The sequence below is a fragment of the Trinickia dinghuensis genome, assembly GCF_003367175.1.
GTDB lineage: Bacteria > Pseudomonadota > Gammaproteobacteria > Burkholderiales > Burkholderiaceae > Trinickia > Trinickia dinghuensis.
Window position 1 is genome coordinate 229933 of sequence record NZ_QRGA01000014.1, and the last position, 47065, is coordinate 276997.

45 protein-coding genes, 1 other RNA gene and 1 riboswitch (1 of these 47 cut by a window edge) are annotated in these 47065 nt (G+C 65.8%); of the genes, 25 read left to right on the forward strand and 21 right to left on the reverse strand.

The window, feature by feature from the left end; translation table 11 throughout:
• From DWV00_RS23585 to DWV00_RS23605, 5 genes are all read left to right on the forward strand, one after another.
• Window positions 1-660, forward strand: partial view of a helix-turn-helix transcriptional regulator gene (locus DWV00_RS23585; RefSeq protein ID WP_115536022.1) — the 3' portion only. 210 nt of this gene lie to the left of the window's left edge; the window shows 660 of its 870 coding nt (coding positions 211-870); its start codon lies beyond the left edge, outside the window; the stop codon is at window positions 658-660.
• A 104-nt stretch (window positions 661-764) separates the two neighbouring features.
• On the forward strand, window positions 765-1355 hold the full coding sequence (locus tag DWV00_RS23590) for a sigma-70 family RNA polymerase sigma factor (protein WP_115536023.1): 591 nt from the start codon (window positions 765-767) through the stop codon (window positions 1353-1355).
• Window position 1356: 1 nt separating this feature from the next.
• The gene (locus DWV00_RS23595) at window positions 1357-2190 is read left to right on the forward strand and encodes an anti-sigma factor (RefSeq protein WP_115536024.1); all 834 of its coding nucleotides are present in this window, start codon (window positions 1357-1359) and stop codon (window positions 2188-2190) included.
• A 152-nt stretch (window positions 2191-2342) separates the two neighbouring features.
• Complete coding sequence (gene argH, locus DWV00_RS23600) at window positions 2343-3746, forward strand: argininosuccinate lyase (protein ID WP_115536025.1); 1404 nt, start codon at window positions 2343-2345, stop codon at window positions 3744-3746.
• A gap of 771 nt (window positions 3747-4517) precedes the next feature.
• Window positions 4518-4799 (forward strand): hypothetical protein, encoded by a 282-nt coding sequence (locus tag DWV00_RS23605; RefSeq protein WP_147297967.1) that lies wholly within the window; start codon window positions 4518-4520, stop codon window positions 4797-4799.
• A gap of 100 nt (window positions 4800-4899) precedes the next feature.
• On the opposite strand, the gene DWV00_RS23610 is transcribed toward DWV00_RS23605, so the two are convergent.
• From DWV00_RS23610 to apbC, 5 genes are all read right to left on the reverse strand, one after another.
• Entirely contained in the window at window positions 4900-5775 is an 876-nt protein-coding gene (locus DWV00_RS23610) for a lysozyme inhibitor LprI family protein (RefSeq protein WP_245965002.1), read from the reverse strand.
• 2 nt (window positions 5776-5777) lie between these two features.
• On the reverse strand, window positions 5778-8057 hold the full coding sequence (locus DWV00_RS23615; protein ID WP_115536027.1) for an arginine/lysine/ornithine decarboxylase: 2280 nt from the start codon (window positions 8055-8057) through the stop codon (window positions 5778-5780).
• A 113-nt stretch (window positions 8058-8170) separates the two neighbouring features.
• Window positions 8171-8740: a dCTP deaminase gene (dcd, locus tag DWV00_RS23620; protein WP_115536028.1), complete on the reverse strand. Its 570-nt coding sequence runs from the start codon at window positions 8738-8740 to the stop codon at window positions 8171-8173.
• 23 nt (window positions 8741-8763) lie between these two features.
• On the reverse strand, window positions 8764-9306 hold the full coding sequence (locus DWV00_RS23625; protein WP_115536080.1) for a superoxide dismutase family protein: 543 nt from the start codon (window positions 9304-9306) through the stop codon (window positions 8764-8766).
• 165 nt (window positions 9307-9471) lie between these two features.
• Complete coding sequence (gene apbC, locus DWV00_RS23630) at window positions 9472-10560, reverse strand: iron-sulfur cluster carrier protein ApbC (protein ID WP_115536081.1); 1089 nt, start codon at window positions 10558-10560, stop codon at window positions 9472-9474.
• Between the two features lie 293 nt (window positions 10561-10853).
• Here apbC and DWV00_RS23635 point away from each other — a divergent pair, with 293 nt between their 5' ends.
• From DWV00_RS23635 to metG, 4 genes are all read left to right on the forward strand, one after another.
• Complete coding sequence (locus tag DWV00_RS23635; RefSeq protein WP_115536082.1) at window positions 10854-11510, forward strand: YiaD family glycine zipper/OmpA-like lipoprotein; 657 nt, start codon at window positions 10854-10856, stop codon at window positions 11508-11510.
• Between the two features lie 483 nt (window positions 11511-11993).
• The gene (locus tag DWV00_RS23640; protein WP_115536083.1) at window positions 11994-12278 is read left to right on the forward strand and encodes a helix-turn-helix domain-containing protein; all 285 of its coding nucleotides are present in this window, start codon (window positions 11994-11996) and stop codon (window positions 12276-12278) included.
• Complete coding sequence (locus tag DWV00_RS23645; RefSeq protein WP_181885570.1) at window positions 12265-13134, forward strand: type II toxin-antitoxin system HipA family toxin; 870 nt, start codon at window positions 12265-12267, stop codon at window positions 13132-13134. Before DWV00_RS23640 ends, DWV00_RS23645 begins: the two co-directional genes overlap by 14 nt.
• A gap of 121 nt (window positions 13135-13255) precedes the next feature.
• Window positions 13256-15409 carry a methionine--tRNA ligase gene (gene metG / locus DWV00_RS23650; RefSeq protein WP_115536030.1) on the forward strand — a complete coding sequence of 718 codons (2154 nt, stop codon included), beginning with the start codon at window positions 13256-13258 and terminating at the stop codon, window positions 15407-15409.
• A gap of 79 nt (window positions 15410-15488) precedes the next feature.
• On the opposite strand, the gene DWV00_RS23655 is transcribed toward metG, so the two are convergent.
• Complete coding sequence (locus DWV00_RS23655) at window positions 15489-19589, reverse strand: translocation/assembly module TamB domain-containing protein (RefSeq protein WP_115536031.1); 4101 nt, start codon at window positions 19587-19589, stop codon at window positions 15489-15491.
• A 24-nt stretch (window positions 19590-19613) separates the two neighbouring features.
• Window positions 19614-21413 carry an autotransporter assembly complex protein TamA gene (locus DWV00_RS23660; RefSeq protein ID WP_425452818.1) on the reverse strand — a complete coding sequence of 600 codons (1800 nt, stop codon included), beginning with the start codon at window positions 21411-21413 and terminating at the stop codon, window positions 19614-19616.
• A 240-nt stretch (window positions 21414-21653) separates the two neighbouring features.
• Between DWV00_RS23660 and DWV00_RS23665 the strand changes: the two genes are divergently transcribed.
• The 4 genes from DWV00_RS23665 (at window position 21654) to panD (ending at window position 24129) form a co-directional block, all read left to right on the forward strand.
• Window positions 21654-21842, forward strand: coding sequence for a DUF3460 family protein (locus DWV00_RS23665; RefSeq protein ID WP_181885572.1), 189 nt, complete (start codon window positions 21654-21656; stop codon window positions 21840-21842).
• A gap of 2 nt (window positions 21843-21844) precedes the next feature.
• On the forward strand, window positions 21845-22720 hold the full coding sequence (locus tag DWV00_RS23670) for a segregation and condensation protein A (protein ID WP_115536033.1): 876 nt from the start codon (window positions 21845-21847) through the stop codon (window positions 22718-22720).
• A 131-nt stretch (window positions 22721-22851) separates the two neighbouring features.
• A complete protein-coding gene (gene panC, locus DWV00_RS23675; RefSeq protein WP_115536034.1) occupies window positions 22852-23685 on the forward strand; it encodes a pantoate--beta-alanine ligase in 834 nt (277 codons plus the stop codon).
• Between the two features lie 57 nt (window positions 23686-23742).
• Window positions 23743-24129 (forward strand): aspartate 1-decarboxylase, encoded by a 387-nt coding sequence (gene panD, locus DWV00_RS23680; protein WP_115536035.1) that lies wholly within the window; start codon window positions 23743-23745, stop codon window positions 24127-24129.
• A 73-nt stretch (window positions 24130-24202) separates the two neighbouring features.
• On the opposite strand, the gene DWV00_RS23685 is transcribed toward panD, so the two are convergent.
• A complete protein-coding gene (locus tag DWV00_RS23685; RefSeq protein ID WP_115536036.1) occupies window positions 24203-24829 on the reverse strand; it encodes a ParA family protein in 627 nt (208 codons plus the stop codon).
• A gap of 124 nt (window positions 24830-24953) precedes the next feature.
• Here DWV00_RS23685 and DWV00_RS23690 point away from each other — a divergent pair, with 124 nt between their 5' ends.
• Genes DWV00_RS23690 through DWV00_RS23700 form a run of 3 tightly spaced genes read left to right on the forward strand, consistent with a single transcriptional unit; the run spans window position 24954 to window position 26904 of the window.
• On the forward strand, window positions 24954-25376 hold the full coding sequence (locus DWV00_RS23690) for a PaaI family thioesterase (RefSeq protein WP_115536037.1): 423 nt from the start codon (window positions 24954-24956) through the stop codon (window positions 25374-25376).
• A complete protein-coding gene (gene cobU, locus DWV00_RS23695) occupies window positions 25373-25951 on the forward strand; it encodes a bifunctional adenosylcobinamide kinase/adenosylcobinamide-phosphate guanylyltransferase (RefSeq protein ID WP_115536038.1) in 579 nt (192 codons plus the stop codon). Before DWV00_RS23690 ends, cobU begins: the two co-directional genes overlap by 4 nt.
• Window positions 25948-26904: a cobalamin-binding protein gene (locus DWV00_RS23700; RefSeq protein WP_115536039.1), complete on the forward strand. Its 957-nt coding sequence runs from the start codon at window positions 25948-25950 to the stop codon at window positions 26902-26904. Before cobU ends, DWV00_RS23700 begins: the two co-directional genes overlap by 4 nt.
• Window positions 26905-26991: 87 nt before the next feature.
• Here DWV00_RS23700 and DWV00_RS23705 read toward each other — a convergent pair whose 3' ends face one another.
• From DWV00_RS23705 to DWV00_RS23730, 6 genes are all read right to left on the reverse strand, one after another.
• Window positions 26992-27588 (reverse strand): histidine phosphatase family protein, encoded by a 597-nt coding sequence (locus tag DWV00_RS23705; RefSeq protein WP_115536040.1) that lies wholly within the window; start codon window positions 27586-27588, stop codon window positions 26992-26994.
• Window positions 27573-28454, reverse strand: coding sequence for an adenosylcobinamide-GDP ribazoletransferase (locus DWV00_RS23710; protein ID WP_115536041.1), 882 nt, complete (start codon window positions 28452-28454; stop codon window positions 27573-27575). The genes DWV00_RS23705 and DWV00_RS23710 overlap by 16 nt, the downstream gene beginning before the upstream one ends.
• Window positions 28451-29506, reverse strand: coding sequence for a nicotinate-nucleotide--dimethylbenzimidazole phosphoribosyltransferase (cobT, locus tag DWV00_RS23715; protein ID WP_115536042.1), 1056 nt, complete (start codon window positions 29504-29506; stop codon window positions 28451-28453). The genes DWV00_RS23710 and cobT overlap by 4 nt, the downstream gene beginning before the upstream one ends.
• Window positions 29507-29751: 245 nt before the next feature.
• On the reverse strand, window positions 29752-30573 hold the full coding sequence (locus DWV00_RS34675) for an ABC transporter ATP-binding protein (protein ID WP_425452819.1): 822 nt from the start codon (window positions 30571-30573) through the stop codon (window positions 29752-29754).
• Window positions 30570-31622, reverse strand: a complete 1053-nt coding sequence (locus DWV00_RS34680; protein ID WP_245965003.1) for a FecCD family ABC transporter permease — start codon at window positions 31620-31622, stop codon at window positions 30570-30572. Before DWV00_RS34680 ends, DWV00_RS34675 begins: the two co-directional genes overlap by 4 nt.
• A gap of 103 nt (window positions 31623-31725) precedes the next feature.
• On the reverse strand, window positions 31726-33696 hold the full coding sequence (locus DWV00_RS23730) for a TonB-dependent receptor plug domain-containing protein (protein ID WP_115536085.1): 1971 nt from the start codon (window positions 33694-33696) through the stop codon (window positions 31726-31728).
• Between the two features lie 105 nt (window positions 33697-33801).
• Window positions 33802-34042: riboswitch (cobalamin riboswitch) on the reverse strand.
• A 218-nt stretch (window positions 34043-34260) separates the two neighbouring features.
• Between DWV00_RS23730 and DWV00_RS23735 the strand changes: the two genes are divergently transcribed.
• The 5 genes from DWV00_RS23735 to DWV00_RS23755 all read left to right on the forward strand — a co-directional run bounded on the left by DWV00_RS23735 (window position 34261) and on the right by DWV00_RS23755 (window position 36598).
• Window positions 34261-34626, forward strand: a complete 366-nt coding sequence (locus DWV00_RS23735) for an ATPase (RefSeq protein WP_115536045.1) — start codon at window positions 34261-34263, stop codon at window positions 34624-34626.
• Complete coding sequence (locus DWV00_RS23740) at window positions 34623-34937, forward strand: cell division protein ZapA (RefSeq protein ID WP_115536046.1); 315 nt, start codon at window positions 34623-34625, stop codon at window positions 34935-34937. The genes DWV00_RS23735 and DWV00_RS23740 overlap by 4 nt, the downstream gene beginning before the upstream one ends.
• A gap of 46 nt (window positions 34938-34983) precedes the next feature.
• Window positions 34984-35165, forward strand: a non-coding RNA gene (ssrS, locus tag DWV00_RS23745) — 6S RNA.
• 165 nt (window positions 35166-35330) lie between these two features.
• Window positions 35331-35789 carry an EVE domain-containing protein gene (locus tag DWV00_RS23750; protein WP_115536047.1) on the forward strand — a complete coding sequence of 153 codons (459 nt, stop codon included), beginning with the start codon at window positions 35331-35333 and terminating at the stop codon, window positions 35787-35789.
• Window positions 35790-35872: 83 nt separating this feature from the next.
• A complete protein-coding gene (locus DWV00_RS23755) occupies window positions 35873-36598 on the forward strand; it encodes an SIMPL domain-containing protein (RefSeq protein WP_115536048.1) in 726 nt (241 codons plus the stop codon).
• Window positions 36599-36719: 121 nt separating this feature from the next.
• Here DWV00_RS23755 and lgt read toward each other — a convergent pair whose 3' ends face one another.
• On the reverse strand, window positions 36720-37622 hold the full coding sequence (gene lgt, locus DWV00_RS23760; RefSeq protein WP_115536049.1) for a prolipoprotein diacylglyceryl transferase: 903 nt from the start codon (window positions 37620-37622) through the stop codon (window positions 36720-36722).
• Between the two features lie 63 nt (window positions 37623-37685).
• A complete protein-coding gene (locus DWV00_RS23765) occupies window positions 37686-38690 on the reverse strand; it encodes a LysR family transcriptional regulator (RefSeq protein WP_115536050.1) in 1005 nt (334 codons plus the stop codon).
• A 220-nt stretch (window positions 38691-38910) separates the two neighbouring features.
• On the opposite strand from DWV00_RS23765, the gene ilvD reads away from it, so the two are divergent.
• Window positions 38911-40584 carry a dihydroxy-acid dehydratase gene (gene ilvD, locus DWV00_RS23770; protein WP_115536051.1) on the forward strand — a complete coding sequence of 558 codons (1674 nt, stop codon included), beginning with the start codon at window positions 38911-38913 and terminating at the stop codon, window positions 40582-40584.
• A 42-nt stretch (window positions 40585-40626) separates the two neighbouring features.
• Here the strand turns inward: ilvD and DWV00_RS23775 are convergent, their stop codons facing one another.
• From DWV00_RS23775 to DWV00_RS23785, 3 genes are read right to left on the reverse strand one after another with little or no spacing between them, the layout of a single operon-like run.
• Complete coding sequence (locus tag DWV00_RS23775) at window positions 40627-41064, reverse strand: DUF2486 family protein (protein WP_115536052.1); 438 nt, start codon at window positions 41062-41064, stop codon at window positions 40627-40629.
• A 46-nt stretch (window positions 41065-41110) separates the two neighbouring features.
• Entirely contained in the window at window positions 41111-41539 is a 429-nt protein-coding gene (locus tag DWV00_RS23780; RefSeq protein WP_115536086.1) for a DNA polymerase III subunit chi, read from the reverse strand.
• A 34-nt stretch (window positions 41540-41573) separates the two neighbouring features.
• The gene (locus DWV00_RS23785; protein WP_115536053.1) at window positions 41574-43085 is read right to left on the reverse strand and encodes a leucyl aminopeptidase; all 1512 of its coding nucleotides are present in this window, start codon (window positions 43083-43085) and stop codon (window positions 41574-41576) included.
• Window positions 43086-43221: 136 nt separating this feature from the next.
• Here DWV00_RS23785 and lptF point away from each other — a divergent pair, with 136 nt between their 5' ends.
• From lptF to DWV00_RS23800, 3 genes are read left to right on the forward strand one after another with little or no spacing between them, the layout of a single operon-like run.
• The gene (lptF, locus tag DWV00_RS23790; protein WP_115536054.1) at window positions 43222-44313 is read left to right on the forward strand and encodes an LPS export ABC transporter permease LptF; all 1092 of its coding nucleotides are present in this window, start codon (window positions 43222-43224) and stop codon (window positions 44311-44313) included.
• Between the two features lie 4 nt (window positions 44314-44317).
• The gene (gene lptG, locus DWV00_RS23795) at window positions 44318-45469 is read left to right on the forward strand and encodes an LPS export ABC transporter permease LptG (protein WP_115536055.1); all 1152 of its coding nucleotides are present in this window, start codon (window positions 44318-44320) and stop codon (window positions 45467-45469) included.
• A gap of 20 nt (window positions 45470-45489) precedes the next feature.
• On the forward strand, window positions 45490-45879 hold the full coding sequence (locus tag DWV00_RS23800) for a sirohydrochlorin chelatase (protein ID WP_115536056.1): 390 nt from the start codon (window positions 45490-45492) through the stop codon (window positions 45877-45879).
• Between the two features lie 64 nt (window positions 45880-45943).
• On the opposite strand, the gene cobA is transcribed toward DWV00_RS23800, so the two are convergent.
• Entirely contained in the window at window positions 45944-46732 is a 789-nt protein-coding gene (gene cobA / locus DWV00_RS23805; protein WP_115536057.1) for a uroporphyrinogen-III C-methyltransferase, read from the reverse strand.
• 56 nt (window positions 46733-46788) lie between these two features.
• A partial coding sequence (locus DWV00_RS23810; protein WP_425452820.1) for an elongation factor 1-alpha C-terminal domain-related protein occupies window positions 46789-47065 on the reverse strand: 277 nt, incomplete at its 5' end.

The following is a 47065-nucleotide window of genomic DNA, read 5'->3' on the forward strand; positions in this document are numbered from 1 at the left end:
GCCCAAATGTGCGGCGTGAGCCCGACCTGGTACACCTGGATCGAACAAGGGCGCCCGGTGTCGGCATCGGCGGACGCCCTCGCCCGCATCGCCGTCGCGCTGCACCTGTCTCGCGCCGAGCGCGCGTACCTGTTCGAGCTGGCCGGCGAGCGCGACCCGGCCGAACCGACGCTGGCCTCGAACGATGCGCCTTCGGCGCTGATCGCGACGGTGGGCCTCGTCGACGCACCCGCCTATGTCCTCGATCGTCAATGGAACGCGCTCGCGTGGAACGCCCATGCGGCCGAACTGTTCGTCGGCTGGCTCGATGGGCCGCCCGATCCGGCGCGCGAGCGCAACTTGCTGCGCTTTACGTTCACCGAGGCGGCCGCGCGCACGCTCATCGTCGATTGGGAGACGCGCGCGCGCCGCCTGGTGGCTGAATTCCGCGCCGATTCGATCCGTCATCTGAGCGATGGCCCGACGCGCGCGCTCATCGACGCGCTCAGCGCCGAAAGCGAAGATTTCGTACGCTTTTGGGCGTCGCAGGACGTTGGCGAGCGCGAAGGCGGCACGCGCGCGTTCGATCACCCACGGCAGGGGCGCGTCGTCTACGACCAAATCACGCTGCGGCCCGCCCACCGCGAAGATTTGCTGCTCGTCGTGCTCATCCGTGCTTGAACCGCGCAGCGGCACCATCGGTGAAAGCCGATCAGTCGTCTGCCGAAACCCGCGCAGGCGGTAAGATAGCGCCCAATATCCACGACGGCCCGCAACGCCGCCCTATGACCACCTTACCGAACGAACCGACACCGCCCGTGCTTGCGGCCCTGCTCGCGCGCGTCGCCACGCAGGACGCCGGCGCGCTGCGCACGCTCTACGACCTCGCGGGCGCGAAACTGTTTGGCGTCGCGCTGCGTATATTGGTGAAGCGGGAGTGGGCGGAGGAAGCGTTGCAGGAATCGTTTGTCAATATCTGGCGCCATGCCGGCGATTACCGCGAGGCGCTCGCGGCTCCCATGACTTGGATGGCCGCGATCGTGCGAAATCGCGCGCTCGACTGCCTGCGTCGGCAAAAAGCCGTCGCATCGGACGGCTCGGCGCTCCTGACGGAATGGAGCGACACGCTCGACGAAGTCATCGCCGGCGACGAGCGCGATCCGGCCGATTCGGCGCTTTTGTCCGAACAAGCAAAGCAGCTTGCGATCTGCTTGTCGCGCCTCGACGCGAGCCAGCGGCAGGCCGTCGCCCTCGCCTACTTGCGCGACCAAAGCCACAGCGAGATCGCCGAGCAACTGTCGGTGCCGCTCGGGACGGTCAAGTCGTGGGTGCGGCGCGGGCTCGAAAAACTGAAGATTTGCATGGGGGGCAAGTAACATGAACTTGCACCGAAATCCTGATCTGATCGATCGTCTAGCCGGCGAATACGCGCTCGGCGTGCTGCGCGGCGGCGCGCGCAAGCGCTTCGAGGCGCTCGCACGGCAAGACAGCCGTGTACGCGAGGCTATCGAAAGCTGGCAGGCGCGCGTCGGCGCGATGACCGAACTCGCGCCGAGCATCGCGCCGCCGGCAAGCGCCTGGGGAGGCATCGAGAGCAGGCTCGGCTTCGGCGCCGCGTGGCATGCCGCGCCGGCTTCGGCGCAGCCGGCCGTGCGCCCGGCTCCTTCTATTCCCACCCAAACCCGAGCGCGCTGGTTCGAGTCGCTTGCATTCTGGCGCGGCTGGTCGATCGGCGCCACGGGCCTCGCGTTCGCGGCGGCGATCGCCTTGGCCGTCACGCTGCGGCCGTTCGCGCCCGCTGGCGCGCCGGCCGTGCAAACCGCGCAAAACGCTCAGGCAACGCCGCAAAGCGGCGCGAAGATCGAGCGCGTGGCATACGTTGCGGCGCTCGTGCCGCCCGATCAGCCGAAGAGCCCGACGATGGCGTTCGTCATGTGGGACGACAAGAACGCCATGGTGAGCGTGCACCGGATGACCGGCGGCGACGCGCCGCCGCCCGGCAAGAGCGAACAGCTCTGGGGCGTGATGAGCGACGGCAAGATGGTCTCGCTCGGGATGCTGCCGGCCGGCGAAGTCGTCGCCATGAAAGTGCACGGCATGAACGTCTACGCGAAGCTGGCCGTCTCGGTGGAGCCGATGGGCGGCTCGCGCCGCGCGGACGGTCCGACCGGTCCGGTCGTCTGCGAGGGCGCGCTGATGGCGACGGCTTAGCGCCGAGACGGCAAGCGCCGGCGGCTGGGTCGCCAGTACCCGCGGGCGCGTCGACGCGCCTTTACGCGCTGCTGCGGCAAGCCGCCCGGGCGGCGGTGATAAAATCGGCGGTTCCTTAGCCGCTTCGGCCTACCCTCTCACCGCCCATCATCATGACGTCTCAACTGCACAAAAAAGGCGAAGCCTGGTCGGCTCGCTTCTCGGAGCCGATGTCGGAGCTCGTCAAGCGCTACACGTCGTCGGTGTTCTTCGACAAGCGCATGGCCCTCGTCGACATCGAAGGCTCGCTCGCGCATGCGAAGATGCTGGCCGCGCAAAAGATCATCGGCGGCGACGATCTCGCTGCCATCGAGCGCGGCATGGCGCAAATCAAAGGTGAAATCGAGCGCGGCGAATTCGTCTGGCAGCTCGATCTCGAAGACGTCCATCTGAATATCGAAGCGCGCCTGACGGCGCTGATCGGCGATGCGGGCAAGCGCCTGCACACGGGCCGCTCGCGCAACGACCAAGTCGCCACCGACATTCGTCTCTGGCTGCGCGGAGAAATCGACCGCATCGACGATCTGGTCAAGGATTTGCGCACGGCCCTCGTCGATCTGGCCGAGCAGCACGCCGAAACGATCCTGCCCGGCTTCACGCACCTGCAGGTCGCGCAGCCCGTCACGTTCGGCCATCACCTGCTCGCTTACGTCGAGATGTTCGGCCGCGATGCCGAGCGCCTGCGCGATTGCCGCACGCGCGTCAATCGCCTGCCGCTGGGCGCGGCGGCGCTGGCCGGCACGACCTACCCGATCGATCGTCACGCGGTGGCGAAGACGCTGGGCTTCGACGGCATCTGCGCGAACTCGCTCGACGCCGTGTCCGACCGCGACTTCGCGATCGAATTCACGGCGGCAGCCGCGCTCGTCATGACGCACGTCTCGCGTTTTTCGGAGGAACTCGTGCTGTGGATGAGCCCGCGCGTGGGCTTCATCGATCTGGCCGACCGCTTCTGCACGGGGTCGTCGATCATGCCGCAGAAGAAGAACCCCGACGTGCCCGAACTCGCGCGCGGCAAGACGGGGCGCGTGAATGGCCACCTGATGGCGCTGCTGACGCTGATGAAGGGCCAGCCGCTCGCCTACAACAAGGACAATCAGGAAGACAAGGAACCGCTGTTCGATACGGTCGATACCGTGGCCGACACGCTGCGGATCTTCGCCGAAATGGTGGCCGGCATCACCGTGAAGCCCGAGGCGATGCGGGCGGCGGCGCTGCAAGGGTTTTCGACGGCGACGGATCTGGCCGACTATTTGGTCAAGCGAGGCCTGCCGTTCCGCGATGCACACGAGGCCGTGGCGCATGCGGTGCGTATCTGCGTCGATCGCGGCTGCGATCTGGCCGATTTGACGCTCGACGAGATGCGCGGCGAACTGCCGAACGTGGCGCATCTGATCGGCGAGGACGTCTTCAGCTACTTGACGCTGGAAGGTTCGGTCGCGAGCCGAAACCATCCGGGCGGGACGGCACCCGAGCAGGTGCGCGCCGCCATTGAAGCCGTACGTAAGACGCTATAAAAGCGCGGGGCGCGGCGATGTTTTTTTGAACCGCCGCGCCTGATCTTTCGCCGCATTGCCGCTCCATCGTGGCCCCCCAAAGATGTCGCAGGGAAAGTCGCGGCCGCAAGCCCCTATCTCTTCATTCCGTCCGAAAAATCCTCGTCAATAAAACTGAGGAACCCCAAGCAGCCTACCATCGCCGGAATTGCGCCGAAGAATTCGGCAAGGAGGCTACGCTTTGGACATCCATATTCCGCCGCACGGCGTGCAATATCAATCGATCACAAATCAAACGACCGAGCCGACGGTTAAATCCAAGGGAAAACTGATCCGGACTGACACGACCACCGTGGAGGTCATCATCAGTGACTCGCGGCCAGCGACGTTTGGATCACAGTTCGGTCATGCCGCGATTATCGTCAATGGCATCGCATACTCGCGAGCGCCCGGTGGATACGATTCAAAAAGAACTTATGTCGAGTACGTTGCAGCCCAGCGGAACATTCGAGACTCAATTGGCTACGTGCTCCGCGTATCTCGCGAGGAGGAAAGAAGAATTAGAACCGAATTGAAGCGCCGCGTGGAAGTAACAAACGGCGACCCCACACGTCACCGATATAGTCTCACGGCAAACAGCTGCTCGTCGAACGTCGTTGATGTACTGCACCTCGTGGGGATCCTTGCCCATGATCCTCGAGGGTTTGGCGTAGTGAGTCCCGCAGACATCGCAGTTGGACTATCTCATTCCAAACGAGTAACAGCGGTTCGATTCTATCGGAGAGTGGGCTCGTGAAAAATCTTCTCTCGGCAATTTCAATCACAATCGGAATTCTGATTTCCGCCTGTTCGACTAAAACCGGTGAGGTATGGGTGGCGGCAGAGGGAACGCCAGTCTATGCATCTGCGAACGATGCGGAAACGAGAGAACTCTTCACCTTATTCGCCGGCGATTCTTGCATTCCGCTGCGGAGTGTCTTTGAGAAGGTGTACCTTCACACCGAAGTCCAGTGCGAGAACGGCCGCGGATGGGTCATCGATCAACAAAATTTCAACATCACATCCGCCAGCTAGTGGGTTGATCTTCCCGAAGTTGAGTTTTCGAGACCCGTTCCACGGCGCGCGCCTTCCTTCTACCGTAAGCGGCTGACAGCTCGCTTCCGCGGGCCTCACCTCAATCGTTCCCCACCGTCTCCGCCAGCCGCTTGATCGTGGCCACACGCTCGCCGATGAGGTCCGCGCGGTCCGCCTCGGTACCGAGCGGCGCGGTCGCATCGAAATACGTCGACCAAGCACGTTGAGCGCGCACGAGCGCCGGCCGCGCACGAACCGGCAGCTTTTCGCGCAGCGAGCGCTCGTAGCGGTGCAAGTCGAATTGCGCGTGCTCGCACGCCGCGTCGACATTGCACGGCCGCATGCGGTCGTCGTGCGCGCGCGCATCGTCGCTTTGTGCGCGCGACAGCGTCGCGGCAGGACTCGAAGCCGTAGGCGCATCCGAGCCGGCGCTCGCCCCGGAAGCCGAGGAAGCCGAACCAGAGGCTGCCGCTGCGCCCGACGCGGCAGAAGCGCCCGACGCGACAGGAGCCGGCGCAGGCGGCGCGAAGCGCGATGCCACATGCCGCACCGCGAGCGCGCGGTCGCGCACCGACTGCAACTGCACGTTCGCTTCGGTAATCGAGTAGGTGCTGCCGCGCGTCGTCTCGAATACGGCGCGCAGCAGCGGCACCTCTTCCTTGCGCCAGGCGAGCCAGTGGTTCTGGCTGTCCATCCAGCCGCGTTTCACATCCTCGGGCGCATGAGCCGCGATCGAACGCATCGCGACGTCGATTGCCGCTTGCCACGCGTCGCGCGCGGCTTCGATGCACTGCACTTGGCCCGGTGTCGACGAACGATCCGACCGCGCCGAACAACTCTGCATCGCCGTGTCGATCGGATCGGCCCGCGCGGCTTCCGCACGTGCGGCGAGCGGCGCGGCCGACAGTGCGACCAGAAGCGCGCAGCGCATGGCCGATGCCGTAACCGCGCCGAAAAGAGCGTTCGACTTCGGCATCGTCAAATCCGTACGCAGTCGACGAAATATTCCGTGCGCCCGTTGACGGTTTCCGCCACGAGACCGTGAATATCCGTATAGAAACCGGGGAAGCGCTCGTTGAATTCGCGCGCGAACCGCAGGTAATTGACGATCGTCTTGTTGAAGCGCTCGCCCGGAATCAGCAGCGGAATTCCCGGCGGATACGGCGTGAGCAGAATACTCGTCACACGCCCCTCGAGTTCGTCGATAGGCACGCGATCGATCTCGCGGTGCGCGAGCTTGGCGAACGCGTCCGACGGCTTCATCGCGGGCTCCATGCTCGACAAGTACATTTCCGTCGTCAGCCGCGCGATGTCGTTCGCCCGGTAGACGCTGTGGATCGCCTGGCACAGATCGCGTAGGCCCATGCGCTCGTAGGCAGGATGCTGCGCAATGAATTCCGGCAGCACGCGCCAGAGCGGCTGGTTCTGGTCGTAATCGTCCTTGAACTGCTGCAGTTCGGTCACCATCGAGTTCCAACGGCCCTTCGTGATGCCGATCGTGAACATGATGAAGAACGAATAGAGGCCCGTTTTTTCGACGATGATGCCGTGCTCGGCCAGGTACTTCGTGACGATCGCGGCCGGAATGCCCGTCTCACCGAAGTCGCCGGCCATATCGAGCCCCGGCGTCACGATCGTCGCCTTGATCGGGTCGAGCATGTTGAAGCCGTCGGCGAGCGGCCCGAAACCGTGCCACGGGTCTTCCGCGCGCAAGATCCAGTCGTCGCGCGAGCCGATGCCTTCGTCGGCGAGCGCCTCGGGGCCCCACACCTGGAAGAACCAGTCATCGCCGTATTCGGCGTCGACCTTGCGCATCGCGCGCCGGAAATCGAGCGCCTCCGCGATCGACTCCTCGACGAGCGCCGTGCCGCCGGGCGGCTCCATCATCGCGGCCGCGACGTCGCACGAGGCGATGATCGCGTACTGCGGGCTCGTCGACGTGTGCATCAGGTACGCCTCGTTGAAGCGATGCCGATCGAACACGCCATGTTCCGAGTCCTGCACGACGATCTGCGAGGCCTGCGAAATACCGGCGAGCAGTTTGTGCGTCGAGTGCGTGGCGAACACGAGCGCGCCCGTGCGCGGACGCCCCGCGCCGATCGCATGCATGTCCTGATAAAACGAGTGAAACTCGGCGTGCGGCAGCCACGCTTCGTCGAAGTGCAGCGTGTCGAGGAAGTCGCCCAGCAGCTCCTTGATCATCTCGACGTTGTAGACGACGCCGTCGTACGTGCTCTGGGTGATCGTCAGGATGCGCGGCTTCAGGTTCGGATTCTTTTCCAACGCTTCGCGCGCGAACGGATTCGCCAAGATCTTCTTGCGAATGTTCTCGGGCTTGAATTCGTCGCGCGGGATCGGGCCGATGATGCCGAAGTTGTTGCGCGTCGGCGTAAGGAAGACCGGAATGGCGCCCGTCATCGTGATCGCGTGAAGGATCGACTTGTGGCAATTGCGGTCGACCACGACGATGTCGCCCGGCGCGACCGTCGCGTGCCAGACGATCTTGTTCGAGGTCGAGGTGCCGTTCGTCACGAAAAACAGGTGATCGGCGCTGAAGATACGCGCGGCGTTGCGCTCGGAGGCGGCCACCGGGCCGATGTGATCGAGCAGTTGGCCCAGTTCGTCGACGGCATTGCAGACGTCGGCGCGCAGCATGTTTTCGCCGAAGAACTGGTGGAACATCTGCCCAAGCGGGCTTTTCAGAAACGCGACGCCGCCCGAGTGGCCCGGGCAATGCCACGAGTACGAACCTTCGTCGGCATATTTGACGAGTTCCTTGAAAAACGGAGGCGACAGCGAATCGAGGTAGACCTTCGCCTCGCGCACGATGTGGCGCGCGACGAACTCGGGCGTGTCCTCGAACATGTGGATGAAGCCGTGCAGCTCGCGCAGGATGTCGTTCGGCAGGTGGCGCGAGGTACGCGTTTCGCCGTAGAGGAAGATCGGGATGTCGGCGTTGCGGCGGCGCACTTCGGTGACGAACGCGCGCAATTCGAGAATGGCCGTGGCCAGCTCCGGCAGTTCCCCGTCCGGCCCCGTCTCGCCTAGCATGAGTTCGTCGTCGTCGAGCGACAAAATGAAGCACGACGCACGGCTCGATTGCTGCGCGAACGAAGTCAGGTCGCCGTAGCTCGTCAGGCCGAGCACTTCCACGCCCTCCCCTTCGATCGCTTCCGCGAGCGCGCGGATGCCCGAGCCCGAGATGTTCTCGGAGCGAAAATCTTCGTCGATGATGACGACGGGGAAACGAAACTTCATGGACGAATCTCCAAAAACAAGGACCGCGGGCACGGGTGGTTGCATCCCTCGTGCCAGCGGCCGCCAAAACTGCCTAGTCTCTACGTGCTACGCGTCCGTTCTGTGACGGTGCGCTACGTCTTGGGCAGCGTGACGCCGTGCTGCCCCTGGTATTTCCCGCCTCGGTCGGCGTACGACACCTCGCAAACCTCGTCGCTTTCGAAGAACAGCACCTGCGCGACCCCTTCGTTCGCGTAGATCTTCGCCGGCAGCGGCGTCGTATTCGAGAACTCGAGCGTCACGTAGCCTTCCCATTCGGGCTCGAACGGCGTCACGTTGACGATGATCCCGCACCGGGCGTACGTCGACTTGCCGAGGCAGACGGTCAAGACGTTGCGCGGAATGCGGAAGTACTCGACCGTGCGCGCGAGCGCGAACGAATTCGGCGGAATGATGCAAACGTCGCCCTTGAAATCGACAAACGATTTTTCGTCGAAGTTCTTCGGATCGACGATCGTCGAATTGATGTTCGTGAAGATCTTGAATTCGTCGGCGCAGCGAATGTCGTAGCCGTAGCTCGACGTCCCGAAGCTGACGATCTTGCGGCCGTCATCGCCTCGGCGCACCTGATCGGGCACGAACGGCTCGATCATGTTGTGCTGTCCGGCCATGCGCCGAATCCACTTGTCGGATTTGATGGTCATAAAAAGACGCTGAATAAGCGGATTTACTGGCGGATCGCACCGCACGCGATCGCCGCGCCGACGCTGCGATCGGGAAACTCGGGATCGCCCGGTTCATGCCCGATGAGCACCGAGCGGCCGACGACGGAACGCACGCCGTCGAGCGAAACATCCGTCGCGACGATGAAACCGGCGGCCACCCCCGTCGCGTCCGCGTGGATATTGCCGAGGTCGCCCGCGCGGCGCACGCCGGCTTTGAGCCGATCGGCCGCGGGGGCGAACACGGGGCCCGCGCTCGAACCGTCGGCCGCGTTGCAATCGCCTCGGTCGTGCACCTGCAGCGCGTGGTCGCTATTGGGCGGTAGACCGACCAGGTTGTACGTCACTTGGACGCCGTCCGCGCGCTCGAAGAACGTGACCGTGCCGCGCACCGTATTGCCGACCGTGGGCAATACTTGTGCGTCCGCGCGTTTTTCGTGGGGGCCGAAGAAGGCGGCGCAGCCGCCAAGCGCCGCGCTCGCCAACACCAGGCCGGCGACGACGATGCTCGGGCGACGGGGACGCCGCCCGCCGGTTCTCTCTCTCATGCGATCCTCATGCCGGCGCACGGCGCGCCTTGCGCCGCCGAGCCGGACTCAAGCGAAGGCGACATGATACCGCGACGCGCGACGCACCCGCACGATCGAAGCCGCGCGCCGCGCCCGCGGGGCCTGCGGGCGGCGCCACAAGCACGGGACGGGCCGGTTGGCGGCTCACGTATCCTGGACGACGATGGTGGGGAACTTGGCGCTCATGTCGCGGGCGCGCTCGGCAATACGGATCGCCACCTTGCGCGCGATCGCGCGGTAGGTCTCGGCGATCCGCCCTTGCGGATCGGCCACGACGGTCGGACGGCCGCCGTCCGCCTGTTCGCGGATGCCGATGTCGAGCGGCAGGCTGCCAAGCGCTTCGACGCCGTACTCCTTGGCCATGCGCTCGCCGCCGCCCGCGCCGAAGATGTGCTCGGCGTGTCCGCAGTTCGAGCAGATATGGATGCTCATGTTTTCGACGAGGCCGAGAATCGGCACGCCGACCTTCTCGAACATCTTGAGGCCTTTCTTGGCATCGATGAGCGCGATGTCCTGCGGCGTCGTGACGATGACGGCGCCCGTCAGCGGCACGCGCTGCGAAAGCGTGAGCTGGATGTCGCCCGTGCCGGGAGGCATGTCGACGATCAGATAATCGAGCTCGCTCCAGTTCGTCTGGCGCAGCAGCTGCTCCAGCGCCGACGTGGCCATCGGGCCGCGCCAGACCATCGGATTGTCCTGATCGACGAGAAAGCCGATCGAATTCGCCTCGATGCCGTGCCCCTTCATGGGGTTCATCGATTGCCCGTCAGGCGATTCGGGGCGACCTTCGATGCCGAGCATCATCGGCAGGGACGGGCCGTAAATATCGGCGTCGAGGATGCCGACGGCCGCGCCCTCGCTCGCGAGCGCGAGCGCGAGATTGACGGCGGTGGTGCTTTTGCCGACCCCGCCCTTGCCCGACGCGACGGCCACGATGTTCTTGACCTTCGGCAGCAGCTTCACACCCGGCTGCACCGTGTGCGCGACGATCGACTGCGACACCGTGACCTGGGCGCGTTCGACGCCGGGCACCTGCAACAGCGCTTGCTCGACGAGCGCGCGCACGGCATCGAACTGGCTCTTGGCCGGATAGCCGAGCACGACTTCGGCGGTGACGGCGGCGCCGTCGACGCTGACGTTCCTGACGCCCTTGCCGGTCGTTACCGGCTTGCCCGTGTTGGGATCGGTGACGGCCGCGAGGGCGGCGTCGACCAAGGCCCGATCAATGCTCATCAAATCGACTCCGAGGGGTTGAAGCGCGCGGTGCAACGGTTGCCGGCGAAGCGTGCCGGGAACATTGCCGCAAAGCAAAAAGTTGAAAGAAAGTGTTGCACACCATTGCCAAAAAACGGGTGGCCGGGCAACTTCGCCCAGCGGCAAGCAAAGACGATGCCGCATGAAAGGCCCACAGGCACTATTGTAGTGGCTAGCGGTGGCTCATGCCGCCGCGGGCCGATGCGTCTTTCCAGCTTGCCGGGTTTGCCGCCGCAACGCGCGAGCAACCGCTTTCGAGAGAGGACACCAACATGAACGCAAAAATCGTCACCCGCCTCACCGTATTCGCCATCGCCGGCTCGCTGATCGCCGGCTGCGCGACGCAGCAAGGTAACAACACAGCCGTGGGAACCGGCGTGGGCGCGGCCACCGGCGCCGCGCTCGGCGCGATCTTCGGCGGCGGCAAGGGTGCCGCCATCGGCGCGGGCGTCGGCGCGGTAGCCGGCGCGGCCACCGGCTACAACTGGCAGGCCATCCGCAACAAGTTGTCGGGCGCGTCGAAGGGCACCGGCACGCAAGTCACCGAGCAGCCGGACGGATCGCTCAAGCTGAACATTCCAAGCAACGTGACGTTCGCGACGGACAGCTACCAGATCAACCCGGCGCTTTATCCGACGCTCAACGAATTGTCGGCGCAAATGCAGCAGCACCCGGAACTCGTCGCGCGTATCAACGGCTACACGGATAGCACGGGCAGCGCGCAGTACAACCAAACGCTGTCGCAAAACCGGGCGCAAAGCGTGGCGACCTATTTGAGCCAGCACGGCGTGGCGCCGCAGCGGATGGCCCCGGCGGGCTACGGCCCGGGCAATCCGGTTGCCGACAACAACACCCCCGCCGGCCGCGCCCAAAACCGCCGCGTCGAGATTTATCTGAGCGCGATGGCCCAGAAAGCGCCGGCCCAGTAAGGGGTCGCCGATCGATCGGCGACCTCCGAGGCGGTCGATCGATCATCTCAAAAACAGCGACGGAAGGCGGCAAGAAGGCGCCGGTAAACGAATCGAAAAAATTTTCGAACTCGCCGGCATTTCGCCTGTCTCTATGTACGGTACGTGGCTGGCAATCGCCGCTGCGTCACCATTCTCCTCTTGTCGTTGTTGCTCCGGGGCCAACTGCCCCGGTTTTTTTTGCCTGCTTTCGCGAGCAATTTCGACTTCGTGACCCGTCTTCCGCTTACCGCTTCACGCGTCGGTTCCACTTCAACCTCAAAACTCATCACACACGGAATCAGCGCTCGATGTCATCCGACGGCATAAACCTGTGCGGTCCATGCAAGCCAGAGGACAATGGAGCCGCGTGAAGCCGCACGACTTCGCACCGCCTTGTGAAGCAACTTGAATTTATGACTGATATATCTAACATTTTCTGAATATAACGCAGAAATGTTAGATATGTCATACAAAGAAACCGGTGCATCGAGCGCCCCCCCACTTCTCCTCGCCCCTGACTTCGGAAACGCGTTCCGGCGCGAACGCAAGGCGCAAGGACGCACCCAGCAATGGGTTGCGGAAAAAGCCGGCGTCGCGCGCTTCACGATCACCCAATTGGAGTCGGGGCAGAACGTCGGCCTCCACCATATCTTGGCTGCGCTTACCGCGCTCGGAAAAGGGCTGTCGATCGTATCGGCGCGGCCCGACTACGACCAGATCAAGGAGATTTTCGGTGAGGACGAATAGAGTACGTCAGCTGAGCGTGCGCACGCCGCAGGGCCCGGCTGGCACGCTCACGAAGGAGTCGCGGCACGTCTTCGCCTACGATACGCGCGAGCCCGCGCGGCAAGTTTCGCTCACCATGCCGCTCCGTGCGGAAACCTACGCCGAAACGCCGATGTTGCCCGCCTTTTCGATGAACCGGCCGGAAGGCTTTCTGCTCGAACGAATTCAGCGCGCATTCAAGCATGTTCAGCTTGACGACATGGCGCTGCTGGCGATCACGGGCGGCAATCAAATTGGGCGGCTTCGCTACGACGAACCAGGCAAATCGACGCAGGGCAAGCGGGCGGAAGCGGGCCTGGCAACGTTGCTCAAAACGGGCAGTCAGGCGGGACTTTTCGAACACCTCGTGGAGACCTATCTCGAATCAGGCATTTCGGGCTTTCAACCGAAGGTGATGATTCCCGATGCCGATAAAGTCGTGAACGGCAAGGTCGACGAGAAGATGACGGCGACTACGCCAAGCTTGATCTTGAAAGCGGCAGGCGACGACTATCCGCATCTGCCGGTGAACGAATACTTATGTATGAGTGCCGCGCGCCGAGCCGGCATTCGGGTGCCCCGGTTCTGGCTGTCCGACGACCAAAGCTTGTTCGTGATCGAGCGCTTCGATGTGAGCGGCGACCAGCAGCTCGGTTTCGAAGACATGGCCGTGCTGATGGGGAAGAACCATGTGCAGCCGAACTTCAAGTACAGCAGCAGCTACGAAAAGGTCGCACTTGCAATCGGTATGAACTGCGGCAGCCATTCCGACGAGAGCCTCGCGCGCTTCTTCGAATACTTCGCGCTGTCGGTGATGGTGCGCAACGGCGACGATTAGCGCCGCTTCAGGTTCAGTGCCTTCGGGGCCGGCGCGCGGCAATGCGCGAGCCCCCGGCGATATGCCCCGTGCCTGCTAAAATCGTCGCTTTCCCTCAAGCAGCACACCTTCCTATACGCTCATGACCGTATCCGCCCCTCATTTTGCCGCGCAAGCCGGCACGGGCGCCGCCCGCCGCCGCATTCTCGTGACGTCCGCTTTGCCCTACGCGAACGGACAGATCCACCTCGGCCACATGGTCGAGTTCATCCAGACGGACGTCTGGGTGCGCGCGATGCGAATGCACGGCCATGAGGTCCATTACGTCGGCGCCGACGACACGCACGGCACGCCGATCATGCTGAGCGCCGAAAAGGAAGGCATCACGCCGAAGCAGCTCATCGAGCGCGTCTGCCGCGAGCACACGCGCGACCTCGGCAACTTCCTGATTTCGTTCGACAACTACTATTCGACCGATTCAGAGGAAAACAAGACGCTGTGCGAGACGATCTACGGCAAGCTCGAGCAAGCCGGCCTCATCGACGCGCGCGAGATCGAGCAAGCGTACGACCCCGTCAAGGAGATGTTCCTGCCCGACCGCTTCATCAAGGGCGAGTGCCCGAAATGCGGCGCGAAGGACCAATACGGCGATAGCTGCGAGGTCTGCGGCTCGACCTATCAGCCGACCGACCTCGTCAACCCGTACTCGGCGATTTCGGGCGCGACGCCCGTGCGCCGCAAGTCCACGCACTACTTCTTCAAGCTGTCCGATGCGCGTTGCGAGAATTTCCTGCGCGAGTGGGTCAGCGGTCTCGCGCAGCCCGAGGCGACGAACAAGATGCGCGAATGGCTTGGTGAAGCCGGCGACGCGAAGCTCGGCGATTGGGACATCTCGCGCGATGCACCGTACTTCGGGTTCGAAATCCCCGGCGCGCCCGGCAAGTACTTCTACGTCTGGCTCGATGCGCCGGTCGGGTACTACGCGAGCTTCAAGAACCTCGCGGCCAAGCGCGGCTTCGATTTCGAAGAGTGGATCCAGCCCGGCACGAACACCGAGCAATACCACTTCATCGGCAAGGACATCCTGTATTTCCACACGCTGTTCTGGCCGGCCATGCTCGAATTCGCGGGCTATCGCACGCCGACGAACGTGTTCGCGCATGGCTTCTTGACCGTCGACGGCGCGAAGATGTCCAAATCGCGCGGCACCTTCATCACCGCGAACAGCTTCATCGAGACGGGCCTGAACCCCGAATGGCTGCGCTACTACTTCGCCGCGAAGCTGAACGCGACGATGGAAGACCTCGACCTCAATCTCGATGACTTCCAAGCACGCGTGAACAGCGACGTCGTCGGCAAGTACGTCAACATCGCGAGCCGCGCCGCGGGCTTCCTCATCAAGCGCTTCGAGGGGCGCGTGCAGGACAGCTCGATGCACCATCCGCTGCTCGCGACGCTGCGCGCGGCGATCCCGCAAATCGCGGCGCACTACGAAGCGCGCGAGTACAGCCGCGCCGTGCGCCAAACCATGGAACTCGCCGACGCCGTCAACGGCTACGTCGACACGGCCAAGCCGTGGGACCAGGCGAAGGATCCCGCCAACGCCAGCCTGCTGCACGAGACGGTCAGCGTCAGCCTAGAGGCGTTCCGGCTGCTTTCCATCGCGCTCAAACCGGTGTTGCCGGCCCTGGCCGCCAAGGTCGAGGCATTCCTCGGGGTCGCGCCGCTCGCCTGGGCCGATGCCGATACGCCGCTGTCGTCGGCGCAGCCCATCAACGCCTATCAGCACTTGATGACGCGCATCGACCCCAAGCAGATCGAAGCGCTGATCGAGGCCAACCGCGGTTCGCTGCAGCCGACCGAAACGGGCGCCGCGGCGGCGGGAACGGCGGCAGCGTCGCCGGCGGCAAGCAAAACCAAGCCGAAAACCGCGCCCGCGAGCGACGCGCAAAGCGAAATCATCTCGATCGACGATTTCGCCAAGATCGATTTGCGCATCGCCCTCATCGTCGAGTGCAAGGCCGTCGAAGGCTCGGACAAGCTGCTGCAATTGACGCTCGACGTCGGCGAGGAAAAGACCCGCAACGTCTTTTCGGGGATCAAGTCGGCCTATCGTCCAGAGGATTTGGTCGGCAAACTGACGGTGATGGTCGCGAACCTCGCGCCGCGCAAGATGAAGTTCGGCCTGTCGGAAGGGATGGTGCTGGCTGCGTCGAGCGCCGACGAGAAAGCCGAACCGGGCCTTTACATCCTCGAACCGCACAGCGGCGCGAAGCCCGGCATGCGCGTGCGCTGAGCCGCGCGTATCGGTGTGCCGCCGGTGCTCGGGCTGTCGCGGCCGTGCGTCGTCGGAGCAGCGGGCCGCCCCATGAGCGTCACTTCCGCCATCGGTCGAAGCGCCGCGTGAAGTTGATGTCGACACCCTGGAAGGTTCCTCCGTATAGAAGAACCGACCAGAAACGCGAGAGATTCACGGTCGCCTTGAATGCGTTGCTCGCCGATTGCAGCCCTTGCTCGTAGCCGAGCACGAGCCGGTCGTTGATCGCCTTCGACAACATGACGACCTGCGAATCCGTCAGCCCGACATCGCTGCGGCCGACCGAGAACTCGTCGAGGCCGAATGTCTGCGCCACGCGCTTGCCGGTCGCGCTGCCCAGCAGCGCGAGCGCCGTCGTCATCGAACTTTGCTGGCTCAGGTTGTTGCCCTGGTCGGTCCCGTGACCGAACAGCAGCCATGAAAGCTTCTCGTTGTCGGGCACGTTGGGCTCCGACACGAGCTTGACGATCGGCGAGCGCACCGTCCCCGTCACCTGCACACCGGCTTCCACCTCCTGATTGCGGTGCATCGCAAGAATGTTGACGCCGGGATTGGCCACCGGCCCGTTGAACGTGAAGTAGCCGTTCTCGATTGAGAGCTTGCGGCCGAACGACGTATAGGTCGACCCTTCGGTCACGCGCACGTTGCCGATGGCGCGCAGCGGCTCATTAGGCGCGGACAGCGCCGTCACCGTGCCGCGCAAGCCGAGATCGGCGCCTTGGCCGCGGAAGCGGAAATCGTTGCCGAGGTTGATGTCGACGCTCGCGCGCGGCGCAAAGCGGCCGACGGGTTTGTTCGTCGGCTCCGCCGGCGGCGGCGCGCCATGGACCAAACCGTGGTCGCTGACGATGACGACGTCGTCGGATAGGCGCGGCGCGGGCTGATCAGGCAGGTCGAACCGCGCGTGATCGACCTTGAACTTGCCGTCGATGTCGAGCCCGCCGGCCGCGCCGCCGTTCGCGACCGTCGCGCTGCCCGACAGCGACAGCTGACGGTCGGGCGCGGCGAACAGCTCGAGCTTGTCCGCCACGATCCGCGCCGTCAGATCGGGCTCGTCGCGGTCGAGCCGAATCTGCCCGGTCGCGCGCACCGTGCCGTCGCCGCCATGGAACTCAACGCGCTGCAAGTCGACGAGGTTTTCGGTCAGCGCGACGCGCACGACGCCCTCCTTCAATTGAATACCCTGATCGACGAGCGTCGCCGACAATCCATCGCCGACGAGCGACCCGGACAGCGTTGGTTTCGCTTTCGTGCCGGCCAACACGAGATTCAAGGCGACGTGTCCGTCGAGCACGTAGCTCGGCCCGAACAACCCGCCCGTCGTCTTCAAGGCGGGGACGTCGAACGCGAGCTTGCCCGCGAGCGGCGCGTCGGTGCTCAATGCGAGCAGACCGCCGCGCGCCGGATCGGGCGTCAGCGGCGCGCTGACGTTCGCGTCGAGTGTGCCGATCCGGCTCGCCGCCGCGTGCGCGGTCGCGGCCATGCGCCCACCGGTGAAGTCGATGCTCGTCGACAACGCCGTGATGCCGAACGCCGCAGTGCCGTAGCCCGTCGACAGCGTCGCATCGCCGCTGCGGCGCTCGATGCGCGCGTATCCGCTCGCGGTGCGGCCCAGCGTGAAATCCCAGTCCGCCCCGAGCACGAGATCGCTCGATAGCCGCGATTGCTCCCCCGTCAGCATCTGCCGGATCGCGATGAGGCGCGCCACCGACAAATTCGATGCGCTGCCGGCCGAGCTGATCGCCCCGTGATCGTAGACGAGCGACTTCAAATCGAGCGTCGCGCCTTCGACGGCAAGCCGCGTCGGGCCGAGCGTGGCGCGCTGCCCCCCCGCGGAGACGGCCACCGGCGTTTGCAAGTCGATCGCCGGCATGCCTCGATTCGCCAAGCGCGCGAGCACGCCGTCCCAGCGCGGGCCGTCGCGCGTATCGGTCAACCCGCCCGAGCCCGCGAGCATCATGTCGACGGGCCGCCCGCGCACCGTGCCCTTGGCTTGCGCGTCAAACGTGTGCTTGCCGCGCGTACCCGCGACGTGGGCCGTCAACGTCGCAAGGTCGACGACACCGGCGTGGATGTCGCGCGCCTCCGTCGTGAATTGCAGCGCCCCTTTCGCGCCGTCGTGGATCTCAGCGCTGCCCGTCGCCGCGCCGATGCGATTCGCGCCGACCACCACGGCGCGCGCGTCGTAGCGCAGCGACACGTCGGGGTGGGCGAGCGAGCCGGTCAGATCGCCGTCCGCGAGGATGGTGCCGGCCACGCCGAAGCCGAGACGATCGAGCTGCGGCGCGTCCACGTGAAAGCGCAGGCGGTCGCCCGGTCCCCCGAAGCTGCCGTGCACCTCGACGTCGTTGCCGGCGATCGACAACTTGGCGTCGCTCGGCAACAGCCGCGCGCCGGCCAGCTGAACCGTGCCCGCGCCCGTCAGAGGGAAACCGTCGTAGACGCTGTCGCCGAGTTCGAACCGCAGCTTGGCCGATAGCGGCTGAGCGAGCGTGCCCACGGCACTGAAGCGGCCCGTCACGCGTGCTTCGGGCAACTTGCTCGGCGTGGGCCGCGCCGGCTTTGCCGAGGCTCGGGTATGGGCGGCGGCGCCGGCGCCGGCGCGAGGCGCGGACGGGGCCCCCGATGCCGCGGGACGCGCCGCCGGCAGTTCGGCCGCGACGACGAGCCGCGGATCGAAATTCGTCAGCGTCGCGCTGAGGTCGTAGCTCGAGCGCGCATCGCGCTGTAACGCGCCTTTCAGTTCGAGGCGGCCGTCGCCCGCGTCGACGCGCACGCTCTCCAGTGCAATGCGTCCGCGCTCCAACGCGACGTGGGCCCGCGCGCGCAGGCGCGCCGCCTTGTCGGCCAAATCGAGCGAGAGCGACTGCGTCGCGCCGTCGAGTTCGATGCCGATCGGACCGGCTAGCGAGGTCGGCCGCGCGTAAGGCGTGAGCGTCGCCAGGTCGAGCGCGCTCGCGATCAAGTCCAAACGCCCGCGCCCATGCGCGAACGTGCCCCCGCCCGTCAGCGCGGCGCCATGAACGAGCCGCACGTCGAGGTGCTCGAGCCGCTGCGCGTGCTCGTCGAGACGCACGTCGGCACGCGCTTGGACGAGCGGCAGACGATGCTCGTCGAGTTGTCCGGGTGTTGCATTGACGATCGTGACGGGCCCTTCGACGACCAGCGGCCCGGCGCCCGGCACCGGCGCGAGCGTCGCCGCGAGCGACAGATCGGCCTGCGGCGCGCCGGCGCTGAATAGCCGCGGGTCGACGTGATCGACCGCGATCGTCGCCCGCTCGAGCGGCACGGGCGCGAACGGCGCCGCCTCGATATGCGCGCGGCCGGCCAGCTTCATTCCGCTCGCCGTCACGTCGGCCGCGAGCGATTCCAGCGTGCCCGATACGCGCGCCTGCAGTTCGGCCGGCGTACCGCCCGCCGAGCCCGACGCCGCCAGCGAGCCGGTGAGCGGGAACGGCCGCGCCCCATCGAGCGCAAGCCGCGCCGCCAGCGCCCCGTAGGCTGTGTCGAAGCCGTCGAGCGACAAGGTGTGATGGCGGCCGTCGCTGCGGCCATGCGCGCGCAACCGATCGATTTCGGTCGTCGTCGCGCCGTTGTGCACGAGCAGCCTGTCGACGGCGAGCGAGCGCAGGTCGAGCTGGATCGGCAGGCGCAAATCGGCGGGCAGCCGCATCGGGGTACTGCTCGTCGACGGCGCCAGCCGCGCGTCGATCGTCCCCGCCTCCAGCGCGTCGACGGTGAACCGCCAAGGCGCGCGCGTCAGCGCCCAGCGGCCCGAGAGGCGATCGATGCGGATGTCGGTGGGCGGCGCGCCGGCCGGGCCCGCCGGCTCGTGCCAGCGCACGCCGGCCAAGCGCACGCCGCGCGCGAGCGTGCCGCCTTCGAAGGTGCCCGACAGCCGCGGGGCCGTGGCCGCAACGGCGGCCCGCCATACGAGCCGCGCGCCGGGCTCGGTGGCGATCGCGCCGTAGAGCGCCGCGGCGATCGAAACGAAAATGAACGCCAGCGCGAGCGCCGTCCAGGCGAGCGCGCGCAAGCCGCGCCGCTTGCGACGCGGCGCTTGCGGCTCGCTCGGCGGCGGCGCGCCCGCCCCGCCCGCCCCCGGCGCATCGGCGGCGGAAGCGTGTTCATGCGGCGGTGGCGGCGAATCTTGCGTCATGCGGACCCTATGCGATTCAAGATGTCAGAACGCGATGCCGAGCGTCAAATACGGCCGCACGCTGTGGTTGCGCGTGCCGTAGGCGACATCGACGTTGATCGGACCGACGGGACTGCGCCAGCGCGCGCCGACACCCACGCCCGGATAGAAGACGCGCTCGCCCCAGGTGTCCGTTGCCGCGCCGATGTCGTAGAAAACCGCCGCGCCCCAGTCGTGGCTGAACCAGTGCTGATATTCCGCGGTTGCCGTGGCCAAATACTTCGTCGGCAACACCGATCCGTCGATGTTGTTGCCGATGCTCTGGAACCCGTAGCCGCGCACGGAATTGGAGCCGCCCGCCCGAAACAGCAGCGACGCGGGAATGCCGCTCGAGCCGCCGGTCGTGAAGACACCGCCGAGTTCGGCGCGCACGAGAAACAAATCGCGTTTGAAGAGCGGCACGTATTGCACGCCCCGCGCGTACACGCGGGCGAACGTCTGATCCGTCGCGGCGCCCTTGATGGCGAAGCCCGTTTCGACGTGGACGAGGTTGCCCTTGCGCGGGAACAGCGGGTCGTCCACGTTGCGGCGCGTCCACGACCATTGCGGCACCAGCGCGTGGCTCGTCGTCGGGCCGATCGCGTTTTGATCGAGGCGGTCGGCGTAGTACTGGATCGAATACGTGTAGTCGATGAACTGCGCCGTGCGCGCGCGCTGCACGCCCGCGCGCGCACTGTAGATGCGCGTGCCCGACACTTGCGTGTTCGTATAGGAAGCGAGCGCGCTGTTGACCCAGCCGCGCTGGCCCGGCGGCATCGACAACTGGATCTGGCCGTACTGCTGGATCTGATCGAGCCGGCCCTGCACCGAGAACGGCCAAGCGGCGCCGAACGTGTCGAGGTACGAATACGAGCCCTGCACGTGCGCGCCGGTATCGGTGGCATAGCCGGCGCCGCCGCGCACGTTGTTGTACGGGTACTCGCTCACCTTCACGTGAATCGGCGTGTCGTTCGGCTTCGTCACGTCGCTGTCGACGTCGATGGCCACGCTCGCGTAATACGGCGTGTTCTGCAGTTGCCGCTGCAGCTCGGCAATGCGCTCGGCATCGTAGACCTCGCCGACCGACACGGGATTGACGTTGGTGACGATGCGGCCCGGGTAGCGCTGCACCCCTGAGACGTCGAGCGGCCCGAGCGTGAACGTCGGGCCGCTCGCGAACGCGACGGTCAACGCGGCTTGCCGCGTATGAGGATCGATGCGCGCTTGCGAATGCACGATTTTCGCGCCGAGATAGCGGCGTGCCTGCAGCGCCTTCAGGGCCGCCGCCTTCGCGTCGGTCCATGCGGCCTGCGTGAACGGATCGCCCGTATGCAGGGAAAAGGCGAACCGCGCCGCATTCTCCCGCTTCGGCTCTTCGGTGCCGACGGGGCCGTCGAACGTGAGCTCGACCGACGAGACGATCGTGCGTGGCCCCGGATCGACATGAACGGTGACCGACCGCTTGCCTTTGCGGCCCGCGCGAACGTCGGTGCGCACGACGGGCGAAAAATAGCCGTCGGTCGCGGCCAGGTCCCGCACTTGCTGAGGCGCGGCGGTGACGAGAAAATCGAATTGATCGTCGGTCACGTCGTCTCGCTTGGCGAAGCGGGCGAGATCGAGGTGCTTCTCGAGCAGCTTGCGCATGGCGCGCGGCGCATCGATCGCGATGTCGTACTTGGCGAAAGCGGACATCGAAGCCAGCGCGAGCAGCGCGCCCAGCACGAGCGACGGCCAAACCGGCCGCCCCGCCAGGGCGCCTGAGCGCAGGTGTCGGCCGCGCCGCCCGGCGCGAGACGAAACGATCACGGCTCGCCGCAAATAGAATCTCCCAGCGTTGACGAGTTTGACGAGTGCCCGGCCCGGCCGGCACCGGCGAAAGCGGTCATTTGAACATAACGGTCGCGCGCCGCCCACGAGCGATCCGCGTGCCCGCTTTCGACGCGCGGCAGCGCCCAGTGTTCCGCTCGGGACGGCATGCGCTAAAATCCCACCTTGCACACGGCGCCGCTCATGGCGCTGTTATGTCCCCATTTCCAGGATCACCGAATCATGTATCAGTCGGACATCACGCAGTTCATCAATCAGCTCAAGCAGCAACAGCCGAAGCTCGAGGACGAGCAGCGCCGCGGCCGCGCGCTCCTGTGGGACAAGCAGCCGATCGATCTCGAGGAGCGTTCGGAACAGCAGCAGTCGCGCGTGAAGCAAACGTCGTACGTCTACTACCAGAACTTCTGAACGTGACCGCCGCCGACGAAGGGCATCGCGGGCAGGCGCAGGCGCCCGACGCGGCGCTGACCGCGCCCGCGACCGACTCGACGCCCGACACCGTCGACGGCATCGCGTTCGCGCGCCTGTACGGCGAGCCGCTGTTCAAGCTGCCGCAGGATCTGTACATCCCGCCCGACGCCCTCGAGGTCTTCCTCGAAACGTTCGAAGGTCCGCTCGATCTGCTGCTGTACCTGATCCGCAAGCAGAACTTCAACGTACTCGACATTCCGATGGCGGACGTGACGGCACAGTACCTCGGCTATGTCGAGCAGCTGCGCAAAACGAATCTCGAACTCGCGTCCGAGTATCTGCTGATGGCCGCGATGCTGATCGAGATCAAGTCGCGCATGCTGCTGCCGGTCAAGAAAGCCGATACGGGAGAAGAGCCCGAGGATCCGCGCGCCGAACTGGTGCGGCGCTTGCTCGAATACGAGCGCATGAAGCTCGCGGCGCAGCGGATCGATCAGCTGCCGCAGCTCGGCCGCGACTTTCTGCGCGCCGAGGTCTACATCGAGCAGAGCATGGCGCCGCGGTTCCCCGACGTCGCGATGGACGATCTGCGCGCGGCCTGGGCCGACGTGCTCAAACGCGCCAAGCTCGTGCAGCATCACAAGATCTCGCGCGAAGAGCTTTCGGTGCGCGAGCACATGAGCATGATTCTGCGGCGTTTGCAGAATGTCCGGTTCGTGGAGTTTTCCGAGTTGTTCGACGTCGCGCGAGGCGTGCCCGTCGTCGTCGTGAATTTCATCGCCATGCTTGAACTGGCGCGGGAATCGCTGATCGAAATCACGCAGCCCGAACCGTTCGCTCCGATTTACGTACGGCTCGCGTACTTGCCCGCATAACGGGCGAGCCGCGCGTCAATCCGTTCGTTTTTCGACGGCGCGCCAGGACAGGCCATGTCAAGCGCCGCCGAATCCACTACAATCGGCGCGCCTTCAATCCGCACGGCGTCGCCCGCCTCAGCCTTGCCATCATGAAAGTCATCAGCTCGATCCAGGAATTGCGCGACCAATTGCGCGGCCAGAACCGAACGGCCTTCGTCCCGACGATGGGCAACCTGCATGAGGGCCATCTGTCGCTGATGCGTCTGGCGCGTCAGCACGGCGACCCGGTCGTCGCCAGCATCTTCGTCAATCGTCTGCAGTTTGGGCCGAACGAAGACTTCGACAAATATCCGCGCACGCTCCAAGCCGATATCGAGAAGCTGCAGAAGGAAAACGTCTACGTGCTGTTCGCGCCGACCGAGCGCGACATGTATCCGCAGCCGCAGGAATATCGCGTCCACCCGCCGCACGATCTCGGCGATATTCTCGAAGGCGAATTCCGCCCCGGCTTCTTCACCGGCGTGTGCACCGTCGTCATGAAGCTGATGTCGTGCGTGCAGCCGCGCGTGGCCGTGTTCGGCAAGAAGGATTACCAGCAGCTCATGATCGTGCGGCAGATGTGTGGCCAGTTCGCACTGCCGACCGACATCGTGGCCGCCGAAACGGTGCGCGACACCGACGGCCTTGCATTGAGCTCGCGCAACCGCTTTCTGAGCGAAGCCGAGCGCGCCGAGGCGCCGATGCTCGCCGCGGCGCTCGCCCGCGTGCGCGAAGCGGTGCTCTCCGGCCGGCGCGACTTCACCGCGATCGAGCGCGAAGCGGTCGAAAGCCTTGCCGCGCGCGGCTGGAAGCCCGATTATGTGGCGGTGCGCAAGCGCTCGAATTTGATCGCGCCCAGCGCGGACGAACTCGACGCACCGCTCGTCGTGCTCTCGGCCGCCAAGCTAGGGACGACGCGCCTCATCGACAACCTGGAAATCTGATCCGGCCCGCGGGCGGCAATCGTCTGAATTGAATTGACGTGAAGTAAGGGAAAGACCATGCAGCGACACATGTTGAAATCGAAGATACACCGCGCCGTCGTCACGCATTGCGAGCTTCATTACGAAGGCTCGTGCGCGATCGACGAGGATTTGCTCGACGCGTCGGGCATCGTCGAAAACGAACGCATCGACATCTGGAACGTCAACAACGGCGAGCGCTTCTCGACCTACGCGATCCGCGGCGAACGCGGCAGCGGCATGATCTCGCTGAACGGCTCGGCCGCGCGTCGCGCGCAGCTAGGCGATCTCGTCATCATCGCCGCGTTCGCGATGGTGGACGAGGCCGAGTTGAAGGCGGGCTGGGAGCCGAAGCTCGTATTCGTCGACGAGAACAACCAGAAGAAGAGCAGCCGCGGCCACGTGCCCGTGCAAAGCTGGACCTGAGCGGAGCCTTAGCTGGTCTGAGCCGGGCCTTGGTTTGGCCTGAACGAGCGGGCCGCCCACGCGCGGCCGGGCCTCACTTCTTCTCGACCCAAGCCTTGATCGGCTCCCACTGTTCGAGGTCCTTCTCGACACGGCTTTGGGGCACGTCCCAGAGCGTGAGCCCGTGCGCCGCGAGCTGCACGTAGTTCTGCGTATCGCGCAAAAACCCGAGCACGGGCAGCTCGAGACTCTCCACGAACCGGTGCAGCTGCTCGGCCGAGCGCGTGCGCGCGTCGACGCGCATGCCCACGACACCGATTTCGATCGCCCCCTTGCGCACGGCTTTTTCCTTGGTCAAGCGCTCGAGGAAATGCTGCGTGGCGAGGATGTCGAACATCGACGGCTGCAGCGGCACGACGACCTTATCGGCCAGCTCCAGCGCCGCGGCCAGCCGATTGCCGTGCAGCCCGGCCGGGGTATCGATTACGGCGTGCTCGAGGCCCTTCGGCGGTTTCACCGGCGCTTCGGGATCGACGCGCCAGGTTTCGATGGGGGGCAATCCTTCGGGGCGCAGGGCAAGCCATCCGTGCGACGACTGCTGCCGATCGAGGTCGGCCAGCGCCACCCATTCGCCGTTCGCCGCGAAGGCGCCCGCCAAGTTCGTCGACAGCGTGCTCTTGCCCACGCCGCCCTTGGGGTTCGCTACCACGATCACCGTCATGAACACTCCCGAGTAGAAGGCCGATTGGGAAGAAGCGGCCGGTTAGCCCGTTAAGCTCTCACTATCAAAATGCATCGCAGGTCCCGATAATATCGGCAATTTCGCCCTCTAGGAGGCTCATGCGATGTCGACCCTACGCCCCGACTACACGATCGAGACGATTCACGAGTACCAGCAGGGTACGCTGCCCGAGTTGCTCGGGGTGCGCGTGGTCGCGCTCGCGCAAGGCACGCTGACGGGCAAGCTCGCGGTGCGCCCGCAACTGCTCGCGCCGAACGGCTTCCTGCACGCGGCGACGGTGATCGGCCTAGCCGATACGTGCTGCGGCTACGCCTGCTTGGCGCATCTGCCGGAACACGCGCACGGCTTCACGACGATCGAGCTGAAAAGCAACTTCCTCGGCACCTGCCGCGCGGGAACCGTGCGCGCCGTCGCGACCGCCGTCCATCTGGGCCGCAGCACCCACGTATGGGACGCCTCGGTGTTCGATCCCGACGGTCATACGATTGCACTGTTCCGTTGCACGCAAATGATCCTGGCTCGATGAGGCACCCCGATCTTACCTTCGTCCTCGGCGGCGCCCGCTCGGGCAAGAGCCGCCACGCCGAGCAGCTCGCGCAAACGCAAGCATCGCGCCTCGGCCTGCCCGTGACCTATATCGCGACGGCACGCGACGCCGGAGATGCGGAATTCGCCGCACGCATCGCGCATCACCGCGCACGCCGCCCCGCGCAATGGGGCCTCGTCGAGGCCGGCGCCGACCTCGCCGAAGCGATTGCCGGCACGGACGACGGCCGCACCTGCATCCTCGTCGACTGCCTCACGCTTTGGCTCGCCAACGTGATCTGCCCCGCGAACGACGAGGACGGACGGGAAGGCTTGCAGAACGACGACTGCGCGGCCCGCATGGATGCGCTCGAAACGGCGCTGTCGCGCGTGCGAGGGCCCGTCATCGTCGTCAGCAACGAAATCGGCATGGGGGTCGTGCCGATGGGCGCCATGACGCGCCGATACGTCGACGAACTGGGGCGGCTCAATCAACGCGTCGCGGCGCTCGCGCGAGAGGTGACGCTGATGGTGGCGGGGCTGCCAATGACCGTCAAAAGCGAAGGAACTCGATGAGCGCCGCCCAACGCCCACGCGCGGCGCGGCGCGCGGCCGTCCGCTGCGCCCTCGCTTGGGCGGCTCTGCTCCCGCTCGCCCCTTGCGCGTCTGCGGCGATCACGGTCACCGACGACGCCGGCCAGCGCGTCACGCTCGCCGCGCCGGCCCAGCGCGTCGTGGCGCTCGCACCGCACGCAGTCGAGCTCGCCTACGCGGCCGGCGGCGGCGCCAAGCTCGTCGGCGCCGTGTCCTATAGCGACTACCCGAGCGCCGCGAAAGCCCTGCCGCGCGTCGGCAGCAACACCTCGCTCGATCTCGAGCGCATCGTCGCGCTCAAACCCGACCTCGTGATCGTCTGGCGCCACGGCAACGGCGAGCGCCAGCTCGATCGCCTGCGCGCGCTTGGCATCCCGCTTTATCACAGCGAGCCGCGCAAGCTCGACGACGTCGCGACCGATCTCATCGCGTTGGGCACGCTGATGGGCACCGGCGCGCAGGCGCGAGCGGCGGCCGCCGACTATCGCGGCAAGATCGCGGCGCTGCGCGAACGCTACGCCGGGCGGGCGCCCGTCAGCGTCTTTTACGAAGTGTGGGCCGATCCGCTGATGACGCTGAACGGCACGCATATCGTCAGCGACGTCATCGCGTTGTGCGGCGGGCGCAATGTCTTTGCGAAGCTGACGCCGCTCGTGCCGACGGTATCGACCGAGGCCGTCGTCGCCGCGAATCCCGAGGCGATCGTGACGACGAGCCAAGGCGCCACGCAGGCCGACGCACCGCTGCCGAGCCTCGCCGCATGGCGCGCTTGGCCACGGATGACGGCGGTTGCACGCGGCAATCTGTTCGCGATCGACGGCGATCTCATCAACCGGCCCGCGCCGCGCCTGGCACAAGGCGCCGAGCAACTGTGCCGAGACTTGCAATTCGCGCGCGAGCGCAGAAGCCAAGCCGATGCCGTGAGCCCGCGCTAAAGGCCGAGGCACCGAACGCCGAGTAACGGGCAAAGGGGCAACGGGTAACGAATCTCGATGTGGGGCCGCCTATCGTGTATCGGCCGCTCACACGTTCCAACGCAGCAGACGCCACTCGCCGCCCGGCGCGCCGCGCCGCAGCCAGACGACGGCAGCCATCTCCAGCGGCCACTTCAGCGTCGTCTCGATCGCCTCGTCGAGCACGAGCGCGGCGATCGTCCGCATGACACCCGCGTGCGTCACGGCGAGCACGCTCGAGCCCGCGGCACCTTCCGCCTCGCGCCAGAGTTCGAGCCACGCGCCGACGCGCGCCTCGAACTGCGCCACGCTTTCGCCTCCGTGCATGCGCGCGTGGCGCAAATCGGCAGCCCACGCATCGAGCGCCGCGCGGTCGATCGCGTCCCAGCGCTGCCCTTCCCACGTGCCGAAGTCGATCTCCTGCAAGCGCACATCGACAGCGCACGCGCAGCCGAAATGCCGCGCGAGCGGATGCGCGACGTCGGCGCATCGCCGCAGCGGACTCGTCGCGAAGTGCTCGGGCGGCGGCACATCGAGCGCCGCGAGGCGGGCGGCGAGCAAGCGCGCCGACGCGGCCGCATCGACAGCCAACGGCACGTCGGTCTTGCCGTAGCAGACACCGGCATCGATCGCCGGTGTCGGATGACGAATCAGAACGAGGTCCACGCGAGTGCGGATAGATAGAGCGCAAGCTCGAAGATCTGCTGCGCGAGCCCGAGGCAATCGCCCGTATAGCCGCCGAGCCGGCGCGCGAAGTAGCGCCCGAGCAGGAAGCGCAAGGCCAGCGCCACCGCGAGCCCGAGCGCGCCCGCGCGCCAATCCGGCAAAACGAGCCACGGCAAGCCGAGCGCGAGCGCAACGGCAAGCGAGCGCGCCGGCATCCGTTGTGCGACGGGCTTGGCTTTGCCCTCCTCGCGCGCGTAGTCGTGCGTGGCCAGAAAACTCACGGCCAGCGCGCGGCTCGCGGCATGCGCGCTCACCATCGTCCAAGCGGCCGTCGCGGCAGGCAGCGCGGCGAGCGTCTGCCACTTGAGCGCCAACGCGATCACGAGCCCGATCGCACCGAACGCGCCGAGCCGCGGATCGCGCATGATGCGCAGCGCGTCCTCGCGCGTCGGGCCGCCGCCGAATCCGTCGCAGCAATCGGCGAGACCGTCCTCGTGCAGCGCGCCCGTCGCCAGCAGCGTGGCGGCCATCGATAGCAGCACGGCAACCGGTGGCGGAAACACGCACCGGGCGATCAGATAAACGAGCGCGCCCGCCGCACCGACGAGTGCCCCGACGACAGGAAAGTAGCGCGCCGCGCCGGCGAGATCGTTCCGATCGAGAGCGATCGCGGGCGGAATCGGCACGCGGGTGAAATAGCCCAGCGCGGCGACGAGGCATCGCAGTTCATCGTGCCACCTCGGACGGCGTCGAACGAGCGATGCCGCGCCGGAGGCGGCTCGATGGGAAGGTCCATCGTCCGGCTCGGCTCGCGGTTCGCCGGAGGATGCGGACGACGCCGGGCGCGTGCCCCGCTCGTCCGTCATCGCGCCTCGCGCCCGGCGACGCCGGCCGATTCGAAGCTCGCCATGTCGTTCAGGATCGCAACTGCCGCCCTCAGCACCGGCAACGCCAGCGCCGCCCCCGTCCCTTCGCCGAGCCGCATGTCGAGCGCGAGCAGCGGCTTCGCGCCGAAGTAGTCGAGCATGCGCCGATGCCCCGCCTCGTTCGACAGATGCGCGAACACACAGTAATCGCGCAGGGCCGGTGCGATCGCATCGGCGACGACCAGCGCCGAGGTCGCGATGAACCCGTCGACGAGAATCGTCATCTTCGCTTCGGCCGCGGCAAGGTAGGCGCCCGCGATCATCGCGATTTCGAAGCCGCCGAACGCCGCGAGCACGTCGATCGGCTCGGTCGCATCCTGGTTCGCCGCGAGCGCCGAGGCCAAGACGTTGCGCTTGCGCGCAAGGCCTGCGTTGTCGAGACCGGTGCCCCGCCCGACGCATTCGTCGATCGGCACGCCGCACATCCGGCTCATCAAACAAGCGGCCGACGACGTATTGCCGATCCCCATCTCGCCGAAGCCGATCACGTTGGTGCCGAGCGCGGCATGATGGCGCACGCGCGCCGCGCCCGCCTGCATGGCCGCGAGCGCCTCCTCACGCGTCATCGCCGGCCCGTGCGCGAAGTTGCGCGTGCCGGGACCGATCGGGATATCGACGAGACCGGGCAGCGGCGAGAGCGGTGTCGCGACACCGGCGTTGACGACTTCAAGCGTCAACTCGGACACGCGGCTGATCGCATTGATGGCCGCGCCGCCCGCGAGAAAATTCGCGACCATCTGCGCGGTGACCGCTTGCGGGTACGGGCTCACACCCTCCCGCACAATGCCGTGGTCGGCCGCGAACACGATCATCGCGGGCCGTGCGATGGTGGGTCGCGTGCTCTGCTGAATCATGCCCATCTGGCGCGCGACGGTCTCGAGCATGCCGAGGCTACCCGGCGGCTTCGTCTTGGCATCGATCATGCGTGTCAGCGCATCGCGCAGCGTGCGATCGAGCGGTTCGACGATGGGCAACGGAAGTGGTGCGTTCATTCTCAGTTCAATGTCGTGGCGGGCGATGCGCGGCCGGCAAGGTGAATAGACAAACTAGACAAACCCGTGTTCGGCGTGACCCGGCCCCGAAGGCCGAATCGCGCAGCGCAAAGATGTCACCATACCCGCAACGCTCGCCCTTCTTCAATTCGGTAAAACCGCACCGTCGGCGCTCGCCGGTGCCGGGGTGCCACTATATAGGGTCCACCGGCGTAGCGTGCGCTCACTTCTTACTCTCGCCTTGCTCACCTTGGCGCGCCCGGCAGCGCCGGCACCAGCGCCTCATAACCGCCCTGCTCGATCAAGACGAGCGGATATCCGAACGCGCGGCTCGCGAGCGCGGGCGTCAGCACGTCGCGCACGGGCCCCGTATGAGCGGCCCCGTTGCCTTCCAGCAGCAGCGCATGCGTCGCGAAGCGGCGAGCGATATTGAGGTCATGGCACGAAAAAAACACCGTGCGCGTCGACGCCCGCGTCCATCGCACGAGGGCGTTCATGCAGTCGATCTGATGGTGCCAATCGAGAAAGGCGAGCGGCTCGTCGAGCAAGAGCAGCGGCGCTTCCTGGCATAGCGCCGCGGCCAGCGAGACACGCTGCCGCTCGCCGCCCGAGAGCGAGAGTACATCGCGCGAGGCGAGCGACTCGAGCCCGAGCGCTTCCAGCGCCGCAAACGCCGCCGCGCGGTCGGCAAGACGCTCCCAGCCCCAGCCGGTCAAATGGGGAAAGCGGTTGAGCAGAACGATGTCGAGCACGCTGGCACCGAACGCGTCATGCGACGTCTGCGGCATCAACGCGCGCCGGCGCGCGAGCGTCGCGCTCGGCCATGCATCGATCCGTTCGCCGTCGACGTCGACGTGCCCGCCGGCCGGCCGCGCCAAGCCCGCCAGCGCGGTAATCAGCGTCGTCTTGCCGGCGCCGTTCGGCCCGGCGACACACCAGATCTCGCCGGGATAGAACGTATGCGTGAAGTCCTCGAGCAGCGTGCGCGCACCCGCGCGCAGCGTCAGATGCTGCGCCGACAGCGAGGCGCGCCGAGTATCGGCGCCGATGTTCGTGAGCGATTTCACCGGCGTCTCCCGAGCAGCATCCAGAGAAACACGGGCACGCCGACGAGCGCAGTCACGACGCCAACCGGCAGTTGCGCCGGCGCGATGATCGTGCGCGCGACGAGATCGGCGCCCATGACGGCGACGCCACCCGCGAGCGCGCTGGCCGGCACGAGCATGCGCTGATCGTTGCCGAGCACGAGCCGCAGCGCATGCGGCACGACGAGGCCGACGAAGCCGATCGTACCGGCCGTGGTCACGCTCGCGGCCGCCGCGAGCGAGGCCACCACGTAAATCCGTAGGCGCAGTCGCGTTGCCGGCACCCCGAGCGATGCGGCGAGCGCGTCGCCGCGCAGCAGCACGTTCAATTGCGGCGCGGCGGGCACGCTCACACCGAGCGCGACGGCCAGCGCGACAAGCGCCGGCCACGGATTCGCCGCGCCGTTCAAATCGCCGGTCAGCCAAAACACGATGCCGCGCAGCCGGTCGTCGGGGGCGAGCGCGATCAGCAGCGTGACGACGGCGCCCCATCCCGTGGCGACGACGACGCCCGTGAGCAGCAAGCGCGGCGAGGCTTCTTGCGGCTCGCCGCGCCAGAACTCGCGCCGGGCCAGGCCGAGCACGAGCGCGACCGAGAGCATGGCGCCGCCGAACGACGCGACATCGACGAGCCACCAGGCGCAGCCGGCGAAGAGCGCCGCTACCGCAAATGCGGCCGCGCCACCGGAGACGCCGAGCACGTAGGGCTCGGCCAGCGGATTGCGCAGCAGGACCTGCAGCAGCGCACCGGCGAGCGCGAGCAACGCGCCGCACGAGAAACCCGCGACGGCGCGCGGCAAGCGCAGCGTCCGCACGATCTCGCCGGCAACGTCGCCCGTGCCTCCGGCCGCGGCCGCATGTCCCGGCAGGTGCAGCAGCGCAAGTACCGCCCGCGCGGGCGAGATCGTCACGCTGCCCAGCATGAGCGCGGCGATGAAAACGGCGAGCGCGGCCAGCGCCAGCGCGCTCCACACGAAGGCGGCGCGCCGAGCGTTCATTTGAGCGTGCGCGTGCGAAGCGGGCAAGTTCATCGCCGCGCGCTCGACCTTTCGCGCGGAAGGCATCTCCGGCCGGCGGTGACGGCAGGCGCACCGCCGCGCAAAGGCGCGGGCATTTGCGACATGCGCCTACGCATCATTGCTCCTGCCATCCGATCGTGATGAACGCGCTGCGGCGCGGCGTGTTGTACGTATAGGCAAGCTCATAGTTCTTGTCGAACAGATTGTCGATATGGGCGCGCACATACCAAGACTTCGTGATGTTGTAGCGCGCCGATAGGCTAACTAGACCGAACCCGCCGAGATTGGTGCCGCCGTCGGTGTGCGGGCCGCTGACGATCCACTCCCCGCCGACACGCCAAGCGCCAAGCGGCCGGTTGGCGGAAAACGAAGCGAAGTGCCGCGCTCGTTGATTCAGGTCCGTGTCGTTCACTTCGTCCACGGGGTTTTGTACCGTGAGCGCCGCGCGCACGTCGGTCTTGCCGAGGCGGCCGGCCCACGACCCTTCGAGCCCTTGCACCTTGGCGCGATCGACGTTCTCGGCGAGATAGAACAACCCGCCTTGCGTCGGAACGTAATTGATCAAATCCGTGTAGCGCGTCTGAAACGCCGTGAGCCGCAGCACACCTAGCGTATCCGATGCGTATTGCAACGCCGCTTCGATCGAATGGCTGCGCTCGGGCCGAATCGACGTGTTGCCGCTGCCGGGGAAATACAGATCGTCGAAACTCGGTGCGCGAAATGCGCTCGAATAGCTCGCCGTCGCCTTCCAGTGCTCCGTGAAATCGAACCCGTAGCCGAGATAGTACGTGTTCGCGCCGCCGAAATCCGAATACTGATCGCGCCGCACATTGGCTTGGATCTGGCTCGCGCCGAAGCGCGCCGTGTAACCGGCGAACGCCGAATTCACGTGGCGATCGGGCGCCGCGAATTGGTCCGACTCCAAACTCTGATCGAGCCGCTCGTAGCCGATCTGCAGTTTCTGCTGCGCGGCGAGCTTGAAATCGTTCTGCCACGTGAATTGACGATTGTCGGTGTCGAAGCGGTTGTTGTAGAGCCCGTTCGTCTGATCGACAGCGCGATCGTCTCCGAGGCCCGCGGTCAAGTGCGTCGTCCACCAATCGGTCAACTTGCCGTTCGCGAACACCGACGCCAAACGAACCTTGCTGTAGAGATAGTTGACGTCGGTCGGCTGGCCGTACGCGTTGTCGAACGCGTCCTTGCCGTCCGATTCGAAGTACCGCACGCCCGCGTCCCAGCCATGGTCGAACTGATGGCGCAGCGAGGCCGAGACGCTCTCGTTCAGATAGCCATCCGCCGCCGGGTTCACGTTCGGGGCGAGCGCTGAATTGATCGAGGAGAAGCCGTCGTCCTTCGAGCGCCCCACGCTGAGGCTGAACGTCGTCTTGCCGTCCTTGTCGAGCGCTCCGTTCACGCCGGCCTGCTGCGTCTGCGTGTGATAGCTGCCGTAGCCGACGGAAAAATCGAACCGCGGCGGGTGGTTGCCCCCGTCTTTCGTGAACACCTGCACGACGCCGCCCATCGCGCCGGAACCATAGAGCGCCGACACGTCGCCGTTGACGACTTCGACGTGATCGACCTCCGACAGCGGAATTTGCCCGAGCTGGATCTGGCTCAGACTCACCGAATCGACGCGCATCCCGTCGATCAGCACCAGCGATTCGGTGGCCGTGCCGCCGCGAAGCATCAGCGTCGCGTTCGAACCCGGCGGGCCGTTGCGAATAATCTGCGCGCCGGGGGCCTGTTCGAGCAGCCCGGGCAAATCCGTCGCGGTCGTATCGGCAATGTCCTGCCGCGAGAAACGCGTCGTTTGCGGAATGGCTTCGGAGAGCGGCTGCGGCCCGCGCTGCGCCGTGACGACGATCGGCTCGAGGGAGCCGCCAAGGGCGGCGGCGCTGCCGTTCGTCGCGCGGGCCGCGGGTATGTTGGCCGCCGGTGCGCTGGCCGCGTCCGGGGACGCCGCGGCGGCCGTAGCGGAAGAGCCGTCGGGAGAAGCAGCCGATGGGGCGGGCGCGCTCTGCGCGAGCGCAACGAGCGGCAGACCGGCGAGCGCAATGAGCGCCGCGCGGACAGTAGGCGTGGACATCGTGTAGTTTTCCAGTGATACCGGCACGCACCCTGCTCCCCGCAGGCTGCTTGTCATCGAGCGCCACGCGGCTCGCGCAGCCGTCATACGACGCGCGAGCGCGGCATCGCACTCCCCCTTTTGGCCGGTATCCGGGCTGGCGACACACCGCATCCGCCTTCCCGCGCGAACACGCGCAGTGGCCATGGAGCGGTGGACGCGGCCGCATTTGCAATGCCGCGCATGTCGCTTACCGTTGGCGGGGACAGCACAGGTTGGCTCGTCCAAGCGGACTTCGCTCCCTGTTTCCCGTTTAACCGCGTGCGTAGTAGCCTAGCGCGCGAGCACCAAAGTGCCGCAAGTGTAGGAGCGGCCCAGGGGAGCGTCAAGAATCCGAAGTCCTGCGCCGAAACCATCGGAAGACATCGGAGGACATTGGAAGAAAATCGCGAAATCCCTGCAAACATCGTGCGAAAAAGCACTTTCATGGAAAAAAGCCCACAACCGTTACGTCTCGATACGAGAGATCGATCGGAACTGCGGCTATTTAGCGCTAAAATGCGGGGTCTTTAGAGGACGCAGCAGATGCTCAACGAACTCGAATCCCTCTCACAGAATATTGGCCGCCTGATCGCGATCAACGAGCGCCAGCAGCAGGCACGCCTCGCGCTCGAGGAACAACTCGCGCAGTTGCGTAAAGAAAACGAAACGGCCCATGCGGAGCTCGCGCTGCTGCGCGAGGAACGCAATGCCCTGCAAGCCGAGCGCGATGCGCTCGTCGCGAAGATCGACGATGCGCAAGTGCGCCTGAACGCGATCCTCGAGAAGCTGCCGCGCGCCAAAGGCCCGTACGATTCCGACAGCCAGCTCGATTTGCTCGCCTCGCAGCAAGAGCGGAGCGAGGCAAACGCCGTGGAAGGCGCTTCCGCGCAGCACGGAGAAGACGCATGACGACAAAACAAGTCGAAGTATCGATTCTCGGGCAGAGCTATCGTCTCGCCTGCTCCCCCGAAACGGAAGCGGCGCTGCTCGAGGCCGTGGCACGCGTCGATGTCGAGATGACGAAGATCCGCGGGTCCAGCAACGTGCGCGGCACCGATCGTATCGCCGTCATGGCCGCGCTGTCGCTCGCGTCAGAACTCCTGAAGCTGCAACAGAGCGTGCGCCATGGCGAAGCGTTTCCCGCGGAGGAAATCCGGCGTACAATGCGCCAAATGAACGAGAAGCTCGGTGCGGTGCTCGATCAACACGAAGCACTGTAACGAGCCGCGGTATCAACGCGGTATCAAGATACAAACGAGTTTTACGGCTTCCCTGCCTGGTTCGCCAAGGTCATAAATTCCTTGAACCAATGCCATGTGCACGGTTGCGGAAATTTGCAGCACGGGCGTGCGCGTCACTCTGTCTGATGTACCCGAAGTGCGGCTAACTGCGACCAATTCTGAACTCTCGGTTCAGGATGCCGGCCTAGCGGCCAAGGCGGGGACTTTATTCGACGGCATCGGTCTTCCGATGCCGTTTTCATTTGGGGCACGCAAAACCGCGGTGCGCGTGTCCGGCACCGCGTGCGCGACGCACGCATCGGAACGTGCGGTATGTGGGGGAGCGGTACCGCCCCTTGATTCGCTCGACTTCACTCCTGACTCGATTCGCCTATGCGCTACTGGCTCATGAAGTCCGAACCGGACGAAGCAAGCATCGACGATCTCTCTTCCGCCGCGAAGCGAACCCTGCCGTGGACAGGCGTGCGCAACTATCAGGCACGCAACTTCATGCGCGACATAATGAGAATCGGCGACGGCGTGCTCTTTTATCATTCGAGTTGTCCGGAACCTGGCATCGCCGGCATTGCCGAAGTGGTGTCGGGCGCGTACCCCGATCCGACTCAGTTCGACCCTAAGAGCCCGTACTACGATGCAAAATCGACGCGCGAAACGCCGCGCTGGATGCTCGTCGACGTCCGCTTCGTGAAAAAAACGCCGCTCGTGCCGCTTGCGCAGCTACGCGCGCATCCCGAGCTAGCCGGTATGCGCGTGCTGGCCAAAGGCAACCGGCTCTCGATCACGCCCGTGACCGACGACGAATGGCGCTTCATCACGACGCAACTGACGTAGAACACGGCGAAGACGGTGAGAACGCCCGGGTTCCATGGTCCCGGTCCCAACGCCATGCCTTCATGTTCCGAAGCGGAGCCACGATGAAAAAAACAATCGCAACGATGTCTTTCGCGGCCGCCGTGCCGCTCGCACTTGCCGCCTTGCCCTCGAGAGCCGACACCGTGCTGACGCAGCCGGTGCCGTCGGGCGTTCTGTCGCTGTCGGCGCAGGCGAGCGAAGAGGTGCCGCAGGACGTCGTCGACATCACGCTGTTCTATGAAAAAGAGGCAAACGACGCGGCCTCGCTGACCGATGCGCTCAACCAGCACGCCGACGCCGCGCTCAAGCAAGCGCACGGCGTGTCGAACGTCACCGCGCATACGGGTACGTTTTCGATCTATCCGATGACCGACCGCGACGGACACATTTCCTCGTGGCGCGGCCGTACCGAAATCGTCCTTGAATCGCGCGATTTTGCCGCCGCGTCGAAACTCGCGGGACAAATCAATTCGCAAATGCAGGTGGGCGGCGTCGCGTTCTCGCTGTCGCCCGAGGCTCAGCGCGCAGCCGCGCAGACGCTCACGGCCGACGCAATCAAAAAGTTTAGAGCGCAAGCCGACTCGTCGGCGCATGCGTTCGGATACAACGGCTACACGATTCGCGAGGTCGAAGTCGGCGGCACCAACGCGCCCCCTCCCCCGCGCCCGATGTTCGCGATGCGCGCCATGGCGGCCGCGGCGGCACCCGCGCCCATGCCGGTCGAAGGCGGGAAGTCGACGGTGACCGTCACGGTATCGGGCTCGGTACAGATGACGATGACGCGTTAAATGCGCCTGCGATGACCGCCGCATGGCGCGGCGGTTTCAAAACGAAAACGAAACGGGATATCGATCGCCCGCCGGATCGATCGCACTCACGCGCTGGCGACACCGTGAGTGCGTCGTCCGATCAGTTCGACGCCGCGCCGGCCGGCGCGGTGCGGCCGCGCCGATACGACCAGACGAGCAAGGCGACGCCGACGACGATCATCGGCAGCGAGAGCCACTGCCCCATCGACAGCCCCAGCGCGAGCAACCCGAGGAAATCGTCCGGCTCGCGCGCGAATTCGACGATGAATCGGGCCAGCCCGTAGCCGATCAGAAAAACGGCCGACGCCGCGCCGACGGGACGCGGCTTGCGCGTGAAGAACCACAGCACGAAGAACAGCGTGATGCCTTCGAGCGCGATTTCGTAGAGCTCCGACGGATGACGCGGAAGCATGTGGTACTTCGCGAATATGTCGGCCAGATGCCATTTCGCCGCCAATTGCGGATGCCGCACGAGCCAGACAGCGTCGTCGTTCGTCGAATTCTGGAACAGCATCGCCCACGGCGCATCGGGATTCGTCACGCGTCCCCACAACTCCCCGTTGATGAAATTGCCGAGGCGGCCCGCCGCGAGCCCCGTCGGCACCATCGGTGCCACGAAGTCCGTCACTTGCAGCCACGTCCGCTTGCGCTGATAGGCGAACAGCACCATGGCGAGCGTGACGCCGAGGAAGCCGCCGTGGAACGACATCCCCCCTTGCCACACCTTGAAGATGTCGAGCGGATGCGCGAAGTAGTAATCGGCCTTGTAGAACAGGACATAGCCGAGCCGGCCGCCGAGGATCGTGCCGAGCACGCCGTAGAACAGGATGTCGTCGATGTCCTTGGCGGTCCAGCCTTGCGCGGCAACATGCGGAAAGCGCAGCCGCATGCGGGCGATGAAGACCGCCAGCATGAATCCGACGAGGTACATGAGGCCGTACCAACGAACCGCTAGCGGGCCGAGATGAATCGCAATGGGATCGAAATTGGGATGAATCAGCATCGTAAGGATTTCAGTTTCGGCATTGAAAAATGAAGCATTGAACGACCGGTACGCGCGCCGCGTTTAAGCATCGCGCTCTCTCGCATCCTTCCCTTGCTTGGCACGGCGGCCGGTGCCTAATCGCCGCGGCGCGAGCGCATGCAAGCTGACCGCATGGGCGCGCACGATGTCGATGAAGCCGGCCAGCACGGGGCTCACGTCGGCCGTTCTCCAGACGAGCCCCGTCTCCACCAGCGGCGTGCGCTCCGCCAACGGCCGGTAGACGACACCGGTGCGCCGCAGATTACGCAGCGATTGCGGCACCAGTGCGATGCCCATGCCGGCCGACACCAAGCTTACGATCGTCTGCATCTGAATCGCTTCTTGCCCGATACGGGGCGTGAGCCCGGCCGTGCCGTAGCAGCCCGTAATGATGTCATAAAAGCCCGGCGCCAAACGACGCGGAAAGATCACGAGCGGCAATTGCCCGACATCGGCCAGCGAAACGGGCTCGTCGCTCCAATCGGGCGGCTCGCCGCGGCCGCGATGCCGCACGCTCGATGCGGGCAGCGCCGCGACGAGCGGCTCGCGCATGACGGGCAAATAGGACAGCGTGGCCACGTGGCGCGGCGGCGGCGGGGGAATGATGAGGCCGGCATCGATCCGGCCCGCGACGATCTCTTCGATCTGCACGTCGCTCGTCGCTTCGGCCAGATTCAAGCGCACGCGCGGATGGCGCACGGCGAATTCGCGCAGCAATTGGGGCAGCAAACCGTAATCGGCCGTGGAGACGAATGCGAGAGAAAGCGCGCCGGCCTCGCCGCGCGCGAGGCTCTGTGCGAGCGGCCGCAGCGCGTCGGCCGCGGCAAGCAGTTTGCGCACTTCGGGCAGGAGGTCGGCGCCAACGGGCGTGAGATCGACCGTGCGCTTCGTGCGCGCAAAGAGCTCGACGCCGAGCGCCTCTTCGAGCGCGCGAATGGCTTGCGAGAGCGGCGGCTGCGTCATCGACAGCTTACGGGCGGCGCGCCCGAAATGCCGCTCTTCGGCGACGGCGACGAAGTAGCGCAACTGGCGCAGATCGGGGGTCATGGCGGCGGCTCCGAGCGATGTCGTTGATATGCAATTCGTCCTAATCCGGGATGAATCATATATTGGACATGCGCAACTGGGCGCGTATGCTGAGGCGAGCGCCCGCAGCTAAGCTCGCCCGGCCCCGGTCGTCCACTCGCCCGACGGCCGGCCGCAACCCAGCCGGCCGCGGCCAGGCGCCCCCCACACACTTGCGTTCATCACGAACCGGAGTCTGTCCATGGCCTACAACCGCCGCTCTCAGCACATTACGCAAGGCGTCGCACGCGCCCCGAACCGCTCGATGTTCTACGCGCTCGGCTACGAGAAGGACGACTTCGACAAACCGATGATCGGCGTCGCCAACGGCCACTCGACGATCACGCCATGCAACGCGGGCTTGCAAAAACTCGCCGATGCGGCGGTCGAAGCCGTGCAGGCGGCGGGTGCGAATTCGCAGACGTTCGGCACGCCGACGATCTCCGACGGCATGTCGATGGGCACCGAGGGGATGAAGTACTCGCTCGTCTCGCGCGAAGTCATCGCCGATTGCATCGAGACCTGCGTGCAAGGCCAGTGGATGGACGGCGTCGTCGTCATCGGCGGCTGCGACAAGAACATGCCGGGCGGCATGATCGCGCTCGCGCGCATCAACGTGCCCGGCATCTATGTCTACGGCGGCACGATCCGCCCCGGCCATTGGAAGGGCAAGGACCTCACGATCGTTTCGTCGTTCGAAGCCGTCGGCGAATTCACCGCGGGCCGCATGTCGCAGGAAGACTTCGACGGCATCGAGCGCAACGCCTGCCCCAGCACGGGCTCGTGCGGCGGCATGTACACGGCCAATACGATGAGTTCGTCGTTCGAGGCGCTCGGCATGTCGCTGCTCTATTCGTCGACGATGGCGAACCCCGACGATGAGAAAGTCGTCTCGAGCGCCGAGTCGGCGCGCGTACTCGTCGAAGCCGTGAAGAAGGACTTGAAGCCGCGCGACATCATCACGCGCAAGTCGATCGAAAACGCCGTGGCGCTGATCATGGCGACGGGCGGCTCGACCAATGCGGTGCTCCACTATCTGGCGATCGCGCATGCGGCCGACGTGCCATGGTCGATCGAAGACTTCGAGCGGATCCGCAAGCGCGTGCCCGTCATCTGCAATCTGAAGCCCTCGGGCGATTTTGTCGCGACCGATCTGCACCGCGCCGGCGGCATCCCGCAGGTGCTGAAAATCCTGCTCGACGCGGGACTGCTCCACGGCGATTGCATGACGATCACGGGCAGGACGATGGCCGAGGAGCTCGCGGACGTCCCGAGCGCGCCGCGCGCCGATCAGCAAGTCATCTTCCCGATCGACAAGGCGCTCTACAAGGAAGGGCATCTCGCGATCTTGAAGGGCAATCTGGCGGAGAACGGCGCGGTCGCGAAAATCACGGGCCTGAAAAACCCCGTCATCACAGGCCCCGCCCGCGTGTTCGACGACGAACAAAGCGCGCTCGCCGCCATTTTGGACGACCGCATCCGCGCGGGCGACGTGCTCGTGCTGCGCTACCTCGGGCCGCAAGGCGGGCCGGGCATGCCCGAAATGCTGGCGCCCACCTCGGCGCTAATCGGCAAGGGGCTCGGCGAATCGGTCGGCCTGATCACCGACGGCCGCTTTTCGGGCGGGACCTGGGGCATGGTGGTGGGGCACGTCGCGCCCGAAGCGTTCGTGGGCGGCACGATCGCGCTCGTCCAGGAAGGCGATTCGATCACGATCGACGCGCACACGCTGCTGCTGCAGTTGAACGTGGATGATGCGGAACTCGGGCGGCGCCGCGCGGCATGGAAGCCTCCCGCACCGCGCTACACGCGCGGCGTGCTCGCGAAGTTCGCGGCGCTCGCGCGCCCCGCCGACAAAGGTGCGGTGACGGGCTGAGGTTTGCGCCGCGCCGTTCGCCATCCGCGCGCCGTTATCGCCTTATCGCCGCGACGTGTGCCGAGCGAGTTCCTCGCTGACCGCGTCGCGGACCCAGCCCGCGACCTCATGCTCGAGCGCGCTCACGACTTCGCGCGTAACTTGCCGCACGAGCCAGTTCGTGTGCTCCTGGATGGCGTCGCGGCAGTGCGCTTCGACCACGCCGCGCACGTCCTGCCGCAAGTACGCCGAGAATCGCGAACGCAGGCGCTCCGCGATGAACTCGACGTCGCGCGCGTCGAACGCCGACGTGTGCGCGCCCGGCTGCTCGGATGAACTCGCCGCCACCTCGGGCTGCGGCCGGGCCGCCGCGCTCGTCTCGGCCGGCGAGTCGGACGGCGACTCCGACGGCGTCTCGGCCTGGCGGCCGATCGGCGGCCGTCCCGGCACGATGACGTCGGTCAGCATCGGAATCGAATTGGGATCGTGCGGATCGGTCATGCTTATCTCCCTGATGCAATGAACGCGCCGGCTGACACTCCGGCGCTCAGGCGCCTTGCTGATCGCCCTGCTTGTAATTGTTGAGCGGATAGCCGCGGTCGCGATAGAAACGATATCGCTCGCGACCCGCCGTGAGTTCGCCGTCGCTCGTCCCGACGATCTCGAGCAGCCGCTCGAAGCGCGCGAACTGCGCGGGCACGGCCGGCGCGAGGTTCAGCAAGATCTGATGATGCGGCGCCCGCTCGAGATCGGTGGCCAGCACGATCGGCGTGCGCGCGGCGAGGCCGCTGTCGGCCATGCAATGCGGGAGGAAATCGAGCGGCGAAAACGTCCAGAGCCGCTCGTCGAACGCACGCAGCCGCCCGGGATCGGCCAGCACGACGAGCGGCTGGCCGGCCTGGTACGCCTTGCGCGCGAGCCGGCATGCGTAGAGCAGCGCATCGCCGACGTTCGTATGAAAGTCGACGCGCGTCACCGCGCCACCCCGCATGCGAGCCCGCGGTGCGCCATTACTGCCCCGCGCGGTCGATCAGGAACTGCGTGAGCAGCGGCACAGGACGCCCCGTCGCCCCCTTGGCCGCGCCGCTCTTCCACGCGATGCCCGCGATGTCGAGGTGCGCCCAGGGGTAGGCTTCCGTGAAGCGCGACAGGAAGCACGCCGCCACCGCGCTGCCGGCCGGCCGGCCGCCGATATTCGCCAGATCCGCGAAATTCGACTTGAGCCCCTCGCCGTACTCCTCGTCGAGCGGCATGCGCCAGGTCGGATCCGTCGCCTCGCGCGAGGCGTCGAGCAGCTCGCCGGCCAGCGCGTCGTCCTTCGAGAACAGCGCCGAATGGTGATGGCCGAGCGCGATGATGCATGCGCCCGTGAGCGTCGCGACGTCGATCACCGCGGCCGGCTTGAAGCGCTCGGCGTAGGTCAGCGCATCGCACAGGATCAGGCGCCCTTCGGCGTCCGTGTTCAGCACTTCGATCGTGAGCCCCGACATGCTCGTGACGATATCGCCCGGCTTCGTGGCCTGCCCGCTCGGCATGTTCTCGACAGCGGGGACGATGCCGACGACGTTCAGCTTCAGGCCGAGCTCGGCGACGGCGCGCAGCGTACCGAACACCGACGCGGCACCGCACATGTCGTACTTCATCTCGTCCATGCCCTCGCCCGGCTTCAGCGAGATGCCGCCGCTGTCGAACGTCACGCCCTTGCCGACGAGGACAACCGGCGCGGCCTTGGCCCCGGCGCCCTGGTATTGCATGACGATGAACTGGGCCGGCTCGGTCGTGCCGCGCGTGACCGACAGCAGCGAGCCCATCTTGAGCGCCTCGATCTGCTTTTCGCCGAGCACTTCGACCTTCAGTTTGAATTCCTTGCCGAGCTTTTTCGCCGTTTCGCCGAGATAGCTCGGCGTGCAGATGTTGCCCGGCAGATTGCCGAGATCGCGCGTGAGGTCCATGCCGTTCGCGACGGCCTGCCCTTGCTTGACGGCGAGCTTCGCGAGCTTCTCGTCGGCCGGATCGACGGTCACGACGATGCGCTTGAGCGCGTGCTTGGCCGGCTCGGGCTTGCTCTTGAGCTGGGTGAATTGATAGGTCTCGCCGCGCAGCGCGAGCACCGCGGTGCGAGCGGCCCAGTCCGCCGTGCGCTCCTTGACGGGCAGTTGCGCGAGCGTGAACGTGACCTGCACGATCTTCGTGCCGAGGATCGCGCGCCACGCGGCACGCGCCGCTTCCGCATAAGCCTTTTGCCCGAACGCGTCCTGCTTGCCGAGCCCGACGAGCAGCACGCGCGAGGCGCCGATTCCTTCCACTTCATGCAAGAACAGCGTCGAGCCGCTCTTGCCCTGCATGTCGCCCGCCTTGACGATCCGCGTCAGCAGGCCCTTCGTCGCGGCATCGATCTCGAGCGCCGCGCCCGAGAGAGACTGCCCTTCAAATACACCGATAACGATGCAATCGGATTTCCCCGTCAGAAAACCGCCCGTCGTGCCCTTCGTCCAGTCACAGGCTTTTATGCTAAAGTCCATCGCGCTTGTCCTCGGATAAAATCGGCTTACTCGCGTTACTCGTGGTAACGAATCCGCAATTATCCGCTATTTTTCCCCCGGTGTCGGAACGGCGCGCTTGGCTGGCGCGAACGGTCCCCGCCCTCTCGCATCGACGATGATCTTCGAACGATCCCTGCAGCGCGAGCTCGCGTATACGGCCGGTGCCGTGTTCATGGTGCTGCTGACCATCTTCCTGACGACGATGATGATACGCATCGTCGGCTACGCCGCATCCGGCGAAATCGACCCGAAGGACGTCGTCGTCCTGATCGGCCTGACCGTGATCGGCTACATCGCCGTGATGCTCGTCGTCACGATGTTCGTCTCCATCTTGTTCGTGCTCACGCGCTGGTACCGCGACTCCGAGATGGTCGTCTGGCTAGCCTCGGGTGTGAGCCTCACGCAATTCATCAAGCCGATCGCGAAGTTCGCGGCGCCGCTGATCGTGCTCGTCGCGTTTTTCGCGTACATCGGCTGGCCCTGGTCGAACGCGCAGAGCAAGCTCATTCGCGCCCGCTTCGCGCAGCGCGACGAGGTATCGATGCTCGCGCCCGGACAGTTCCGCGAATCGCCCGCCACGCATCGCGTGTTCTTCGTCGAAAAAATGACGCCCGATCAAGCGCACGTGCGCAACGTGTTCGTCACGAGCACCGAAAACGGCAAGGTCAGCGTCGTGGTTTCGCAAAACGGCCACACCGAAACGATGAAGGACGGTTCGCGCTTCGTCGTCCTGGAGAACGGCCGGCGCTACGACGGCGAGCCGGGCAAGCCCGATTTCCGCATCATGGAATTCGAGCGCTACGGCGTGAAGATCACGCATCAGGCGGTCGTCAACGTGCCCACGACCACGAGCCTGTCCACGCCCGCGCTGCTGCGCCACCCCACGAACGACAATCTCGCCGAATTCGCCTGGCGCACCGGGCTGCCGCTGATGGCGATCAACCTGATGCTGCTCGGCATTCCGCTCGCCTATCAAAACCCGCGGCGCGGGCGCACGATCAACCTAGTCATGGCCGTGCTGATCTTCCTCACCTATTCGAACCTGCTCAACGTGGTGCAATCGTGGCTCGAGCAGGGCAAGATTTCGTTCGTCGGCGCGCTTGTCGGCTTGCACATCATCGCGGCGATCGTCGTCGTGGCCGTGTTCTGGATACGCGTGCGCAATCGGCCGCTGATCCCGCGCACATGGTTCGCCAGAGGAGCTTGAGGCGATGCGCATCTACGAACGATACTTCGCCCGCCAGGTCTATCTCGCGTTCATCTTCATCCTGTTCGCGTTCTCGGGCCTGTTCTTCTTCTTCGATCTGATCAACGAGCTGAACACGGTCGGCCACGGCAATTACAAGTTCGGCTACGCCGTGCTGCGCGTGGCGCTGCAAACGCCGTCGCGCTTCTACGAGATCATTCCCGTGGCCGCGCTGATCAGTGCGATCTACGTGTTCGCGCAGATGGCGGCGAACTCCGAATACACGATCTTTCGCGTATCGGGCCTGTCCACGGGCCAAGCGCTGCGCTCGCTGCTCAAGATCGGCATTCCGCTCGTGCTCGTCACTTATTTCATCGGCGAGGTCGTCGGCCCCTATTCCGATCAGCTGTCCGAGCGCGTGCGCCTCGAGGCGCTCGGTTCGGCCGTGTCGAGCAACTTCCAGTCCGGCGTTTGGGTCAAGGACACGCTGACGGAACGCGAGGACGGCCAGCAGGTCACGCGCTTCGTCAACGTCGGCGAATTGATGCCCGATGCGACGATCACCAACGTGCGCATCTACGAATTCGATCCGGGCTTTCGGCTCACGAACTTGCGGACCGCGCAAACGGGGCGCTACGAGGGCAACGGCCACTGGCTGCTGAAGGGCGTCACCGATACCCAGCTCACGAGCTTGCCGCCGCCGGCGCAGAAGACGCCCGCCGACGCCCTCAATCCCGTCTATCGCGCAACGCAGGTGACGCTGCCCCAGTATTCGCTGCGCTCCGAACTCACGCCGCAGATTCTGTCGGTGCTGCTCGTGGCGCCCGATCGCATGTCGATGTACAACTTGTTCCGCTACATCCAGCACCTGGTCGAGAACCATCAGGACACGCAGCGCTATGAAATCGCGCTGTGGAAAAAGCTGCTTTATCCGTTCGCGGTGCTCGTGATGCTCGTGCTGTCGCTGCCGTTCGGCTATCTGCATACGCGGGCCGGCGTCGTCGGCGTCAAGGTGTTCGGCGGCATCATGCTCGGCATGAGCTTTCAGCTCATCAACACGCTGTTCTCGCACGTCGGCATGCTCAATACTTGGCCGGCACCCGTCACGGCCGCCACGCCGGGCCTCATCTATCTTGCGCTCGGGCTGGCCGGGCTCAAGTGGGTCGACCGGCACTGACGCCGGCAAGGGAAACGCCGATGAACGCAGGCACCCTTCCGTCGCGCGGCATCGTGCTCTTCGCGCACGGCGCGCGCGATGCGCGGTGGGCCGAGCCGTTCGAGCGGCTCGCGCAGAAGCTGCGCGCGCTCGCCGGGCCCGATACCCCCGTCTCGCTCGCATTCCTCGAATTGATGACACCCGATCTACCGACCGCGGTCGCGGCGCAAGTCGCCGCGGGCTGCGCGTCGATCACCGTCGTGCCGGTCTTTTTTGGGCAAGGGGGGCATGTGCGGCGCGATTTGCCGCTCGCGATCGACGCCTGCCGCACGGCCCATCCGGGTGTCGACATTCGCGCCGCCGTGCCCGTGGGCGAGGACGATGCCGTCCTCGATGCGCTGGCGGCCTACTGCTTGCGTCAGTTGATCTGAGTTAAGTTGATTTGCGTCGAAACGCGTTTCGTCGAGCGTCGAAACGCTGAAACCCGGCCCGCGCTCAAGCGGCGTGCGCGTAGGAAGCGCGCGCGGCGGCAGGCTCTCCCTCGCGTTGCGCATCGGAGGGGTGCAGGCCGGCCGAAGCCCGTTCGGCGAACGCCTGGCCGATCATCAGCAAGCTCGGCTGCGACGGATCGAGCCACGCCTGCGCCTCGCCCGTCGACAGTGCCTCCAGCGTCAGCGTCAGCGTGCGTTCGCGCGGCGTGCTGCATGCCTCCACGATCGCGACCGGCGTCGCAGCCGGGCGGCCCGCGTCGATCAGTTGCTGTGCGATGTCGGGCGCGCTGTCGCGGCCCATGTAGAAGACGAGCGAATCGGCGTTGACAGCCTCGCGAATCGCTTCGCTGTCGGGCGCGCGGCTGCGCGTGGCGAGCGCCACGCTGCGCGACACGCCGCGCAGCGTCAGCGAGCGCTTGACCGAGGCGGCGGCGGCCAGCGCCGCCGTAATGCCGGGCACGACTTCGTAGTCGATCCCCGCTTCCTCGAGCGCGCGCATTTCCTCGTCGGCGCGGCCGAACAGCATCGGGTCGCCGCCCTTCAGGCGCACGACGACCTCATGGGCGAGCGCCGCATCGACGATCTGCTTGTTGATGAACTGCTGCGCCGTCGAGCGCTGTCCGCACCGCTTGCCCACCGCGATCTTGCGGGCATGCGGCGCATGCTCGAGCATGGCGGGCTCCACGAGCGCATCGTGCAGAACGACGTCGGCCGTGCCCAGCAATCGGGCACCGCGCACCGTAATGAGATCCGCCGCCCCCGGTCCCGCACCGATCAAATACACCTTGCCCATTGCGCTTTCATCCTCTCGCGTGTGCGGGCGGCACCTTCGGCGCCGCCTCGTTTCGATCACGCGGAATATGCACGAATCATGCCGGCCGCAACCGTATGATGAGTCGCTTCGTCGATGAGCACGAATGCGCCCGTCCCCGGATGCGCGTCATAGGCGTCGCAAACGAGCGGCTTTTGCAGCGTCAAGGCAACACGGCCGATGTCGTTCATCTTCAGGTTGTGCACTTCGCTCGTATGCGACAACGTATGGACATCGAGCACTTCCTTAACCGAGCCGATACGGGCGAATACGGTATTGGTCGTTTGCTTGAGCAGATACTTGCGCTGCGTCGAC

What these genes read in the sequence shown, in the direction of transcription:
- DWV00_RS23655 (WP_115536031.1), bottom strand. Translation starts at nt 19,589, where the DNA reads ATGACGCAAGATTCGCCGCCACCGCCGCATGAACACGCTTCCGCCGCC.
- DWV00_RS23595 (WP_115536024.1), top strand. Translation starts at nt 1,357, where the DNA reads ATGAACTTGCACCGAAATCCTGATCTGATCGATCGTCTAGCCGGCGAA.
- metG (WP_115536030.1), top strand. Translation starts at nt 13,256, where the DNA reads ATGACCGTATCCGCCCCTCATTTTGCCGCGCAAGCCGGCACGGGCGCC.
- apbC (WP_115536081.1), bottom strand. Translation starts at nt 10,560, where the DNA reads ATGAGCATTGATCGGGCCTTGGTCGACGCCGCCCTCGCGGCCGTCACC.
- lgt (WP_115536049.1), bottom strand. Translation starts at nt 37,622, where the DNA reads ATGCTGATTCATCCCAATTTCGATCCCATTGCGATTCATCTCGGCCCG.
- DWV00_RS23775 (WP_115536052.1), bottom strand. Translation starts at nt 41,064, where the DNA reads ATGACCGATCCGCACGATCCCAATTCGATTCCGATGCTGACCGACGTC.
- DWV00_RS23590 (WP_115536023.1), top strand. Translation starts at nt 765, where the DNA reads ATGACCACCTTACCGAACGAACCGACACCGCCCGTGCTTGCGGCCCTG.
- DWV00_RS23710 (WP_115536041.1), bottom strand. Translation starts at nt 28,454, where the DNA reads ATGACGGACGAGCGGGGCACGCGCCCGGCGTCGTCCGCATCCTCCGGC.
- panD (WP_115536035.1), top strand. Translation starts at nt 23,743, where the DNA reads ATGCAGCGACACATGTTGAAATCGAAGATACACCGCGCCGTCGTCACG.
- DWV00_RS23800 (WP_115536056.1), top strand. Translation starts at nt 45,490, where the DNA reads ATGAACGCAGGCACCCTTCCGTCGCGCGGCATCGTGCTCTTCGCGCAC.
- DWV00_RS23690 (WP_115536037.1), top strand. Translation starts at nt 24,954, where the DNA reads ATGTCGACCCTACGCCCCGACTACACGATCGAGACGATTCACGAGTAC.
- lptG (WP_115536055.1), top strand. Translation starts at nt 44,318, where the DNA reads ATGCGCATCTACGAACGATACTTCGCCCGCCAGGTCTATCTCGCGTTC.
- cobT (WP_115536042.1), bottom strand. Translation starts at nt 29,506, where the DNA reads ATGAACGCACCACTTCCGTTGCCCATCGTCGAACCGCTCGATCGCACG.
- cobU (WP_115536038.1), top strand. Translation starts at nt 25,373, where the DNA reads ATGAGGCACCCCGATCTTACCTTCGTCCTCGGCGGCGCCCGCTCGGGC.
- DWV00_RS23735 (WP_115536045.1), top strand. Translation starts at nt 34,261, where the DNA reads ATGCTCAACGAACTCGAATCCCTCTCACAGAATATTGGCCGCCTGATC.
- panC (WP_115536034.1), top strand. Translation starts at nt 22,852, where the DNA reads ATGAAAGTCATCAGCTCGATCCAGGAATTGCGCGACCAATTGCGCGGC.
- DWV00_RS34680 (WP_245965003.1), bottom strand. Translation starts at nt 31,622, where the DNA reads ATGAACTTGCCCGCTTCGCACGCGCACGCTCAAATGAACGCTCGGCGC.
- DWV00_RS23785 (WP_115536053.1), bottom strand. Translation starts at nt 43,085, where the DNA reads ATGGACTTTAGCATAAAAGCCTGTGACTGGACGAAGGGCACGACGGGC.
- ilvD (WP_115536051.1), top strand. Translation starts at nt 38,911, where the DNA reads ATGGCCTACAACCGCCGCTCTCAGCACATTACGCAAGGCGTCGCACGC.
- DWV00_RS23755 (WP_115536048.1), top strand. Translation starts at nt 35,873, where the DNA reads ATGAAAAAAACAATCGCAACGATGTCTTTCGCGGCCGCCGTGCCGCTC.
- DWV00_RS23740 (WP_115536046.1), top strand. Translation starts at nt 34,623, where the DNA reads ATGACGACAAAACAAGTCGAAGTATCGATTCTCGGGCAGAGCTATCGT.
- DWV00_RS23750 (WP_115536047.1), top strand. Translation starts at nt 35,331, where the DNA reads ATGCGCTACTGGCTCATGAAGTCCGAACCGGACGAAGCAAGCATCGAC.
- cobA (WP_115536057.1), bottom strand. Translation starts at nt 46,732, where the DNA reads ATGGGCAAGGTGTATTTGATCGGTGCGGGACCGGGGGCGGCGGATCTC.
- DWV00_RS23700 (WP_115536039.1), top strand. Translation starts at nt 25,948, where the DNA reads ATGAGCGCCGCCCAACGCCCACGCGCGGCGCGGCGCGCGGCCGTCCGC.
- DWV00_RS23640 (WP_115536083.1), top strand. Translation starts at nt 11,994, where the DNA reads ATGTCATACAAAGAAACCGGTGCATCGAGCGCCCCCCCACTTCTCCTC.
- DWV00_RS23635 (WP_115536082.1), top strand. Translation starts at nt 10,854, where the DNA reads ATGAACGCAAAAATCGTCACCCGCCTCACCGTATTCGCCATCGCCGGC.
- DWV00_RS23730 (WP_115536085.1), bottom strand. Translation starts at nt 33,696, where the DNA reads ATGTCCACGCCTACTGTCCGCGCGGCGCTCATTGCGCTCGCCGGTCTG.
- DWV00_RS23765 (WP_115536050.1), bottom strand. Translation starts at nt 38,690, where the DNA reads ATGACCCCCGATCTGCGCCAGTTGCGCTACTTCGTCGCCGTCGCCGAA.
- DWV00_RS23615 (WP_115536027.1), bottom strand. Translation starts at nt 8,057, where the DNA reads ATGAAGTTTCGTTTCCCCGTCGTCATCATCGACGAAGATTTTCGCTCC.
- DWV00_RS23625 (WP_115536080.1), bottom strand. Translation starts at nt 9,306, where the DNA reads ATGAGAGAGAGAACCGGCGGGCGGCGTCCCCGTCGCCCGAGCATCGTC.
- DWV00_RS23610 (WP_245965002.1), bottom strand. Translation starts at nt 5,775, where the DNA reads ATGCCGAAGTCGAACGCTCTTTTCGGCGCGGTTACGGCATCGGCCATG.
- DWV00_RS23685 (WP_115536036.1), bottom strand. Translation starts at nt 24,829, where the DNA reads ATGACGGTGATCGTGGTAGCGAACCCCAAGGGCGGCGTGGGCAAGAGC.
- argH (WP_115536025.1), top strand. Translation starts at nt 2,343, where the DNA reads ATGACGTCTCAACTGCACAAAAAAGGCGAAGCCTGGTCGGCTCGCTTC.
- lptF (WP_115536054.1), top strand. Translation starts at nt 43,222, where the DNA reads ATGATCTTCGAACGATCCCTGCAGCGCGAGCTCGCGTATACGGCCGGT.
- dcd (WP_115536028.1), bottom strand. Translation starts at nt 8,740, where the DNA reads ATGACCATCAAATCCGACAAGTGGATTCGGCGCATGGCCGGACAGCAC.